This window comes from Enterobacter sp. 168J2, from assembly GCF_034107265.1.
Taxonomy (GTDB): Bacteria; Pseudomonadota; Gammaproteobacteria; order Enterobacterales; family Enterobacteriaceae; genus Enterobacter; species Enterobacter nematophilus.
The window spans coordinates 517124-571786 of sequence record NZ_JAWNEB010000001.1 but is presented as its reverse complement, the minus strand read 5'-3'; the positions used below and the strand labels follow the sequence as shown (position 1 = coordinate 571786).

At 57.9% G+C, this 54663-nt stretch carries 61 protein-coding genes, 2 tRNA genes and 1 riboswitch (2 of these 64 only partly in view); of the genes, 29 read left to right on the top strand and 34 right to left on the bottom strand.

Annotated elements, in window-relative coordinates; all coding sequences use genetic code 11:
* Positions 1-674: the start of a glucans biosynthesis protein MdoG gene (gene mdoG, locus USG84_RS02795; RefSeq protein ID WP_151413170.1), read on the bottom strand. The gene continues 880 nt to the left of window position 1, outside the view; the window shows 674 of its 1554 coding nt (coding positions 1-674); the start codon lies at positions 672-674; the stop codon falls past the left edge of the window.
* Positions 675-928: 254 nt separating this feature from the next.
* Here mdoG and mdoC point away from each other — a divergent pair, with 254 nt between their 5' ends.
* Positions 929-2068 carry a glucans biosynthesis protein MdoC gene (mdoC, locus tag USG84_RS02790; RefSeq protein WP_151413169.1) on the top strand — a complete coding sequence of 380 codons (1140 nt, stop codon included), beginning with the start codon at positions 929-931 and terminating at the stop codon, positions 2066-2068.
* A 33-nt stretch (positions 2069-2101) separates the two neighbouring features.
* Here the strand turns inward: mdoC and ymdB are convergent, their stop codons facing one another.
* The 5 genes from ymdB to csgB form a co-directional block, all read right to left on the bottom strand.
* Complete coding sequence (gene ymdB / locus USG84_RS02785) at positions 2102-2644, bottom strand: O-acetyl-ADP-ribose deacetylase (RefSeq protein WP_151413168.1); 543 nt, start codon at positions 2642-2644, stop codon at positions 2102-2104.
* Positions 2645-2746: 102 nt separating this feature from the next.
* Positions 2747-3067, bottom strand: a complete 321-nt coding sequence (locus USG84_RS02780) for a hypothetical protein (RefSeq protein WP_061098599.1) — start codon at positions 3065-3067, stop codon at positions 2747-2749.
* Positions 3068-3217: 150 nt separating this feature from the next.
* A complete protein-coding gene (gene csgC, locus USG84_RS02775) occupies positions 3218-3550 on the bottom strand; it encodes a curli assembly chaperone CsgC (protein WP_151413167.1) in 333 nt (110 codons plus the stop codon).
* Between the two features lie 61 nt (positions 3551-3611).
* Positions 3612-4070, bottom strand: a complete 459-nt coding sequence (gene csgA / locus USG84_RS02770) for a curli major subunit CsgA (protein WP_028012680.1) — start codon at positions 4068-4070, stop codon at positions 3612-3614.
* A gap of 41 nt (positions 4071-4111) precedes the next feature.
* Entirely contained in the window at positions 4112-4567 is a 456-nt protein-coding gene (gene csgB / locus USG84_RS02765; protein ID WP_061098601.1) for a curli minor subunit CsgB, read from the bottom strand.
* Between the two features lie 753 nt (positions 4568-5320).
* Here csgB and csgD point away from each other — a divergent pair.
* From csgD to csgG, 4 genes are read left to right on the top strand one after another with little or no spacing between them, the layout of a single operon-like run.
* Positions 5321-5971 (top strand): biofilm master transcriptional regulator CsgD, encoded by a 651-nt coding sequence (csgD, locus tag USG84_RS02760; protein ID WP_028012677.1) that lies wholly within the window; start codon positions 5321-5323, stop codon positions 5969-5971.
* Between the two features lie 4 nt (positions 5972-5975).
* A complete protein-coding gene (gene csgE, locus USG84_RS02755; protein ID WP_061098603.1) occupies positions 5976-6365 on the top strand; it encodes a curli production assembly/transport protein CsgE in 390 nt (129 codons plus the stop codon).
* Positions 6366-6388: 23 nt separating this feature from the next.
* On the top strand, positions 6389-6802 hold the full coding sequence (csgF, locus tag USG84_RS02750; protein WP_116340728.1) for a curli production assembly/transport protein CsgF: 414 nt from the start codon (positions 6389-6391) through the stop codon (positions 6800-6802).
* 26 nt (positions 6803-6828) lie between these two features.
* The gene (gene csgG, locus USG84_RS02745; protein ID WP_061098605.1) at positions 6829-7662 is read left to right on the top strand and encodes a curli production assembly/transport protein CsgG; all 834 of its coding nucleotides are present in this window, start codon (positions 6829-6831) and stop codon (positions 7660-7662) included.
* A 43-nt stretch (positions 7663-7705) separates the two neighbouring features.
* On the opposite strand, the gene USG84_RS02740 is transcribed toward csgG, so the two are convergent.
* The 4 genes from USG84_RS02740 to ghrA form a co-directional block, all read right to left on the bottom strand.
* Complete coding sequence (locus tag USG84_RS02740; RefSeq protein ID WP_072201771.1) at positions 7706-8188, bottom strand: DUF1097 domain-containing protein; 483 nt, start codon at positions 8186-8188, stop codon at positions 7706-7708.
* A gap of 96 nt (positions 8189-8284) precedes the next feature.
* Positions 8285-8839, bottom strand: coding sequence for a molecular chaperone (locus tag USG84_RS02735; protein WP_028012672.1), 555 nt, complete (start codon positions 8837-8839; stop codon positions 8285-8287).
* Between the two features lie 20 nt (positions 8840-8859).
* A complete protein-coding gene (locus tag USG84_RS02730; protein ID WP_028012671.1) occupies positions 8860-9597 on the bottom strand; it encodes a phosphatase in 738 nt (245 codons plus the stop codon).
* Between the two features lie 84 nt (positions 9598-9681).
* Complete coding sequence (gene ghrA / locus USG84_RS02725; RefSeq protein WP_151413166.1) at positions 9682-10620, bottom strand: glyoxylate/hydroxypyruvate reductase GhrA; 939 nt, start codon at positions 10618-10620, stop codon at positions 9682-9684.
* Positions 10621-10852: 232 nt separating this feature from the next.
* Between ghrA and USG84_RS02720 the strand changes: the two genes are divergently transcribed.
* Positions 10853-10940 (top strand) — tRNA-Ser (locus tag USG84_RS02720).
* Positions 10941-11098: 158 nt separating this feature from the next.
* Here USG84_RS02720 and USG84_RS02715 read toward each other — a convergent pair.
* Entirely contained in the window at positions 11099-12004 is a 906-nt protein-coding gene (locus USG84_RS02715; RefSeq protein ID WP_151413792.1) for a LysR family transcriptional regulator, read from the bottom strand.
* Between the two features lie 109 nt (positions 12005-12113).
* On the opposite strand from USG84_RS02715, the gene USG84_RS02710 reads away from it, so the two are divergent.
* From USG84_RS02710 to USG84_RS02700, 3 genes are all read left to right on the top strand, one after another.
* Positions 12114-12974 carry a pirin family protein gene (locus tag USG84_RS02710; protein WP_320738153.1) on the top strand — a complete coding sequence of 287 codons (861 nt, stop codon included), beginning with the start codon at positions 12114-12116 and terminating at the stop codon, positions 12972-12974.
* 20 nt (positions 12975-12994) lie between these two features.
* Positions 12995-13672 (top strand): isochorismatase family protein, encoded by a 678-nt coding sequence (locus USG84_RS02705; RefSeq protein WP_320738152.1) that lies wholly within the window; start codon positions 12995-12997, stop codon positions 13670-13672.
* Between the two features lie 137 nt (positions 13673-13809).
* Positions 13810-13897 (top strand) — tRNA-Ser (locus USG84_RS02700).
* Between the two features lie 241 nt (positions 13898-14138).
* Here the strand turns inward: USG84_RS02700 and USG84_RS02695 are convergent.
* From USG84_RS02695 to efeU, 5 genes are all read right to left on the bottom strand, one after another.
* Positions 14139-15644, bottom strand: coding sequence for an alanine/glycine:cation symporter family protein (locus USG84_RS02695; RefSeq protein ID WP_061098610.1), 1506 nt, complete (start codon positions 15642-15644; stop codon positions 14139-14141).
* 367 nt (positions 15645-16011) lie between these two features.
* Positions 16012-16803, bottom strand: a complete 792-nt coding sequence (gene phoH, locus USG84_RS02690; RefSeq protein ID WP_173647354.1) for a phosphate starvation-inducible protein PhoH — start codon at positions 16801-16803, stop codon at positions 16012-16014.
* Positions 16804-17302: 499 nt separating this feature from the next.
* Positions 17303-18586 carry an iron uptake transporter deferrochelatase/peroxidase subunit gene (gene efeB, locus USG84_RS02685; RefSeq protein WP_320738151.1) on the bottom strand — a complete coding sequence of 428 codons (1284 nt, stop codon included), beginning with the start codon at positions 18584-18586 and terminating at the stop codon, positions 17303-17305.
* A 5-nt stretch (positions 18587-18591) separates the two neighbouring features.
* Positions 18592-19719: an iron uptake system protein EfeO gene (gene efeO / locus USG84_RS02680; protein ID WP_151413165.1), complete on the bottom strand. Its 1128-nt coding sequence runs from the start codon at positions 19717-19719 to the stop codon at positions 18592-18594.
* Between the two features lie 40 nt (positions 19720-19759).
* Entirely contained in the window at positions 19760-20593 is an 834-nt protein-coding gene (gene efeU / locus USG84_RS02675) for an iron uptake transporter permease EfeU (protein ID WP_151413164.1), read from the bottom strand.
* 251 nt (positions 20594-20844) lie between these two features.
* Here efeU and USG84_RS02670 point away from each other — a divergent pair, with 251 nt between their 5' ends.
* Positions 20845-22029 (top strand): NupC/NupG family nucleoside CNT transporter, encoded by a 1185-nt coding sequence (locus USG84_RS02670; protein WP_045261666.1) that lies wholly within the window; start codon positions 20845-20847, stop codon positions 22027-22029.
* 43 nt (positions 22030-22072) lie between these two features.
* Here the strand turns inward: USG84_RS02670 and USG84_RS02665 are convergent, their stop codons facing one another.
* Together USG84_RS02665 and putP are read right to left on the bottom strand one after the other, a co-directional pair.
* Complete coding sequence (locus USG84_RS02665) at positions 22073-22492, bottom strand: DUF3574 domain-containing protein (RefSeq protein WP_151413163.1); 420 nt, start codon at positions 22490-22492, stop codon at positions 22073-22075.
* 78 nt (positions 22493-22570) lie between these two features.
* Positions 22571-24079, bottom strand: a complete 1509-nt coding sequence (putP, locus tag USG84_RS02660; protein WP_061098616.1) for a sodium/proline symporter PutP — start codon at positions 24077-24079, stop codon at positions 22571-22573.
* Positions 24080-24501: 422 nt separating this feature from the next.
* Between putP and putA the strand changes: the two genes are divergently transcribed.
* Together putA and USG84_RS02650 are read left to right on the top strand one after the other, a co-directional pair.
* Complete coding sequence (putA, locus tag USG84_RS02655) at positions 24502-28464, top strand: trifunctional transcriptional regulator/proline dehydrogenase/L-glutamate gamma-semialdehyde dehydrogenase (protein WP_320738150.1); 3963 nt, start codon at positions 24502-24504, stop codon at positions 28462-28464.
* 51 nt (positions 28465-28515) lie between these two features.
* Complete coding sequence (locus USG84_RS02650; RefSeq protein ID WP_253541501.1) at positions 28516-28905, top strand: lysozyme inhibitor LprI family protein; 390 nt, start codon at positions 28516-28518, stop codon at positions 28903-28905.
* A gap of 71 nt (positions 28906-28976) precedes the next feature.
* Here the strand turns inward: USG84_RS02650 and rutR are convergent, their stop codons facing one another.
* On the bottom strand, positions 28977-29615 hold the full coding sequence (rutR, locus tag USG84_RS02645) for an HTH-type transcriptional regulator RutR (RefSeq protein WP_151413161.1): 639 nt from the start codon (positions 29613-29615) through the stop codon (positions 28977-28979).
* A gap of 245 nt (positions 29616-29860) precedes the next feature.
* Here rutR and rutA point away from each other — a divergent pair, with 245 nt between their 5' ends.
* From rutA to rutG, 7 genes are read left to right on the top strand one after another with little or no spacing between them, the layout of a single operon-like run.
* Positions 29861-30952, top strand: a complete 1092-nt coding sequence (rutA, locus tag USG84_RS02640; RefSeq protein WP_253541497.1) for a pyrimidine utilization protein A — start codon at positions 29861-29863, stop codon at positions 30950-30952.
* Positions 30952-31641, top strand: coding sequence for a pyrimidine utilization protein B (rutB, locus tag USG84_RS02635; RefSeq protein ID WP_253541494.1), 690 nt, complete (start codon positions 30952-30954; stop codon positions 31639-31641). The genes rutA and rutB overlap by 1 nt, the downstream gene beginning before the upstream one ends.
* A gap of 11 nt (positions 31642-31652) precedes the next feature.
* Positions 31653-32039, top strand: a complete 387-nt coding sequence (rutC, locus tag USG84_RS02630) for a pyrimidine utilization protein C (RefSeq protein WP_061098621.1) — start codon at positions 31653-31655, stop codon at positions 32037-32039.
* A gap of 7 nt (positions 32040-32046) precedes the next feature.
* Entirely contained in the window at positions 32047-32847 is an 801-nt protein-coding gene (gene rutD / locus USG84_RS02625; protein WP_061098622.1) for a pyrimidine utilization protein D, read from the top strand.
* Between the two features lie 9 nt (positions 32848-32856).
* Positions 32857-33447, top strand: a complete 591-nt coding sequence (locus USG84_RS02620) for a malonic semialdehyde reductase (RefSeq protein ID WP_151412865.1) — start codon at positions 32857-32859, stop codon at positions 33445-33447.
* A gap of 9 nt (positions 33448-33456) precedes the next feature.
* Positions 33457-33951 (top strand): NADH-dependent FMN reductase RutF, encoded by a 495-nt coding sequence (gene rutF / locus USG84_RS02615; RefSeq protein ID WP_151412864.1) that lies wholly within the window; start codon positions 33457-33459, stop codon positions 33949-33951.
* A gap of 21 nt (positions 33952-33972) precedes the next feature.
* Entirely contained in the window at positions 33973-35295 is a 1323-nt protein-coding gene (gene rutG, locus USG84_RS02610; protein WP_266178329.1) for a pyrimidine utilization transport protein G, read from the top strand.
* A 58-nt stretch (positions 35296-35353) separates the two neighbouring features.
* Here the strand turns inward: rutG and USG84_RS02605 are convergent, their stop codons facing one another.
* The 4 genes from USG84_RS02605 to USG84_RS02590 form a co-directional block, all read right to left on the bottom strand.
* Entirely contained in the window at positions 35354-35854 is a 501-nt protein-coding gene (locus tag USG84_RS02605; RefSeq protein ID WP_316330839.1) for an N-acetyltransferase, read from the bottom strand.
* A 27-nt stretch (positions 35855-35881) separates the two neighbouring features.
* Positions 35882-36151: a DUF1778 domain-containing protein gene (locus USG84_RS02600; protein ID WP_008499829.1), complete on the bottom strand. Its 270-nt coding sequence runs from the start codon at positions 36149-36151 to the stop codon at positions 35882-35884.
* A 61-nt stretch (positions 36152-36212) separates the two neighbouring features.
* Positions 36213-37130 carry a DMT family transporter gene (locus USG84_RS02595; protein WP_151412862.1) on the bottom strand — a complete coding sequence of 306 codons (918 nt, stop codon included), beginning with the start codon at positions 37128-37130 and terminating at the stop codon, positions 36213-36215.
* 116 nt (positions 37131-37246) lie between these two features.
* Positions 37247-37417: a general stress protein gene (locus USG84_RS02590; RefSeq protein WP_001273664.1), complete on the bottom strand. Its 171-nt coding sequence runs from the start codon at positions 37415-37417 to the stop codon at positions 37247-37249.
* 392 nt (positions 37418-37809) lie between these two features.
* Here USG84_RS02590 and wrbA point away from each other — a divergent pair, with 392 nt between their 5' ends.
* Together wrbA and USG84_RS02580 are read left to right on the top strand one after the other, a co-directional pair.
* Complete coding sequence (wrbA, locus tag USG84_RS02585; RefSeq protein ID WP_041910554.1) at positions 37810-38406, top strand: NAD(P)H:quinone oxidoreductase; 597 nt, start codon at positions 37810-37812, stop codon at positions 38404-38406.
* A gap of 18 nt (positions 38407-38424) precedes the next feature.
* Positions 38425-38652: a YccJ family protein gene (locus tag USG84_RS02580; RefSeq protein ID WP_151412861.1), complete on the top strand. Its 228-nt coding sequence runs from the start codon at positions 38425-38427 to the stop codon at positions 38650-38652.
* A 33-nt stretch (positions 38653-38685) separates the two neighbouring features.
* On the opposite strand, the gene agp is transcribed toward USG84_RS02580, so the two are convergent.
* The gene (gene agp / locus USG84_RS02575) at positions 38686-39927 is read right to left on the bottom strand and encodes a bifunctional glucose-1-phosphatase/inositol phosphatase (protein ID WP_253541488.1); all 1242 of its coding nucleotides are present in this window, start codon (positions 39925-39927) and stop codon (positions 38686-38688) included.
* 152 nt (positions 39928-40079) lie between these two features.
* Here agp and USG84_RS02570 point away from each other — a divergent pair, with 152 nt between their 5' ends.
* Together USG84_RS02570 and USG84_RS02565 are read left to right on the top strand one after the other, a co-directional pair.
* Positions 40080-40523 carry a winged helix-turn-helix transcriptional regulator gene (locus USG84_RS02570; protein ID WP_028012647.1) on the top strand — a complete coding sequence of 148 codons (444 nt, stop codon included), beginning with the start codon at positions 40080-40082 and terminating at the stop codon, positions 40521-40523.
* A 125-nt stretch (positions 40524-40648) separates the two neighbouring features.
* A complete protein-coding gene (locus tag USG84_RS02565) occupies positions 40649-41443 on the top strand; it encodes an SDR family NAD(P)-dependent oxidoreductase (RefSeq protein WP_253541485.1) in 795 nt (264 codons plus the stop codon).
* A 1-nt stretch (position 41444) separates the two neighbouring features.
* Here USG84_RS02565 and USG84_RS02560 read toward each other — a convergent pair whose 3' ends face one another.
* The gene (locus USG84_RS02560) at positions 41445-41804 is read right to left on the bottom strand and encodes a winged helix-turn-helix transcriptional regulator (RefSeq protein ID WP_151412860.1); all 360 of its coding nucleotides are present in this window, start codon (positions 41802-41804) and stop codon (positions 41445-41447) included.
* Between the two features lie 100 nt (positions 41805-41904).
* Between USG84_RS02560 and USG84_RS02555 the strand changes: the two genes are divergently transcribed.
* Positions 41905-42654, top strand: coding sequence for an SDR family oxidoreductase (locus USG84_RS02555; RefSeq protein ID WP_151412859.1), 750 nt, complete (start codon positions 41905-41907; stop codon positions 42652-42654).
* A 1-nt stretch (position 42655) separates the two neighbouring features.
* Here USG84_RS02555 and USG84_RS02550 read toward each other — a convergent pair whose 3' ends face one another.
* A complete protein-coding gene (locus USG84_RS02550) occupies positions 42656-43159 on the bottom strand; it encodes a DedA family protein (RefSeq protein ID WP_253541481.1) in 504 nt (167 codons plus the stop codon).
* A gap of 155 nt (positions 43160-43314) precedes the next feature.
* Positions 43315-43484: riboswitch (M-box (ykoK) riboswitch) on the top strand.
* Between the two features lie 60 nt (positions 43485-43544).
* On the opposite strand from USG84_RS02550, the gene USG84_RS02545 reads away from it, so the two are divergent.
* Entirely contained in the window at positions 43545-44546 is a 1002-nt protein-coding gene (locus USG84_RS02545; protein ID WP_151412858.1) for a magnesium transporter, read from the top strand.
* On the opposite strand, the gene hpxK is transcribed toward USG84_RS02545, so the two are convergent.
* From hpxK to hpxU, 7 genes are all read right to left on the bottom strand, one after another.
* Positions 44512-45774: an allantoate amidohydrolase gene (hpxK, locus tag USG84_RS02540; protein ID WP_320738149.1), complete on the bottom strand. Its 1263-nt coding sequence runs from the start codon at positions 45772-45774 to the stop codon at positions 44512-44514. The two genes, USG84_RS02545 and hpxK, sit on opposite strands and share 35 nt — an antisense overlap.
* Entirely contained in the window at positions 45771-47012 is a 1242-nt protein-coding gene (locus tag USG84_RS02535; RefSeq protein WP_253541475.1) for a pyridoxal-phosphate-dependent aminotransferase family protein, read from the bottom strand. Before USG84_RS02535 ends, hpxK begins: the two co-directional genes overlap by 4 nt.
* 13 nt (positions 47013-47025) lie before the next feature.
* On the bottom strand, positions 47026-47763 hold the full coding sequence (locus USG84_RS02530) for an amino acid ABC transporter ATP-binding protein (RefSeq protein ID WP_008499843.1): 738 nt from the start codon (positions 47761-47763) through the stop codon (positions 47026-47028).
* Positions 47744-48400, bottom strand: coding sequence for an amino acid ABC transporter permease (locus USG84_RS02525; protein ID WP_080328162.1), 657 nt, complete (start codon positions 48398-48400; stop codon positions 47744-47746). The genes USG84_RS02530 and USG84_RS02525 overlap by 20 nt, the downstream gene beginning before the upstream one ends.
* Complete coding sequence (locus USG84_RS02520; RefSeq protein WP_061099687.1) at positions 48400-49065, bottom strand: amino acid ABC transporter permease; 666 nt, start codon at positions 49063-49065, stop codon at positions 48400-48402. The genes USG84_RS02525 and USG84_RS02520 overlap by 1 nt, the downstream gene beginning before the upstream one ends.
* 4 nt (positions 49066-49069) lie before the next feature.
* Positions 49070-49852, bottom strand: coding sequence for a transporter substrate-binding domain-containing protein (locus USG84_RS02515; RefSeq protein ID WP_041910577.1), 783 nt, complete (start codon positions 49850-49852; stop codon positions 49070-49072).
* Positions 49853-50043: 191 nt separating this feature from the next.
* Entirely contained in the window at positions 50044-50883 is an 840-nt protein-coding gene (hpxU, locus tag USG84_RS02510; protein WP_151412857.1) for a MurR/RpiR family transcriptional regulator HpxU, read from the bottom strand.
* A gap of 144 nt (positions 50884-51027) precedes the next feature.
* Here hpxU and hpxW point away from each other — a divergent pair, with 144 nt between their 5' ends.
* Genes hpxW through hpxZ form a run of 4 tightly spaced genes read left to right on the top strand, consistent with a single transcriptional unit; the run spans position 51028 to position 54587 of the window.
* Positions 51028-52611 carry an oxamate amidohydrolase gene (hpxW, locus tag USG84_RS02505; RefSeq protein ID WP_253541473.1) on the top strand — a complete coding sequence of 528 codons (1584 nt, stop codon included), beginning with the start codon at positions 51028-51030 and terminating at the stop codon, positions 52609-52611.
* A gap of 10 nt (positions 52612-52621) precedes the next feature.
* Positions 52622-52810: an oxalurate catabolism protein HpxX gene (gene hpxX, locus USG84_RS02500; protein ID WP_151412855.1), complete on the top strand. Its 189-nt coding sequence runs from the start codon at positions 52622-52624 to the stop codon at positions 52808-52810.
* A complete protein-coding gene (locus USG84_RS02495) occupies positions 52807-54204 on the top strand; it encodes an AtzE family amidohydrolase (RefSeq protein ID WP_253541471.1) in 1398 nt (465 codons plus the stop codon). The genes hpxX and USG84_RS02495 overlap by 4 nt, the downstream gene beginning before the upstream one ends.
* Positions 54201-54587: an oxalurate catabolism protein HpxZ gene (gene hpxZ, locus USG84_RS02490; protein ID WP_151412854.1), complete on the top strand. Its 387-nt coding sequence runs from the start codon at positions 54201-54203 to the stop codon at positions 54585-54587. The genes USG84_RS02495 and hpxZ overlap by 4 nt, the downstream gene beginning before the upstream one ends.
* A gap of 42 nt (positions 54588-54629) precedes the next feature.
* On the opposite strand, the gene puuE is transcribed toward hpxZ, so the two are convergent.
* On the bottom strand, positions 54630-54663 hold the end of the coding sequence (gene puuE / locus USG84_RS02485; protein WP_320738234.1) for an allantoinase PuuE. It continues 866 nt past the right edge of the window; the window shows 34 of its 900 coding nt (coding positions 867-900); its start codon lies beyond the right edge, outside the window — the gene reads right to left on this strand; it ends in the stop codon at positions 54630-54632.

The following is a 54663-nucleotide window of genomic DNA, read 5'->3' as shown; positions in this document are numbered from 1 at the left end:
CGATAGGCACCGGTTGCACGCGGAGAGTCGAGCAGCGCATAAATAGTCAGACGTTTGTCCGTTGGTTTTGGACGTTCAATCCAGAACTCGCGGAAACGCGGGAACTCTTCACCTGATGGCAGCGCGGTATCAATAGCCAGACCGCGCGCAGAAAGCCCGTACACCTGCCCCGCGCCAATTACGCGGAAGTAGCTGGCGCCAAGCATGCTGACGATTTCGTCGTTTTTATCTTTGCTGTTGATCGGATAAAGGACTTTGAAGCCTGCGAAGCCCAGGTCTTTCACCGTATCTTTGTCGTGTTGCACATTGCCAAAATTGAAGTAATCCGGGCTGTACTTGATCTTGCGTACCGCGGTTGCCGTCACTTCATTGATGGCAACAGGCGTGTCGAAGTACATACCCTGATGATAAAATTCAAGCTTGAACGGGGTTTTAATGTTGTTCCAGTACGCTTTATCGTGGTTGAACTGGATCTGCTGATAGTCCGCATACTTCATGTCGCGGAAAACGGAGGGCAAGTTACTTTTCGGCGCTTCGTAGCTCTTGCCTGCCATCGATTTTGCCTGTTTTGCGACATCGTCGATGTTAAAGGCCAGTGCCGATGAGGTATACAGTGATAACACCACTGCAGCACCCAACCAACGCATTTTCATCATCTGTGGTTTATGTTTCATAATAAGTAAGCACTTCCCCCTTTGTGTGCTTATATCGATCCGATCCATTTTAATGGAAACTCAGGCAATCCGACAACATAATCACTGCTTTGTTCAGCTGCTGGCTCATGGATTAAGCAAATGAAAGAACCCGCTATTCACTTTGCGTGCTTATCCTGGAGACAGTGTGTCGGTCTTGGTGTAGGGTTGGCTTCGAATGTAACCATTATGAGCCTTAGGGATAAGGCGAAAAGTCTGAGAATGCACAACGTTATATGAGCACAACACCGATACAACGGGAATATTTCCTCGACTCGATCCGGGCATGGCTGATGCTATTGGGGATCCCCTTTCATATTTCACTGATTTACTCCAGCCACACGTGGCATGTTAATAGCCAGATGCCCTCCTGGTGGCTGACGCTGTTTAATGACTTTATTCACGCCTTCCGCATGCAGGTGTTTTTTGTTATATCCGGCTATTTTTCGTACATGCTTTTTTTACGCTATCCGCTTAAGCGCTGGTGGAAAGTGCGCGTGGAGCGCGTAGGTATTCCCATGTTAACCGCCATCCCGCTGCTGACGCTGCCGCAGTTCATTATGCTGCAGTACGTTAAGGGCAAGGCGGAGAACTGGCCGAATCTCTCGCCGTATGAAAAGTACAACACGCTGGTCTGGGAGCTGGTGTCTCACCTCTGGTTCCTGCTGGTTCTGGTGGTGCTGACCACGGTCAGTCTGGTGATTTTCAGCCGCCTGCGCCGTCATCTCAGCACGACAGCAGACGCTTTCTTCGCCAACGTCACGCTGGGCAAACTGTCGGTGCTCTTCTTACTGCTGGGGATCGCCTATGCCGCGGTGAGACGCACGCTGTTTATCATCTATCCACCGATACTGAGCGACGGCCTGTTCAATTTTGTGGTGATGCAGTCGCTGTTCTACATTCCGTTCTTTTTAATTGGCGCGCTGGCCTTTATTTATCCGAAGCTTAAAGCGCTGTTTACCACCCCGTCACCGTGGTGCGCGGTGGGTGCGGCCATCGCCTTCGTGGCCTACCTGCTGAACCAGCGCTACGGGAGCGGCGACGCCTGGATGTATGAAACGGAAAGCGTGATTACCATGCTGCTGGGCCTGTGGATGGTGAACGTGGTGTTCGCGCTCGGCCACCGTTTGCTGAACTTTAAGTCCAGCCGCGTGACCTACTTCGTCAACGCCTCACTGTTTATCTATCTGGTGCACCACCCGCTGACGCTGTTCTTCGGGGCGTACATCACGCCGCATATTGCATCCAACACGCTGGGCTTCTTTACCGGGCTGGTGTTTGTGGTGGGGATTGCCGTCGTACTCTATGAGATCCATCTGCGGATCCCTCTCCTGCGTTTCCTGTTTTCAGGAAAACCACAGCCGAAAGCCGCCTGAGAAGCGCGGCGCACTGAGTGCGCCGCCTTTACTTCAGCTTTCCAGCTCCTGTCTGCGCTGGGTCAGAAGCCGCTGATAAAGATGCGTGGTGTCTTCATCAAAGCAGACAAAAATCACCTTCTCTGGCAGCGGTTTGAGTGACAGATAACGGTAGACGGTATCTACAGCGATGGCCGCCGCGGCTGCCTTTGGATAACCATACACGCCGGTGCTGATGGCCGGAAAGGCCATCGTTTTAAAGCCGTTGTCGGCGGCAAGCCGCAGACAGTTCCGGTATGCCTCTTCCAGAAGGCTCGCTTCATGCTGGTCGCCGCCATGCCACACGGGCCCGACAGCATGAATCACCGCTTTAGCAGGAAGGTTGCCCGCCAGCGTAATCACCGCATGGCCCGGAGGGCATTCACCCTGTTGCTGACGCACGATTTTACAGGCTTCCAGTAACTGCGGTCCGGCAGCCCGGTGAATAGCGCCGTCTACGCCTCCTCCCCCCATCAGGGAAGGATTGGCCGCATTGACGATGACATCGACATGAACTGTCGTAATATCGCCATGAATAACTTCAATTTGCGGTTTCATAAAGCCCCTCTGCTGTCCGCTTTTTTATAAGTGTATCGCAGAGGGGTTATTGAGAAAAATGACAGGCATAAAACCGCGCCCACCGACGGGCGCGCACGGGTATTAACGGTACTGGATCTGAACAACCGCGAGCGTTTTTTCAGGATTCAGGTACGTCATATTGACTGTCGCAAGGCTTGAAGCCGTCGACTTGCCGTTCAGCGCATCGTCAAAACTGATCGTACGCGTTTGCATACGGTTTTTTTCAGGGCACGACAGCGCAAGCTGCCGCTGTTGCGGTGTGACTTCACAAGGGTCAGCAACGATTGCACCGCGAAAGTGAATAACACCACCTTCTGCAATAGTGGCTGAATAAGCTGGAGCGATAAAAGCAGAAACGAGCAGGCCCAGACCTGAAATAAGATGAGCAAAATAGTGGGTCACGATATGTACTCCTCAATGAAAATCGTCCATGAGGGGCAAACGCGCTTCATTATGCAAACGAAGGCTGACGTTACGGAACCTAACAACACAGTTCCTGATAACAGCTTAGTTCAACGGCAAATATTCGCAATGTATTGATTTCATGAATATTTACAGCGCACCCCCGGCTGGCGACCACTGCTGTGATAAATGAAGCGCTTTTCCATCCGTGACGGTGACAACGATTTTTATCGTGTCTCCCGCAGAAATAGTTAAACTCAACCGCGTTAAATCAATCGGCTGATTAGCGGGAATAAAAAGGGTATTTTGCTGCCGCGAAGCACTTTGCCCGCTCTGCCCTTCCTTCAAGGTGTGGATCTGAACCTGACAATCACACGGTTCCGTCAAAATGACCTGCGGAATAATGGTCGTCATATTTCCCTGCTGTGACGTTTGAAAGGTTATCTGGCCGGAAAGCGCGGCGAGGAGAATGAAGGTATTCATGAGGAACTCCCGAAAAAAAACAGGGCATCGGCCCTGTTTTTTTGTAGTACAGATTTAAGTATCAGTACTGATGCGCTGTCGCGTGGTTACCAAAGCCGATCTGGGTAACGTTGACAGTGGAGTTAGACGCCGTCTGGTCTACAAGCGCACCGTTAAGGCCGCCGTACTGGCTAACATTCATAACGGATTTTTTGCTGTTCCACTGATCGAGTGTCGCACTGTTGCCGAAACCGTTCTGGGTCAGGTTGATTTTGCTGTCGTCAGAACCCTGACCAACATCAGCCCCGTTACCGCCACCGGTCTGGCTAATATTCAGAACGGAATTTCTGGCATCGGTCTGCAACGCCAGCGCGGAGTTACCGCCACCGTTCTGGTAAATATTCAGGGTTGAATTTGGACCACTGTTTCCGCCCTGACCATGACCGTGTCCATGACCCCATCCGCCCTGATTAATCATACCAGCCATAGCACTACCAGAAACTACGATTGCTGCAAGTGCTGCCACTTTGATAAATTTCATGGTAAACCCCCATCGGATTGATTAACGTCGTCGCGAAATAGCTAGCGCTGAATAACGCGAATTGCCATCTGCGACTGTTTCTGCACTACAACTGCGGTTTTCTGCGTACCGTACTGCGTAATATTTGCTCTATTACCCGACCCTTTTTGGATAATTTTCGCACTATTACCATATCCATCCTGCGTAATACCTGCATCGTTTCCGTTACCACTCTGATCGATCCAGGCAATATTGTAAGTCCCTGATTGATCAACTCTCGCTCTGTTGCCTGCCCCATCCTGGGAAATGACGGACAAGAGTTTCGATCCTTCCTGGCGAAGCTGAGCGTCATTAAATACGCCCTGTTGACCAATAATGGCTGCCTGATTTAATGATGAATGACTTAATTCATTAACCGCAAAGTTATATTCAGCGTTTGCCAAATCTGAATTCGCTGCGGTTACAAATCCAGGCGCACCCAGTAATGTAAACATCAAAAATAACGATGTGTTTTTCATGTTGTCACCCTGGACCCGGCTACCTGAAAACACCCTGATCGTATTTCGTATTAAACGACTTGTTTTGTTAACGCGTCGTTACGGTGAAGAGTATGTCCGCTGAAACATTTTAAATATCTCACCCGCGCGGCTTATTTTTATTTTTCAGCTCACCACAAAGTTGTAATTTGCACCATAAAAGGCATTACACAGGCCGGTTTTATTTTTTATAAAATATCTATGCGTGACATGTTGTACAACGACGAGAAAGCCGTCCATGCCCCTCCCCGCGTTGTTTAAGCGTAACGACGGGATGACATTTTCTTCAGTGCGTGACACAAGGCGAGTTTTCTTAAGCCAGAAAAACCAGAACGGCATGGCTTAGAAAGTATCAGTCACTCATACCTAGATACAAGCTAAAGAAAATAATTAATACTGATAAATATCAACCAATTAATAATATTTGTATGATTTTTAAAATCTATGCACAACTATTTACATGTACAACTTCCATATCAAATAGCAACATTTAAAATTCGTAATTTTCACAAATTAATATTGATTTTTACATATTGTTACATGATTAACACTTGCTTTAAAATTCGTAAAAGCTAGATTGAAATTAGATGTACGAAATTGGTTTTATATTTACCTCCCTGCGGAGGTTATGTTCTGATTCTACACACAGCAGTGCAACATCTGTCAGTACTTCTGGTGCCCTCTTCTTTACAAAGAGGGCTGCTGTCAGGTGCCAAAAATAAGTGGGGTTTCATCATGTATAATGAAGTCCATAGTTTACATGGTCATACATTACTGTTGATCACAAAACCTTCTCTGCAAGCGACAGCTTTATTACAACATTTAAAGCAATCTTTATCACTGAACGGGAAATTGCATAATATTCAACGTTCTTTTGATGATATTGCGCCCGGCAGCATCATTCTGTTTGATATGATGGAAGCCGATAAAAAGCTTATCCATTACTGGCAAGATAACTTAAGCAGGAAAAACAATAATATCCGCGTGTTATTATTGAATACGCCTGATGAATATCCTTTCAGAGATATTGAGAGCTGGCCGCATATCAATGGCGTGTTCTACGTCACTGAAGAAGAAGTTCGGGTGGTAGATGGTCTGCAAGGCATATTGCGCGGCGAATGCTATTTCTCGCAAAAGCTTGCCAGCTACCTCATCACGCACTCCGGAAATTACCGCTATAACAGTTCGGAATCAGCGCTGCTCACCCACCGTGAGAAAGAGATCCTGAACAAATTACGCATTGGTGCTTCAAATATTGAAATCGCCCGTTCGTTATTTATCAGCGAAAATACGGTAAAGACGCACCTTTATAATCTTTTCAAGAAGATAGCTGTTAAAAACCGAACTCAGGCGGTTTCATGGGCAAACGATAACCTCAGGCGTTAATCACATGAAGCGCACGTTGAGTTGGATCGCCGCAGCGAGTTTTCTGCTCGCTGCAGGGAACCTGCAGGCCGTTGAGGTCGAAGTTCCCGGATTGTTAACTGACCACACTGTCTCATCGATCGGGCACAGTTTTTACCGGGCCTTCAGCGATAAATGGGACAGTCCCTACACGGGTAATTTAACAATCAACGAGCGGCCCAGTGCACGTTGGGGAAGCTGGATAACCATAACGGCCAATCAGGACGTTATTTATCAAACGTTTTTATTCCCCTCGAAAACAGACTTCGATAAAAACGTAGCCTTAGCACTGGCTCAAACTGAAGACGCTATTAATCGCCTGCAAATAGATAAAGCCCTATTAAGCACCAGCGATTTAGCAAAAGATGAGTTCTAGCGAACCGATATGCGGAGGCTGTCATGCGTATTGCATATGCAGTTGTTTCGATCATGCTTATTGCTCCCCTAAGCTGGGCCGGAAATATGACCTTCCAGTTCCGTAACCCTAACTTTGGCGGTAATCCCAACAACGGTGCCTTTCTGCTGAATCAAGCCCAGGCACAAAACTCCTATAAAGATCCGAGCTATCAGGATTTTACCGTTGATACCCCTTCCGCACTGGATAACTTCACCCAGGCTATCCAGTCGCAAATTTTAGGGGGATTGCTGACCAACATTAATACCGGCAAGCCCGGCCGAATGATGACCAACGACTTTATTGTCGACATCGCCAACAGGGACGGACAGCTTCAGTTGAATGTGACCGATCGTAAAACCGGAAAAACGTCCACCATAGAAGTTTCCGGCCTGCAAAATAATTCAACTGACTTTTAAACAACAGCTAAATAAGGACAACGACCATGCAGCGCTTCCTGATATTTGTTGCAGTGTGCTTATTGAGCGGTTGTTTAACTGCTCCGCCTAAAGAAGCTGCAAAACCTACATTAATGCCTCGGGCCCAGAGTTATCGTGATTTAACCCATTTGCCTTCGCCTACGGGCAAGATATTTGTCTCGGTATACAACATTCAGGATGAAACCGGGCAATTTAAGCCTTACCCGGCAAGTAACTTCTCCACCGCGGTGCCGCAAAGCGCCACCGCCATGCTGGTGACCGCTCTGAAGGATTCGCGCTGGTTTATACCGCTGGAACGCCAGGGGCTTCAGAACCTGTTAAACGAACGAAAAATCATTCGTGCCGCGCAGGAGAATGGCACCGTCGCGGACAATAACCGGATGCCTCTGCAGTCTCTGGCCGCCGCAAACGTGATGATTGAAGGGTCGATTATCGGTTACGAGAGCAACGTGAAATCGGGCGGCGTGGGCGCGCGCTACTTCGGTATCGGCGCAGATACCCAGTACCAGCTCGACCAAATTGCGGTTAACCTGCGCGTCGTGAACGTCAGTACCGGTGAAGTGCTCTCTTCGGTCAACACCAGCAAAACGATATTGTCTTATGAAGTTCAGGCTGGGGTATTCCGCTTCATCGACTACCAGCGCCTGCTGGAGGGAGAAATTGGCTACACCTCGAACGAACCGGTCATGATGTGTCTGATGTCAGCCATTGAAACCGGCGTGATCTTCTTAATCAACGATGGTATCGATCGCGGGCTGTGGGATCTGCAAAACAGAGCGGACGTGCAGAACCCGATCCTGGTGAAATACCGTGATATGTCGGTGCCTCCGGAATCCTGACGGGCAGCGCATAAAAAAGGCGAGATGATTATCTCGCCTTTTTCTATTCACTCACCGCAGTGATGTTTTGCGTTTTTTCCCGTCGCGCCGCTAGCCAAAGACCGCTGTTCTTCATGGCGTAGCCAAACAGCAGTCCCAGCGCCAGGGAAGGAACCACCAGCTTCCAGTCCCCCTGACCGGCAAAGGTCGCACAGGCCCCCATAAAGGTGCCCGGCACAAACGACAGCAGCAGATGCTTCGCCTGGATGCACATCAGGAAGGCGACGACACCCGTCATGACGTACCCCAGCATCTCCAGATGCGGCGCCAGCGCGCTGCCTTTCATGATGACCAGCGCCCAGATAACGCCGCTCATCAGCGTGCAGCCTGAGATAAACAGCCCCTTAAGCCCGCCCTGAGGACAGGCGAAATAGGCCGTGCAGCCCAGAAAGCCAGCCCAGCTTAACAGACCGAGAGACACCGCTACCCATCCCCAAATACCGGAGAGGATGCCCGTCGTGATCGCAATACAAAGTAATATGTTCATGGCGCGCATCTTAGCAGAAGCGCGCCACAGAAATGAGATCAGAAGCACATTACGTGCAAGTTGAAATGTATCGTTGCAGGATTTTTGTGATTTAAATCACTCTTCACTCTCTTCTTCCAGCTCGTCCCACATTGCTGCGATGGCGTCACGCGTCAGCGGGGCCAGCGTTCGCCAGAAGGGAGAGGTGGCATGGGCTTCCACTTTACCCAGGAAGGTCCCCACCCACGGCAGCAAATACGTTTCGAAGAGGATCCCGATGGCTTCATTTTCGTCGTCACCAGCGTTATCTTCGATCCAGGAGGCGGCCAGCAGCAGCGTACCGATATGATCGGCTGGCGTATCGCTCAGCGGCATCCCGCGTTCGGAGAGAAATGCCCGCACTTCCGCTTCGGTCGCTCCTTCCTGCCAGGCGGAACGATACGGCGACACGCGGCACTCTTCGCCCACGAACAGAGCATTATAGTCCGTAGAGATCTGCTGCATGTCGCAGCTTTTCTGCAGGCGTTCCAGTAACTCATCCTGTTCCAGCGGCCAGTTCTGCGCCAGCTTACCTTCGCGAATCAGCGTAAACAGCGGAACCAGCAGCGGATCCTGCGGCTGGCGGTAATACAGGGAGCCAAGCACGCGGCAAAGGATGGAAAATTCATTCATTGTTTTATTCCGTTATTCAATTAAAGATCGGCAAATTCATCAATCGGCGCCATGCCGCGCGACTCGAGGAAATCGAGCATACGACGCGGCGTGACGTTCAGGATGCGTTCTTCCGGGAAATCCACATCCTGCAATATTTTCAGGCACTCGCTAAAATCCCCCAGCGTGAAGGCCGTGTGCGAATCAGAGCCCAGCGCCACCATGCCACCTGCATCACGCACGGCGGCAGCCACTTCGCGACAGTTGGCTTCACTGCCCTTACGCGAGTGCACGAACGAGGAGTTATTAATTTCCAGCGCCACGCGGTGTTTCGCCGCGGCCTGCGCCACGGCCTGAATATCAATCGGGTACTTCGGATTGCCCGGGTGGCTGATGATGTGCACGTTGCCGCTGGCAATAGTGGCAATCATCGCCGCGGTATTGGTCTCTTTATCCTGCGGCGGGAATACCGGCTCATGGAAACCGGCAAGGATCAGATCTAACGAGGTCAGCATCGGGCCGGTACAGTCAATTTCACCGTCGGTGTTTTTGATGTTCGCCTCAATGCCGCGCAGTATCCCAATGCCGTCCACCAGACGTGGCCAGATACGCATATTCACAAAATGCCAGTAGTGCGGCGCATCCGCCATATCCGGGCCGTGATCGGTTATCGCGAACAGCTTGATGCCCTTAAGCTTCGCCTGGGCGATATAATCATGGAGGTTGCTATACGCGTGGGTGCTGGCGACGGTGTGCATATGCAGGTCAACGGGATACATCTTTCTCTCCTCTGCGTTTTTTCCAAAGGATAGCAGTTATCAGCGGCGAATATTAGCAAAAACCCGGCGAACGCCGGGTTTCTCTCAGTAGCCGCGCTGTCGGTCGACCTGTCCGGTGACCGGGTTACCCTTCTCTATTTCACCGATCGTGTGCGAGATATAGGCCACCGCCTCGGCAGGTCGCGTCACGGCGGCAACGTGCGGCGTCATGGCCACGCGCGGGTGTCGCCACAGCGGGCTTTCCTCCGGCAGCGGCTCACGGCTGTAGACATCCAGCATGGCGCCTTTAAGCTTCCCGCTGTCCAGGGCCTTCAGCAGATCCGGCTCGACCAGATGCACGCCGCGCGCCAGGTTCATCAGGTAGCTCCGATCGTCCAACTGGTTAAGCAGGCCTTCATTGATGATCCCCACCGTTTCCGCCGTATTGGGCAGCAGGTTAATCAGCACGCGCGTGCCGTTCAGAAAGGCCGGAAGCTCATCCGTTCCGGCAAAGCTCTCAACGCCCGGATAGTTTTTACGGCTGCGGCTCCAGCAGCGCAGCGGGAAGCCCCACGGGGCAAGGGCTTCAGCCACTTTTGAGCCCAGCACGCCGGCGCCCAGGATTCCAACGGTAAACGCTTCGCGCGGATATTCCGGCAGCGGCTCCCAGCGGGATTGCTGCTTAAGCGCCTGATAATCATCAAAGCGGCGGAACCAGTGCAGCACCTGGCTCACGGCATATTCCTGCATTTGCTGGCCCATACCGGTATCTTCGAGGCGGAACAGAGGGATATCTTCCGGCAGCATTTCAGGGTGTGCTTTCAGCTTGCTCAGAATGGAATCCACGCCGGCCCCGAGCGCGAACACGGCCTTCAGCTTACGGCCCTGAAGCATTTCTACCGGCGGATGCCAGACCAGCGCGTAGTCGGCATGTTCGTTATCGCCCCGCTTCCACTCACGAACGCGAGCGCCCGGCAGAGCCGCAGAAAGTGCTTTAATCCAGTAAGCCGTATCAAAAGTGGGGTGATAGAAGAGTATATCCATAGTCAATCCTGCCTTTTATTGCGCTGATTTATTTTGCTTTTTAACTGGACGGTCAGCATAGCAAATTTCTTGCGCGACTGTGTTGTTGATAAAAAAGACGCTTTCAGCACATTTAAGAATCATGTTGCCTGAAGTTTGTCTAAACGCGCTAAATTACTGAAAAAGTGGGTTGACGGCAGTTCGGCTTTTCCTTACATTAGCGCCCGTCCCGGCAACAACGGGATGACAATATGGTGAGGTGTCCGAGTGGCTGAAGGAGCACGCCTGGAAAGTGTGTATACGGCAACGTATCGGGGGTTCGAATCCCCCCCTCACCGCCATATTTAAAGAAGAGCTCGCATGGAAATGCGGGCTTTTTTTTCGCATGTTGCACGCCTGCGGGGGGATGAGAAGCCCCGACCGGGGTTCGACAACTGGCGCAGCCAGTTGGACAGACTGAGAGCGAAGCGAACAGGCTGCCCGCAGGGCGAAGGGATCGTTACTCCTCTACCATCCGCGCATACTCTTCAGTAAGAAAATCAACCAGCGTTCTGACGGACGGCAGCAGACCGCGCCGCGAAGGATAAACAGCGTGAATCACTTCCCGTCTTGGCTCCCACGCGTCCAGCACCCGTACCAGTTCCCCTGATGCCAGCTGATCCTTGACCATCAAAATCGGCAGCTGCACTACCCCTACCCCCGCCATTGCCGCTTCACGCAGCGCCAGCATATCGGTGGTAATCAAGCGCGGCGTAAAGTGAATCTCCGCTTTCGCCCCTTCCGGCCCGCTCAATTCCCATTTATGCAGCTGCTTTCCCGCCCCCATGCTCAAACCCGGCCACTCGCTCAGCTCAGAGGGCACGGCAGGGTTGCCCATCCGCTCAATCAGCGCAGGGCTCGCCACCAGGCAGTGTCCCCTGTCTGCCAGCACTCTTAACACCACGTCGCTGTCGTCAAACGGACGTGGACGAACGCGGATCGCCACGTCAATGCCCTCGCCCACCAGATCGACCCGCCGGTTGGTAGCCTCAAGCTGAAGATTGATCCCCGGATAGCGCGCCATAAACCGCGCCAGCATGGGCCCCACGTGAACGTGCAGCAAGGTGACCGGACAGGTGATCCTGACCACGCCGCGTGGCTCGGCCTGCAACGCCGCCACCGCCTCTTGCGCAGCTTCGGCCTCTACCAGCATGGCTTTACAGTGCTGATAGAACGTCTGCCCCACTTCCGTCACCGTAAACTGCCGGGTGGTACGCTGGATCAGCCGCACGCCAAGGCGTTCTTCCAGCTGGGCAATCCGGCGGCTCAGTTTCGACTTGGGCTGATCGAGCGCCCGGCCTGCCGCCGCAAACCCACCATGGTCCACCACCTTCACAAACCACGCGAAATCATTGAGATCCTGCATACGCCCTCATCGTTCTATTTTCAGAACAGTGAATGTCATTTTCACTATCTACCGGGATATTAACCTTGAATATAAGCTAATTGCATCAACAGAACATCAGGAGTTCATCATGAAAAACGTAACAGGCGTTTATACCGCACCTCGTCCGCACTGGGTCGGTGACGGTTTCCCGGTTCGTTCAATGTTTTCTTACCAGACGCACGGCGAGCCGCTGAGCCCGTTCCTGCTGCTGGACTACGCAGGACCGTACACCTTCCCGGCGGACGGCGCGAAACGCGGCGTGGGCGAGCATCCTCATCGGGGGTTTGAAACGGTGACCATCGTTTACTCCGGCGAAGTGGAGCACCGCGACTCCACGGGCAAAGGCGGCGTCATCGGCCCCGGCGACGTGCAGTGGATGACGGCGGGTGCAGGCATCCTGCACGAGGAGTTCCACTCCAGCACCTTCGCGCAGAAAGGCGGCGAACTGAAAATGATGCAGCTGTGGGTCAACCTGCCTACCAAAGACAAAATGGCGACGCCCGGCTACCAGAGCATCATCAAAGCGGATATCCCGGTGGTCGCGCTGCCGGATAACAGCGGCACGCTGCGGGTCATCGCCGGTCGCTTTGAGGACGTGACGGGCCCGGCCCATACCTTCTCACCGCTGAACGTCTGGGATCTGGCGCTGCACCAGGGCAACCATCTGACGCTCGACCAGCCCGAAGGCTGGAGCACGGCGCTGGTGGTACTGGAGGGCAGCGTAACGGTGAACGGCACCACCCCAGCGGGTGAAGCGCAGCTGGTCGTGCTGAGTCAGAGCGGCGACAGGCTGCATCTGGAAGCGAACAGCGACGCGAAAGTGCTGCTGATGGCCGGCGAGCCGCTGAATGAACCGATTGTGGGCTACGGCCCGTTTGTGATGAACAGTAAAACCGAGATCGCGGAAGCCATTCGTGATTTCAACTCCGGCCGCTTCGGCCAGATCTGAACGTAATTAAGGAGCGCAATATGTCTACCCCTGCAAACTTCAACGGTGCACGTCCCGTCATTGACGTAAATGATGCCATCATGCTGCTTATCGACCACCAGAGCGGGCTGTTCCAGACCGTCGGCGACATGCCCATGCCGGAGCTGCGCGCCCGCGCGGCGGCGCTGGCAAAGATCGCCACGCTGGCGAAGATCCCGGTGATCACCACGGCCTCCGTTCCGCAGGGACCGAACGGCCCGCTTATCCCGGAGATCCACGCCAACGCGCCGCACGCGCAGTATGTGGCCCGCAAAGGTGAGATCAACGCCTGGGATAACCCGGAATTCGTGGCGGCGGTAAAAGCCACCGGTCGCAGGACGTTAATTATTGCCGGCACAATCACCAGCGTCTGCATGGCCTTCCCGTCCATCAGCGCGGTGGCGGACGGGTATAAAGTGTTTGCGGTAATTGATGCCTCCGGCACCTACAGCAAAATGGCGCAGGAGATCACCCTGGCACGCGTGGTTCAGGCAGGCGTGGTGCCGATGGATACCGCCGCTGTGGCCTCTGAGATCCAGCGAACCTGGAACCGTGAAGACGCGGCTGAATGGGCTGAGGTCTACACCCACATCTTCCCGGCCTACCAGCTGCTGATCGAAAGCTACGGCAAAGCGCAGGAGGTGGTGAAAAATAGCGAAGTGCTCGATTCACAGCGTTAATCCTGCGCCGTGCGGCATAAGCTGATTAAGGCTTAACCGAACAAGCAGGAATGCAGAAAATCTGCTTGACCGCTTTCGCGCAACTCCCTATAGTAGCGCCCCGTTGCCCCCCAAGCGGTCAGGCAGCAAAACAATATGGTGAGGTGTCCGAGTGGCTGAAGGAGCACGCCTGGAAAGTGTGTATACGGCAACGTATCGGGGGTTCGAATCCCCCCCTCACCGCCATATTTAAAGAAGAGCTCGCATGAAAATGCGGGCTTTTTTTTCGCATGTTGCACGCCTGAGGGGGGATGAGAACCCCCGACCGGGGTTCGACAACTGGCGCAGCCAGTTGGACAGACTGAGAGCGAAGCGAACAGGCTGCCCGTAGGGCGAGCGAAGCGAGTCAATCCCCCCCGGTGCAGACTCAGCACCTCACTTATAAAAAAAAGCCCGTGTCAAAGCACGGGCCTTCTTATTCTATTCCTCAGCTATTCAACTTCCCTGCCGGCTGCTTTCCTTCAGGAGATGAAACCTGCCCAGGATTAGCAACATTTTCGTCCTTACGCTCCTCCAGCCAGTAGTCCGCATTTTTAATCCCCAGTCGAACCGGGTCAAACTGCGGATCCAGCCCCTGAGCATTCTGAGTTTCATAATCCTTCAGGCTGGCAAACGCTTTTTTATGCAGCAGAACAATGGCAATAATGTTGAGCCATGCCATCAGCCCTACCCCAATATCCCCCAGCCCCCAGGCCAGATCCGCGGTACGAACCGTGCCATATACCGTCGAAGCCATCAGACATAATTTGAGCAGGAACGTCAGCCACGGGCGGTGAATTTTACGGTTAATAAAGGCGATATTGGTTTCGGCTATATAGTAGTAGGCAATAATCGTGGTGAAGGCAAAGAAGAACAGCGCAATGGCAACAAAGTAATTACCAAAGCCCGGCATCATACTTTCCATCGCCGTCTGCACGTAGCCAGGACCTGCGGCCACGCCTGCAATCCCGGTATACAGCGCCGCGCCGTCGACGCCCTGCACGTTATACAGCCCGGTGATCAGCAGCATAAACCCGGTCGCGGAGCAGACAAACAGCGTGTCGATATAGACCGAGAATGCCTGCACCAGCCCCTGCTTCACCGGATGGCTTACCGCCGCCGCGGATGACGCATGCGGCCCGGTCCCCTGCGCCGCTTCGTTAGAATAGACGCCGCGCTTAACGCCCCACATAATCGCCTGGCCGAGGATGGCGCCAAAGCCCGCTTCCAGGCCGAACGCGCTTTTCCAGATCAGCAGAATAACCGAAGGGAGCTGGTTAATATTAATGGCGATAATCACGCAGGCGACAATAATATAGCCCAGCGCCATAAATGGAACCACCATACTGCTAAAGCTGGCGATCCTTTTCACGCCGCCGAAAATAATAAAACTTAACAGCACGGCAAGTAATGCCGCCGTGACGTTCGGGCTCAGACCAAAGGCAATATCCAGGCTCGCACCAATCGAGTTTGCCTGTACGCCCGGAAGTAATAACCCGCAGGAGAAAATAGTCACAATGGCAAATAACCAGGCATACCACTTCACGCCTAAACCTTTTTCAATATAAAAGGCAGGGCCACCGCGATATTCACCGTTTATTTTTTCTTTATAAACCTGACCGAGAGTGGATTCAACAAACGCTGAGCTGGCACCCAAAAACGCCACTATCCACATCCAGAAAAGCGCCCCCGGCCCGCCAAAGGTAATTGCCGTGGCCACACCGGCGATATTCCCTGTCCCCACGCGGCCTGCCAGCGTCATCGTCAGCGCCTGAAACGACGATACGCCTGCATCGGTAGGACGCCCCTGGAACATCAGGGTAATCATATGTTTGATATGACGTAATTGCAGAAAGCGACTACGCAGTGAGAAATAGAGGCCAACACCCAGACATAAAAATATTAACGCAGGGCTCCAGATTACACCATTAATAGCACCAACCAGTTCGTTCATGTATGACCCTCAGCGTGATGTTTCGGGGGAACGGATCCCCTGTTGTGTTTCTTCTTAGAATTTTGTTCGAACAAGTACGAAACATAGATAACTCCCCTGCAGACACCAACTTAATTTTTACTTCGTAGTAATGATCTGTGACAACATTCACGTTTAATTTTTAACTAACAATTAGCGCGATCATTATATTCATAGATATTTTGTGGGTATTATAAACACATGTCACACTTCTACCGCTCAAATAAAAACCAGCCGAATATAAATAAATAATCGAAATGATTAATTATGAATAACAGGTGAGGTATGCAAATAATAAATGATGCTTCCCGGCATGACGCCGGGAAGAAATGGCTTAAAAAGAATGATCTTAATCGGAATACACTTCCAGCGTCCGTTGACACAGCGCTGAACGCACGCAGTCCTCTTTGGTGAAACGTACCACCCCAATCATCTCATCTTCCTCAAAACGTGACATGGCATCGCTGAGGCCGGACTTCACGCCCGACGGCAGGTCACACTGGGTAATATCGCCGTTAACGATAACCGTCACGTTCTCCCCGAGGCGCGTTAAAAACATCTTCATTTGCGCAGCGGTCACGTTCTGAGCCTCGTCAAGAATGACGACCGCATTTTCAAATGTACGTCCGCGCATATAGGCGAACGGCGCGATTTCCACCTTGCCAATCTCTGGTCGCAGGCAGTACTGCATAAAGGATGCACCCAGTCGCTTCACCAGCACGTCATAGACGGGCCTGAAGTACGGAGCAAACTTCTCCGAAATATCCCCGGGCAGGAAGCCGAGATCTTCATCCGCCTGCAGTACCGGACGAGTAACAATAATGCGCTCCACGTCCTTATGGATCAGCGCTTCCGCCGCTTTGGCCGCACTGATCCAGGTTTTCCCGCATCCGGCTTCACCGGTTGCAAAGATGAGCTGTTTACTCTCGATAGCATTCAGGTAGTGCGCCTGAGCCTCATTGCGCGCCACAATTGGAGAATTATCACGGCTGTCTCTGGCCATGCCAATTGCTTCTACGCCACTCATCTGCACAAGCGAGGTGACCGATTCTTCTTCACGCTGTTTATGGCTACGTGAGTCCCGTCTCAGCACACGTTTTGCTTCGCGACGAGCTTTGATCACTGCTTTTTGTCTTCCCATGGATAGCACCTTGAGTTGTTGGTATTCATCACACGCGCCAGCTTTGGCACGATTATGCGCACGAACATCAGAGGGTTGGCTTCCTTGTAAGCCATTGCTTGCTTTATCAGATGACGATACGGAACGGCTACGCGCACCGGTCTGCACGTCGGTCGAATCAGATTCTTGAGGTGTGGGGGAGAATTTAGTGGTGAGGAAATCGCTGCCGGAGTCTGAGCCTCCGCGCCGGGTGCTGCGGTTGTTATGTTTACCTTGTCCAGTACAGGACGCAACCATTCGCGATCTCCATAGTGATTCAGCATCACTGCCGGGAACTACCGCTGTCTTATCTTAAGTACATCAGGAGTTATCATAAATGCAACATTTATTTTACCTGAATGCAACTTTTAAGACTGTTCCTGCAGCGGAATCAGTCTTATATATGAATATTACAGAAATATAACAATAAGATAGTCATATGAAAAAATAATGTCCCCGCGAACTATCGCAGGGACGATTATCAGGCTTCAATCAGACCCTGTGCGAGATACGCGCCAGCATCGCGCGCGCCGGGCAGAGCAAAGAAATAGCCGCCGCCGATGGGCTTAATGTACTCTTCCAGCGCTTCGCCGTTTAACCGCTTCTGCACGGTCAGGAAGCCTTTCTCCAGATCGTGCTGATAGCAGACGAACAGCAGCCCCATATCAAGCTGCCCGGAGTTGGTCACGCCCAGCGAATAGCTGTAGCCACGGCGCATCATCAGGCTGGACTGCGTCTCTTTGGTGCGCGGGTTGGCAAGGCGAATATGGCTGTCGAGCGCGATGACGTCGCCATCCGGATCGCTCGCGTAGTCCGGCACATCATGCTCGTGCTTCATGCCCAGCGGCGCCCCGCTCTGCTTGTCGCGGCCAAAAATCGTCTGCTGCTCTTTCAGCGGCGTGCGGTCCCAGAACTCCACGTGGAACTGGATAATGCGCACCGCCTGGTAGCTGCCGCCCACCGCCCACGCCGGTTCGCCCTGATCTGCCGTCACCCACACCACGTCTTTCATCAGCGCCGCATCGCTGCTGTCCGGGTTGGCCGTACCGTCCTTAAAGCCCAGCAGGTTAACCGGCGTCTCTTTGCCTTTGCTGCGGGCGGCGTGGTCAGAGATAAACCCTTCCCGCTTCCAGCGCACGCTAAGCAGATCCGGCGTGTGCTTAATGATATCGCGCAGGGCGTGGATCACCGTGTCCTGAGTATTGGCACAAATCTGCAGGAGCAGATCGCCGTGGCACAGCGCCGCGTCGAGGGAGTCATTCGGGAAGCGCGTCATCTTCTGCAGCGCTTTCGGCTTCTGTTTTGCCAGGCCGTAGCGGTCATCGAACAGCGACTCCCCTACCGACACGGTAATAGTCAGGTTATCCGGCGCGATAAACGCCCCGAGGATACCGGAATCCATCGGCGGCAGGCGCGGGTTCGGCGTCTCCGGCGCCGGCCCGCCCGCGGTCAGAAACGCGATGCGCGCCGTCAGCAGGCGGAACAGACGCTCCAGATCCGCCTTATCGCTGGCCAGCGAATCAAAGGCCACCAGCATCATGGAAGCCTGCTGCGGCGTCAGAATACCCGCCTGGTGCGCGCCGTAAAACGGCTGGGTCTCCATGCGGGCATCCGGCGACAGCGTGCCGGGCGCGCTTTGCGGTTTTGCCGCGTGCGCCACCGGGCAGCCGCCCGCCAGGGCAAGCGCGCCGCCCAGCGCCCCTACCCCTTTCAACAAACGACGTCGGGAAGGTTCCGCCACGTCGAATTCGTCATGCTTGTTCATCGTGCTTAGTCCAGACCCAGTACGCCGCGCAGCAGGGAGAGATCTTCCGCCAGCGTCGTAATCGGGCCTTTCAGCGCGTTACGGTCAGCGTCGGTCAGCTTGTCGTAGGTTTCGAACCCGTCTTTGGTGCGGTACTTCGCCAGGATGGTGTCGACCTTTTTGAAGTTGGCATCCACTTTTGCCAGCAGTTCGCCGTTCTCTTTTTGCAGCTGAGGACGCAGCAGATCGACAATCTTCTGCGCGCCGTCGACGTTGGCCTGGAAGTCCCACAGGTCGGTATGGCTGTAGCGATCTTCTTCACCGCTGATTTTGCTCGCGGCCACTTCTTCAATCAGCCCCGCCGCGCCGCCCACCACTTTTGACGGCGGGAAGGCCAGCTCGCTGATGCGCTTTTGCAGCTCCAGCACGTCGGCGTTCAGCTGATCGGCGTATTTCTCCATTCCTTTGGTGGAGTTATCGCCAAACAGGGCTTTTTCCAGACGGTGGAAGCCGGTGAATTTCGGATCGGCGGCCTTCTGCTCGTAGTCGTCTTCGCGGGCATCAATGCTGCCGTCGAGGTCAGAGAACAGCTCGGCAATCGGCTCGATGCGCTCGTAGTGCTGACGGGTTGGCGCGTACAGGGATTTCGCTTTTTCGATATCGCCCGCTTTCACCGCGTCGGTGAAGGCTTTGGTGCCCGTGACCAGGTCCGCCGTCTCTTTGGTGACGTAGGCTTTATAGGCGGTAATGGCGTCGCCCAGGCTCAGCAGGGACTCGCCTTTGGCCGCGTCCGCCGTCGCTGCACCTTTGACGATCAGCTTGCCTTTAGGGTTGGTCAGCAGGCCGCAGGTCATGTCGTATTCACCCGGCTGCAGGTTGGCGGTCATCTTCTGGCTGAAGCCCGGGGCGATGTTCTCGCGCTCTTCCACCACCATCACGCCTTTGAGGATCTCCCACTCCAGCGCCTTCTGGCTGTGGTTCTGGATGATAAACTGGGTTTTACCGCTGTTAACCGTGATGGTCATCGGCTCGCACTGCTTATCGTTAACGGTGACTTTCACCTGCGGAATATCCGCAGCCTGCGCGGCGAATGCAGAAGCGAACAGCGCGGCAATGCCTGCGCACAATGCACTACGACGAAACTGAATTGCCATGACTCTTCCCTTAAAAAGTATGTTGTAACTAAAACAATAATTACGGCGCAACGCGCGACGCCTGCGAACCGGTACGCGGCGGCATTGCGAACAGCACCAGCGCCGGAACCAGATAGATAAAGTACATCGCCACTTCGCTGACGCTCGGCGTTTCCTGGTAGCCGAAGATGCCTTCGAGCAGGGTGCCGGTCAGTGAATGGGTGGAGAGAACGTTGCTGAGATCGAACGCCACGTCCTGAAAGTGGTTCCACAGGCCCGCCTCGTGGAAGGCGCGGATCGCTCCTGCCGCCAGCCCCGCGGCCACCAGCAGAATGAACAGGCTGGTCCACTTAAAGAAGGCGCCCAGGTTGAGGCGAATGCCGCCCCAGTAGAGCAGAAAGCCCAGCATCACCGCCGTTGCCAGACCGAGCATAGCGCCCAGCGGCGGCCAGATGCCCACGTCCTGCTGGAATGCCGCCAGCAGGAAGAAGACCGATTCCAGCCCCTCGCGCGCCACGGCGAAAAAGACCATCATAATCAGCGCCCAGCCGTGGTTATTCCCCTTCTGCAGGGCGTTATCCACCGCCTGCTCCAGCTGCACCTTCACGTTGCGGGAAACTTTGCGCATCCAGAAGACCATCCACGTCAGGATGAACACCGCAATCACGGCGACGATACCCTCAAACAGCTCTTGTTCTTTCTGCGGGAATTCGCCGGTGGTTTCATTGATGAGGATACCTAAGCCCAGGCAAAGCGCCGCGGCAAGGATGACGCCAACCCACATTACGCCAATCCAGCGCCCGCGCTGGGTGCGCTTCAGATAGCTGGCGATAAGGCTGACAATCAGGGCCGCTTCAAGGCCTTCACGTAACATAATGAGAAATGGAACAAACATGCCGACACCTTAAATGTTTATCGCGGTCAACTGATGCAAAGAAAGGTAAATTCTTGTGATAGTGATTATCATTACGGCGAAGGGAAACACAAGCGAAATGTGTGGTGATTTGATGACGAGTTGTAAACGCAAAGCCTGTTAATAGTTGCTGGCGTTACCGTTAAGTTTATAAGTTATAATAAAAATGCCCATTTACGGTTAACCAGCGCTGTGGCTAAATATCCGCCTCAAAAACCAACCGAAAATAACCCATGTTTAAGATTGTCCATTTCCTGCTGGCGCTGGTGATTATTCTTGCGCTTGCCTGGCTGGTGAGTTTCGACCGCCGAAAAATTCGCATTCGTTATGTTTTCCAGCTGATTGTTATTGAAATTGCTCTGGCGTTCTTTTTCCTGCACGCCGAAAGCGGGCTATTCCTGATTAAATACGTTTCCGGCTTCTTTGAGTCACTGCTGAAATTTGCCTCGGAAGGAACGAATTTCGTCTTTGGCGGAATGGGTGAAAAAGGGCTGGCGTTTATTTTCCTCGGCGTACTGTGTCCGATTATTTTTATTTCCGCATTGATTGGTATTCTCCAGCACTGGCGTATCCTGCCGATTTTTATTCGGATTATTGGAACGCTGCTGTCAAAGCTGAACGGCATGGGCAAGCTGGAATCGTTCAACGCGGTGAGCTCGCTGATCCTCGGCCAGTCGGAAAACTTCATTGCCTATAAAGGCGTGCTGGGAGATCTCTCCTCGCGTCGTCTGTTCACCATGGCCGCAACCGCGATGTCGACGGTATCCCTGTCGATTGTCGGCGCCTATATGACCATGCTCGACGCCAAATTTGTCGTTGCCGCGCTAATCCTGAACATGTTCAGCACCTTTATTATTCTCTCGGTCATTAACCCGGTGCGTCCGGAAGCCGAGCCGGATATCAAGCTGGAAAAGCTGCACGAATCCCAGAGCTTCTTTGAAATGCTGGGCGAGTATATTCTGGCCGGTTTTAAGGTGGCGATGATTATTCTGGCGATGCTGATTGGCTTTATCGCCCTCATCAGCGCCGTTAACGCCCTCTTCTCCAGCGTATTCGGCATGAGCTTCCAGCAGATCCTGGGCTACGTGTTTTATCCGCTGGCGTGGCTTATCGGGATTCCGCTGAGCGATGCGCTAAACGCGGGCAGCATTATGGCAACCAAGCTGGTGGCAAATGAATTTGTAGCGATGATTGAGCTGCAAAAAATTGCCCATGAAATGTCACCGCGCGGGCTGGGTATTTTGTCCGTCTTCCTGGTATCGTTCGCCAACTTCGCCTCCATCGGCATCGTCGCCGGGGCGATTAAGGGGCTGAACGAGCAGCAGGGCAACGTGGTATCGCGGTTTGGTCTGCGCCTGGTGTACGGTGCGACGCTGGTGAGCCTGCTGTCGGCGAGCTTTGCGGGATTAGTGTTGTAAATTGCTTTGTTACAAATAACGGCGGGATTTCCCGCCGTTTTTATTAAAACTGCACGCACACCGGCTGGTCGACGCGCATCACCGACTCCTGCGCGAAGCGTGATTTATAAATCCCGCGCAACGCTTCGATATTTGTTTCACTCTGCGCGTCTTTCCCGTGGATCAGCATCAGCGCCTTGCTGGGCTCACGCGCCACTTTTCCATCGTTACCCAGCCACTGCCCGCGCGCATCAAATACCGTTAAGCCATCGCGAAAGCGCGGCGTCACGTCCTGGTCAACAAACTGCTGCCACTCGCTACCGGTAATCTGCGCCCCTGCCGGGCGATTTAAGCCGAAATAGAGCGTGGTTTGCTGCATCTGGTTATCCGCTTTGCAGGTCTCCACCGCCGCGCGCTGCGTGGGAGCAGCGCAGCCTGCCAGCATCACTAATGCTGCCACCATTAACCCTGTTTTAATCATCATTTTTCATCTCGAACTGGTGAACGGTCTATCCCCTCTCCCCTATGGGGAGAGGGTTAGGGTGAGGGGGTGGGTATATTTTTATTCTGCCTGAAGCTTAGTCGGCGGCGCAGTGTGGTAATGCGCGTCCGCTTCCGCAAAGCGCTTCTGCATAGAGGCAGACGGGGCTTTACCCAGCAGGCTGAACACCACAATACCGATGCTGCCGAAGATGAAGCCCGGAATGATCTCGTACAGGCCCAGCCACGCGAACTGCTTCCAGACGATGACGGTCACCGCACCGATGATCATCCCCGCCAGCGCGCCGTTGCGGGTCATGCGTGACCACAGCACGGAGAACAGCACCACCGGACCAAACGCCGCACCAAAGCCCGCCCACGCGTAGCTCACGAGACCCAGCACGCGGTTTTCCGGGTTGGCCGCCAGCGCAATCGCCACCAGCGCCACCACCAGCACCATAAAGCGCCCTACCCATACCAGCTCTTTCTGGCTCGCGTCTTTACGCAGGAAGGCCTTGTAGAGGTCTTCGGTGATCGCGCTGGAGCAAACCAGCAGCTGGCAGCTCAGGGTAGACATCACCGCCGCCAGGATCGCAGAGAGCAGGATACCGGCAATCCACGGGTTAAACAGCACCTGCGCCAGCTCGATGAACACGCGCTCGGCGTTCTGGTTCACCGCGCCCGCCTGCGCTGGGTTGTTGTTGAAGTAGGCGATACCGAAGAAGCCGACCGCGCACGCGCCCGCCAGACACAGGATCATCCACGTCATGCTGATGCGACGCGCGTGAACGATGGTGTGGTGAGAATCCGCCGCCATAAAGCGCGCCAGGATATGTGGCTGACCAAAGTAGCCCAGGCCCCAGCCCATCAGGGAGACGATGGCCACGAAGTTCAGCCCCTTCAGCATGTCGACGTTTTCAATGCTCTTCTGCTTGATCACTTCCAGCGATTCGCCAAAGCCGCCGACGGTGAAAATCACAATCACCGGGGTCAGGATCAGGGCGAAGATCATCAGGCTCGCCTGCACGGTGTCGGTCCAGCTTACCGCCAGGAACCCGCCCACGAAGGTATAGAGGATGGTTGCCGCGGCACCGGCCCACAGGGCGGTTTCATAGCTCATGCCGAAGGTGCTTTCGAACAGGCGCGCACCCGCCACGATGCCGGAGGCGCAGTAGATGGTGAAGAACAGCAGGATCACCACCGCGGAGATAATGCGCAAAATACGGCTGTTATCCTCAAAGCGTCCGGTGAAGTAGTCCGGGAGCGTCAGGGCGTTGTTGTTGGCTTCGGTGTGCACGCGCAGACGGCCTGCCACCAGCTTCCAGTTGATCCACGCGCCGACGGTCAGGCCGATGGCGATCCAGCTTTCGGAAATACCAGAGATGAAAATCGCGCCCGGCAGCCCCATCAGCAGCCAGCCGCTCATGTCGGATGCGCCCGCAGAGAGCGCGGTAACCATCGGGCCTAAGCTGCGGCCGCCCAGAATGTAGTCGTCAAAGTTCTTTGTCGAACGCCATGCCAAAAACCCTATCAGGATCATGCCAAAAATATAAACGAGAAATGTCACCAGCATCGGTGTGCTAATTGCCATTCAAATTCTCCAAAATGTCGAGCGACAGCCGTCCGGGCTGCCTTGTTATGTCATCACCGGAACGTAGTGATGTGTGTATGTGTTTCCGTTGGGCGCGCTATCCTGCCGTATGCGCATCCCGCTGACAAACGATTTAACACTGCATTTACATCAAATTCATCCCCGGTTTGATACGAGTTTCCTATAGGTTGCACTCGCTCACGCTTTTGCGGGTTGCACCTTTAAAAAGTGTTAAGCACCGCATAAAAACTGGGTTCAGAAACAGCAGGCAGTTCTTTTTCCCAGCTAACTAATCGTTAACAATCCATTCATTTTCCAGCTTGCAAACCAGGTCACATTTAACACGGTTGCACAAAGTTGCAACATGGTGGATATTTCACGCTATCAACAGAACGCTATTACAGAACAACAGGAGTTTTGGCATGGGGATGACCACCATGGGGGTTAAGCTGGATGACGCGACCCGCGAACGGATTAAAACCGCAGCAACCCGCATTGACCGCACACCGCACTGGTTAATCAAGCAGGCGATTTTTAACTATCTGGAAAGGCTGGAGAGCGAAGAAGGCCTGCCGGAACTGCCTGCCCTGCTGGCGGGCGCAGCAAACGAAAGCGACGACGCCGCGACGGCGGTGGAAGAGAACCACCAGCCGTTCCTCGAATTTGCCGAGCAGATCCTGCCGCAGTCCGTCAGCCGCGCCGCCATTACCGGGGCGTACCGCCGCGCCGAAACCGACGCCGTGCCGATGCTGCTGGAGCAGGCCCGCCTGCCGGAAGCCATTGCCGCCCAGGCGCACAGCCTGGCGTATCAGTTAGCCGACAAGCTGCGCAACCAGAAAACCGCTACCGGCCGCGCCGGGATGGTTCAGGGCCTGCTGCAGGAGTTCTCCCTCTCCTCACAGGAGGGCGTGGCGCTGATGTGCCTGGCGGAAGCGCTGCTGCGTATTCCGGATAAAGCCACCCGCGACGCGCTGATCCGCGACAAGATCAGCAACGGCAACTGGCACTCCCACATTGGCCGCAGCCCGTCACTGTTCGTCAACGCCGCCACCTGGGGCCTGCTGTTTACCGGCAAGCTGGTCTCCACCCATAACGAAGCCAACCTGTCACGCTCTCTGAACCGCATCATCGGCAAGAGCGGTGAGCCGCTGATCCGTAAGGGCGTGGACATGGCGATGCGCCTGATGGGCGAGCAGTTCGTCACCGGGGAAACCATTGCCGAAGCGCTGGCGAACGCCCGCAAGCTGGAAGATAAAGGTTTCCGCTACTCGTACGACATGCTGGGCGAAGCGGCGCTCACCGCCGCCGACGCGCAGGCCTACATGGTCTCTTACCAGCAGGCGATCCACGCCATCGGTAAAGCGTCCAACGGTCGCGGTATTTATGAAGGCCCTGGCATCTCTATTAAGCTCTCCGCCCTGCACCCGCGCTACAGCCGCGCGCAGTACGACCGGGTGATGGAAGAGCTCTATCCGCGCCTGAAGTCCCTGACCCTGCTGGCGCGCCAGTATGACATCGGCATCAACATCGACGCCGAAGAGGCCGACCGTCTGGAGATCTCCCTCGATCTGCTGGAAAAACTGTGCTTCGAGCCGGAGCTGGCGGGCTGGAACGGGATTGGATTCGTCATCCAGGCCTACCAGAAGCGCTGCCCGTTCGTCATTGACTACCTGATTGACCTGGCCAGCCGCAGCCGCCGTCGCCTGATGATCCGCCTGGTGAAGGGCGCCTACTGGGACAGCGAAATCAAACGCGCCCAGATGGAAGGCCTGGAAGGCTATCCGGTCTATACCCGCAAGGTTTACACCGACGTCTCTTACCTCGCCTGCGCGAAAAAGCTGCTCGGCGTGCCGAACCTGATTTATCCGCAGTTCGCGACCCACAACGCCCATACCCTGGCGGCGATCTACAGCCTGGCCGGGCAGAACTACTATCCGGGCCAGTACGAGTTCCAGTGCCTGCACGGCATGGGCGAACCGCTGTACGAACAGGTAACCGGTAAAGTAGCCGACGGCAAGCTGAACCGTCCGTGCCGCATCTATGCCCCGGTGGGCACCCACGAAACCCTGCTGGCGTACCTGGTGCGTCGCCTGCTGGAAAACGGTGCGAACACCTCCTTCGTTAACCGCATCGCCGACACCACCCTGCCGCTGGACGAGCTGGTGGCCGATCCGGTTCAGGCCGTAGAGAAGATGGCCGCGCAGGAAGGCCAGATTGGCCTGCCGCATCCGAAGATTGCCCTGCCGCGCGAGCTGTACGGCGAGGGCCGCGTCAACTCGGCGGGTCTGGATCTCGCCAACGAACACCGTCTGGCCTCCCTCTCCTCTGCCCTGCTCAACAGCGCGTTGCAGAAGTGGCAGGCCAAACCGATCCTTGAGCAGGCCGTCGAGGATGGCGACATGCAGCCGGTGATCAACCCGGCAGAGCCGAAGGACATCGTCGGCTACGCGCGTGAAGCAACCGAAGCGGAAGTGGACCAGGCGCTGGAGAGCGCGGTGAACAACGCGCCAATCTGGTTCGCCACGCCGCCGCAGGAGCGCGCCGCGATTCTGGAACGCGCCGCGGTGCTGATGGAAGATCAGATGCAGTCGCTCATCGGCATTCTGGTGCGCGAAGCGGGTAAAACCTTCAGCAACGCCATCGCCGAAGTGCGCGAGGCCGTCGACTTCCTGCACTACTACGCCGGTCAGGTGCGCGATGATTTCGACAACGAAACGCACCGTCCGCTCGGTCCGGTGGTCTGTATCAGCCCGTGGAACTTCCCGCTGGCGATCTTCACCGGCCAGATTGCCGCCGCCCTTGCCGCAGGCAACAGCGTGCTGGCCAAGCCGGCAGAGCAGACCCCGCTGATTGCCGCCCAGGGCATCAACATTCTTCTGGAAGCAGGCGTACCTGCGGGCGTGGTCCAGCTGCTGCCGGGCCGCGGTGAAACCGTCGGCGCGAAGCTGACCTCCGATAACCGCGTGCGCGGCGTGATGTTTACCGGCTCCACCGAAGTGGCCTCTCTGCTGCAGCGTAACATTGCCACCCGTCTGGATGCGCAGGGCCGCCCTACGCCGCTCATCGCCGAAACCGGCGGGATGAACGCCATGATCGTTGACTCCTCCGCGCTCACCGAGCAGGTGGTGGTCGACGTGCTGGCCTCCGCCTTCGACAGCGCCGGTCAGCGCTGCTCCGCTCTGCGCGTGCTGTGCCTGCAGGACGACGTGGCGGACCACACGCTGAAGATGCTGCGCGGCGCGATGGCGGAATGCCGCATGGGCAACCCGGGCCGTCTCACCACCGACATCGGGCCGGTGATCGACGCGGAGGCCAAAGCCAACATTGAAAACCACATTCAGGCCATGCGCGCCAAAGGCCGTCCGGTGTTCCAGGCGGTGCGCGAGAACAGCGAAGATGCCCGCGAGTGGCAGTCCGGTACCTTCGTGCCGCCGACGCTTATCGAGCTGGCAAGCTTCGACGAGCTGAAAAAAGAGGTCTTCGGCCCGGTGCTGCACGTGGTGCGCTACAGCCGTAACAACCTCAACGAGCTTATCGACCAGATCAACGCCTCCGGCTACGGCCTGACGCTCGGCGTGCATACCCGTATCGACGAAACCATTGCGCAGGTCACCGGCACGGCCAAAGTTGGCAACCTGTACGTCAACCGCAACATGGTTGGCGCGGTCGTGGGCGTGCAGCCGTTCGGCGGCGAAGGCCTCTCCGGCACCGGCCCGAAAGCGGGCGGCCCGCTCTACCTGTACCGCCTGCTGGCGAACCGTCCGGAAAACGCGCTGGGCGTGACGCTGGCGCGCCAGGACGCAAGTTATCCGGTAGATACCCAGGTGAAAACCGTGCTGACGCAGCCGCTGGAGGCGCTCGTTAAGTGGGCTGAAAATCGCCCGGAACTGCGTGCGGTTGCCCGGCAGTACGGCGAGCTGGCTCAGGCGGGCACGCAGCGCCTGCTGCCGGGGCCAACCGGCGAGCGCAACACCTGGACGCTGATGCCGCGCGAGCGCGTGCTGTGCGTGGCGGATAACGAGCAGGACGCGCTGGTGCAGCTGGCCGCGGCGATGGCTACCGGCTGCGAAGTGCTGTGGCCGGAAGATGCGCTGCATCGCGATCTCGCCAAGCAGCTGCCGAAAGCGGTCTCGGCCCGCATTCGCTTTGCGAAGGCCGATGCCCTGCTGACCCAGCCGTTTGATGCGGTGATTTACCACGGTGATTCCGACCAGCTGCGCGAGCTCTGCGAGCAGGTGGCGGCCCGCAGCGGGGCGATTGTTTCGGTGCAGGGCTTCGCGCGCGGGGAAACCAACCTGCTGCTGGAGCGCCTGTACGTGGAGCGCTCGCTCAGCGTCAACACCGCGGCGGCGGGCGGTAACGCCAGCCTGATGACAATCGGCTAACGCTGTGCTAATAAGGCTCCGGAGACGGAGCCTTATTTTATTGGGGAGTATATGAAACGATATCTTATCGCCGGTGCGGCACTGCTGTTCAGCGCCAGCGCGCTGGCCAACGAGTGCGACAAAGCGACCACCCAGCTTGAAATGAACACCTGTAGCGCGCAGCAGTACCAGGCTGCCGATAAAAAGCTCAACCAGACCTATCAGGCCGCCATTAAGCGTTCCGCGGCTCCCCAGCGCGACCTGCTGAAAAAGGCGCAGCAGGCGTGGATTGCCCTGCGCGACGCGGACTGCGCGTTTATCGGTTCGGGTACGGAGGGCGGCAGCGTTCAGCCCATGATTGTGAATCAGTGCCTGGCGGAGAAAACCGTGGAGCGCGAAGCGTTTCTGTCCTCGCTGATGCAGTGTGAAGAGGGCGACCTAAGCTGTCCCCTCTCCCCATAGGGACGAGGGCGAAAAGTCCGCACAGAACAGTCCCCTCGCCCCTCCGGGGAGAGGGTTAGGGTGAGGGGGAACTAGCGCACGCGGATCCCTTCAATAATCATCCGCTGCACGTTTTGCAGGGTACTGTGGAAAAACGCCTCGTCCTGGAGCGTTTTTCCGGTCACCGCCTCGACCTGGGCCGCAAAGTCAGCGTAATGCTGGGTAGCGGCCCAGATCATAAATATCAGGTGCTGCGGGTCGACCGGGGCCAGCTTTCCGCTGGCAACCCATCCGGCGATAATCGCCGACTTATCGTCAACCAGCTGCTTTAAATCTCCGGTTAATTCTGCCTGCAGCAGCGGCGCGCCCTGCAGCATCTCAAGACAAAACAGCCTTGATGCCTGCGGGTAATCGCGTGACACCTCCAGCTTCAGGCGAATGTACTCCTCTATAGCCACCAGCGGGGCCAGCTCTTCGCGGAACGCCTTAAGCGGCGCCAGCCAGATATCGAGGATCTGCTGCATCACCGCCACATAGAGCGCCTCTTTCGACGGGTAATAGTAGAGCAGATTAGTTTTGGATACCCCGGACTGCTCCGCCACCTGTTCCAGGCGCGTGCCGTGAATGCCAAACTGTGAAAAGGTCTCCAGCGCGGCGCTGAGGATCGCCTGCTTCTTGGCGCTCACCGCCTGCGAACGTTTACCTGGTGTTTTCACTGCGCCTTGTGTCATTCCCGCTCTCCTTATTCTGCGTTGCCCTCAGCATAGCAAAACCCCCGTCTCGCCACGACATTCTGCACTCCCATCGCGCATGAGTGCCTGTTTTCTGTGCAATGTTTTTGACCATTTAGTCCACATTTAGTGGAATCAATTCCCCAACCTCTGATTAACACATTAATAACACAGCCATTTTCAAAACTGGCATTGCCTTTGCACAACCACCGTTACACCTGCTACGTAATGAAGAGAGGTTCGTGATGAAAATTGGCGTATTTGTACCCATCGGCAACAACGGCTGGCTTATCTCGACCACTGCACCGCAATACATGCCGACCTTTGAGCTGAATAAAGCCATCGTGCAAAAAGCGGAGCAATACCATTTCGACTTTGCGCTTTCGATGATCAAGCTGCGCGGCTTTGGCGGCAAAACTGAATTCTGGGATCACAACCTGGAGTCCTTCACCCTGATGGCCGGGCTGGCGGCGGTCACCTCGCGGATCCAGATCTACGCCACCGCGGCCACCCTTACCCTGCCGCCCGCGATCGTGGCGCGCATGGCCTCCACTATCGACTCCATCTCCGGCGGGCGCTTCGGCGTTAACCTGGTCACCGGCTGGCAAAAACCGGAGTACGAGCAGATGGGGCTCTGGCCGGGCGACGATTATTTCTCCCGCCGCTACGACTACCTGACCGAATACGTGCAGGTGCTGCGCGACCTGTGGGGCACCGGCAAAAGCGACTTCAAAGGCGACTTCTTCACCATGAACGACTGCCGCGTCAGCCCGCAGCCGTCTGTGCCGATGAAGGTGATTTGCGCCGGGCAGAGCGACGCGGGGATGGAATTCTCCGCCAAATACGCCGACTTCAACTTCTGCTTCGGCAAAGGCGTTAATACCCCTGCCGCCTTCGCCCCAACCGCCGCGCGGATGAAAGAGGCCGCCGACAAGACCGGGCGCGACGTGGGCTCCTACGTGCTGTTTATGGTGATTGCCGACGAAACCGACGACGCCGCACGCGCTAAATGGGAGCGATATAAGGACGGCGCTGACGACGAAGCCCTGAGCTGGCTTACCGAGCAGAGCCAGAAAGACACCCGTTCCGGCGCAGACACCAACGTGCGCCAGATGGCCGACCCGACCTCCGCCGTCAATATCAATATGGGCACGCTGGTTGGCTCGTACGCCAGCGTCGCCAGAATGCTCGACGAAGTGGCGGCCGTACCCGGCGCGGAGGGCGTCCTGCTGACCTTCGATGATTTCCTCACCGGCGTGGAAACCTTCGGCGAGCGCATCCAGCCTCTGATGCAGTGCCGCGCCCATATTCCTGCCGTCACGAAGGAGGTGGCGTAATGACGACCTTAAACGCTCGCCCGGAAGCCATCACCTTTGCGCCGCAGCAGAGCGCGCTGATCGTGGTGGACATGCAAAACGCCTACGCCAGCAAGGGCGGCTATCTGGATCTGGCGGGGTTCGACGTCTCCGCCACAAGGCCTGTGATCGAGAACATCAAAACCGCCGTCGCCGCCGCGCGCGCCGCCGGGATGCTCATCATCTGGTTCCAGAACGGCTGGGACGACCAGTACGTTGAGGCAGGCGGCCCCGGCTCGCCCAACTTCCACAAGTCCAACGCCCTGAAAACCATGCGTAAGAACCCAGACCTGCAGGGCAAGCTGCTGGCCAAAGGCGGCTGGGACTATCAGCTGGTGGACGAGCTGGTGCCGCAGGCGGGCGATATCGTCCTGCCGAAACCGCGCTACAGCGGCTTTTTCAATACCCCGCTCGACAGCCTGCTGCGCAGCCGGGGCATTCGACATCTGGTCTTCACCGGCATTGCCACCAACGTCTGCGTGGAGTCGACCCTGCGCGACGGCTTTTTCCTTGAGTATTTCGGCGTGGTGCTGGAGGACGCGACCCATCAGGCCGGGCCGGAGTTCGCCCAGAAAGCCGCCCTGTTCAATATCGAAACCTTTTTTGGCTGGGTCAGTAACGTTGCCGATTTCTGCGACGCCCTGACCCCGCCGCTCGCCCGTATCGCCTGAGGAGACGCCTGATGCCGAAATCCGTGATTATTCCGCCGGGTACCAGCACGCCCATTGCCCCGTTTGTTCCCGGCACCCTCGCCGACGGCGTGGTGTATGTCTCCGGCACGCTGCCGTTTGATAAAGACAACAACGTGGTGTTTATCAACGACCCAAAGGCGCAAACCCGCCACGTGCTGGAGACGATCAAAACCGTCATCGAAACGGCAGGTGGCACCATGGAGGACGTGACCTTCAACAGCATCTTTATCACCGACTGGAAAAACTACGCCGCGATTAACGAAATCTACGCCGAGTTCTTCCCCGGCGATAAACCGGCGCGGTTCTGCATTCAGTGCGGGCTGGTAAAACCGGACGCGCTGGTTGAGATCGCCACCGTTGCGCACGTTGCGAAGTGAGGCAGGCATGAAACTTTCCGTCTCGCCGCCGCCGTACGAGGGTGCGCCCGTGGTGGTCTTTATTTCCGGTCTCGGCGGCAGCGGCAGCTACTGGCTGCCCCAGCAGGCCGCGCTGGAGCCGGAGTATCAGGTGGTGTGCTATGACCAGCGGGGAACGGGCAATAACCCCGACACCCTACCGGAGGGTTACAGCCTTGCGCAGATGGCAGACGAGCTCGCCCAGGCGCTGGCTGACGCAGGCATTGCGCGCTACAGCGTCGTCGGGCACGCGCTCGGCGCGCTGGTCGGCCTGCAGCTGGCTCTCGACAGGCCCGACGCCCTCACCGCGCTGGTGTGCGTCAACGGCTGGCTGACCCTCAATGCCCACACCCGGCGCTGTTTTGACGTTCGCGAGCGGCTGCTCCATTCCGGCGGCGCGCAGGCGTGGGTCGAGGCGCAGCCGCTGTTTCTCTACCCGGCAGACTGGATGGCCGCCCGCGCGCCGCGTCTGGAGGCCGAAGAAGCGCTGGCGCTGGCCCATTTCCAGGGCAAAACCAACCTGCTGCGCAGGCTCTGCGCCCTGAAAAAAGCCGACTTCCGCCGCCAGGCCGCACGCATTCGCTGCCCGGTTCAGATTATCTGTTCCGCCGACGACGTGCTGGTGCCGTCCGTCTGTTCCGCTGAACTGCACGCCGCCCTCCCGCACGCCCACAAAACGGTCATGCGCCAGGGCGGGCATGCCTGCAACGTCACCGAGCCGGACACCTTTAACACCCTGCTGCTGAACGGGCTCGCCAGCCTGCTGCACAGCCCTGAACCCGCTTTATAAGGAGCTTTAATGAGCGAAGCCATTACGCCCGCCGCGCTGGAAACGCTGTTCACCGGCGCCCGCACCCACAACGGCTGGCTGGATATGCCGGTCAGCGACGAGACGCTGCGCGAGATCTACAACCTGATGAAATGGGGGCCGACCTCCGCCAACTGCTCCCCGGCGCGGATTGTGTTTGTGCGAAGCGCAGAGGGAAAAGAGAAGCTGCGCCCGGCGCTCTCCAGCGGCAACCTCGAGAAAACGCTTACCGCCCCGGTCACGGCGATTGTCGCCTGGGACGGGGAATTCTTCGAGCGCCTGCCCGAGCTGTTCCCGCACGGCGATGCAAAGAGCTGGTTTACCGCAAGCCCCGCGCTGGCGGAAGAGACGGCCTTTCGCAACAGCTCAATGCAGGCCGCCTACCTGATTTTCGCCTGTCGCGCGCTCGGGCTGGATACCGGGCCGATGTCGGGCTTTGACCGACAAAAGGTCGACGAGGCCTTTTTCACCGGCACAACGCTTAAAAGCAACCTGCTGATCAACATTGGCTATGGCGATACGCGCAAACTTTACGGGCGCCTGCCGCGCCTGACCTTCGACGATGCCTGCGGGCTGGCGTAAGGAGCGATTATGACGACACCGGATAAACAAACCTTTCGCGACGCCATGGCCTGCGTTGGCGCGGCGGTCAACATCATCACCACCGACGGCCCGGCGGGGATGGCGGGCTTTACCGCCAGCGCGGTATGCAGCGTCACGGATTCCCCTCCCACACTGCTGGTGTGCCTGAACCGCGGTGCGTCCGTCTGGCCCACGTTCAGCGAGAACCGCACCCTGTGCGTGAATACCCTGAGCGCCGGACAGGAGTTTTTATCCAATCTGTTTGGCGGCAAAACGCCGATGGAAGAACGCTTTGCCGCCGCCCGCTGGCAGACGGGCGATACGGGCTGCCCGCGTCTGGAGGATGCGCTGGCCTCGTTTGACTGCCGCATCAGCCAGGTGGTGAGCGTCGGTACTCACGACATTCTGTTTTGCGACATCGTTTCCATTATTCGCCACCCCGCGCCGCAAGGTCTGGTGTGGTTTGACCGCGGCTACCACGCGCTTATGCGACCCGCCTGCTAAGGCGCTTTAAGGAGACAGACCATGTTCGGATTTCCCCACTGGCAGTTGAAATCGACCTCCACAGAAGCAGGCGTGGTCGCGCCGGATGAACGCCTCCCGCTCGGGCAGACGATGGTGATGGGCGTCCAGCATGCGGTCGCCATGTTCGGCGCGACGGTGCTGATGCCGATGCTGATGGGGCTCGATCCCAACCTGTCTATTCTGATGTCGGGTATCGGCACCCTGCTGTTCTTTTTTGTGACCGGCGGGCGCGTGCCCAGCTATCTCGGCTCCAGCGCCGCCTTTGTCGGGGTGGTCATCGCCACCACCGGGTTTAACGGTCAGGGGATCAACCCCAACCTGAGCGTGGCCCTCGGGGGCATCATCGCCTGCGGGCTGGTGTATACCCTGATTGGCCTGGTGGTGATGAAGATCGGCACGCGCTGGATCGAGCGAATGATGCCCCCGGTCGTGACGGGCGCCGTGGTGATGGCGATAGGCCTGAACCTCGCGCCGATTGCAGTAAAAAGCGTCTCCGCTTCGCCGTTTGAAAGCTGGATGGCGGTGATCACGGTGCTGTGCATCGGCCTGGTGGCGGTGTTCACGCGGGGGATGATCCAGCGGCTGCTGATCCTGGTCGGGCTGATTGTCGCCTGTCTGATCTACGCCCTGCTGGCGAACGTGTTTGGCATGGGCAAGCCGGTGGATTTTACCCTGCTTCACCAGGCCGCCTGGTTTGGTCTGCCGCAGGTGACCTCGCCCACCTTTAACACGCAGGCGATGATGCTTATCGCCCCGGTGGCGGTGATCCTGGTGGCAGAGAACTTAGGTCACCTGAAGGCGGTCGCGGGGATGACCGGGCGCAGCATGGATCCGTACATGGGCCGCGCGTTCGTCGGCGACGGGCTGGCAACCATGCTCTCAGGCTCCGTGGGCGGCAGCGGCGTGACCACCTATGCGGAAAACATCGGCGTGATGGCGGTGACCAAAGTCTACTCGACGCTGGTCTTCGTTGCGGCGGCGGTCATGGCGATCCTTCTTGGTTTCTCACCGAAGTTCGGCGCGCTGATCCACACCATTCCGTCGCCGGTCATCGGCGGCGCGTCGATTGTGGTGTTCGGGCTGATCGCCGTGGCCGGAGCGCGCATCTGGGTGCAGCATCGGGTCGACCTCAGCCAGAACAGCAACCTGATCATGGTGGCCGTCACGCTGGTGCTGGGCGCGGGCGATTTTGCCCTGACGCTGGGCGGGTTTACGATTGGCGGAATTGGGACGGCGACCTTCGGCGCGATCCTGCTTAACGCCCTGCTGAGCCGCCGGATGGCCGCCGCGCCGCAGGGCGCCGTGGTGCATCAGGATTCGTGAAATCGATATGTCGGGTGACGGCTACGCCTTACCCGACCTGCATGCTCCTTAAGAGCGATCACGCCTGCTCAAACAGCCGTTCGATAGCTTTTGTCGGGAAGAACAAAGAATGGCTGTTTTCTCCTGCCAGCGGGATAAAACCCAGCTTCAGATAAAATCTTTTAGCCTGCTCGCTAAGGGCATCAACAAATATTCCGTGTACGCCCACAGCCTGCGACGCCAGGTAAACCACGCGCATAGCGTGTGCAACAAGCGTTATTCCCCACTCGTCTCCCTGTAGTTCTTTATGAATAGCCAGACGTCCCAGCGTCACGCTGGGTACGTTGCTATAAGGGATCCGTCGCTGCTGAGTCTTAGAAGGAAGCATCGCTCTCTCAAAGCAACTTCCCGATAGCGTGTAATAGCCCAGCACGCGCGGATGGTCGCGCTCTTTAAGCAGGTAGGCTCGTAGAATACGCCCATTGTGCTGGCGCACCAGGTGTTCTCTCAGAAAGGCATTTAGCGAGGGTTCACCACAATCAAAATCCCCGAAATCGTAATCGGTTCCCTCTGAAAACATTTCAATCGTGAGATTTGCCAAGACGCTTCACTCCATGTTTCGAAGACGTTTTGCCGCTCGCTTGAGGCGTTCATTTGGCTCTGGTGGATTGTCGATGGCATCCATCACCGCATTCCATGAGGCTTCGTTCAACACGAGACGACGGTGCTGCTCGATGACCTCTGCAGCACGCTCTGACGCACTGTTCACCATAAACTGGGTGATCGTTTGATTCGTCATCGCCGCCGCTTCTTCAATCATTGTTTTGTCTTCGTCCGTTAAGCGAAGATCGATACGCTGTTTTTTAAGTGCTGGCATGGTTTACATCACCGTGTACGGTTTTAATCCGTACACATCCTAAGTAACGTTGCGCTTTTTTTCAATCTAAACCTTTCTCAGCAGTCAAATGACTCGCTTCACGCCGCCGCTTTCTGAGCTTTAGCTCGCTCACCAGCACCCCGGCGACAATAAACGCCGCGCCCACCAGCGCCAGCAGCGGCAAACGCTCGCCAGCGAGTCGTCCGAAAATACCCGCCCACACCGGTTCACCGGTATAAATCACCGTCGCGCGGGTTGGCGATACGCTGCGCTGCGCCCAGTTCATGGTCACCTGGATAATGGCGCTGAAGATGCCGAGCCCCAGCGCGACCACCACCAGCCCGGTGGACATCGGCGGCACGGATTCCCCGGCGGGCACCATCGTCGCGAACGCCACCAGCGACGCCGTCGCGAGCTGCACTACCGTCACGCGTTTGACGTCCACTATCCCAGCCCAGGCGCTGATCAAAATAATTTCCGCCGCGATGGCAATGGCACCTACGAGGGTAATGATCTCGCCCGGCCCCAGCGCCAGCAGGTTATTTTCCGGCCCGGCTAATAAAATCAGGCCGATAAACGCCAGCACGATGCCAATGCAGGACATCAGGCCCGGAATTCTGCCGAGACAGAGCCACTGCAATAGCGGAACCAGCGGTACGTACATGGCGGTAATAAATGCAGATTTGCTGCTGGAGATGGTCTGCAAACCCCACGTCTGCAGGCTGTACCCCATCGCTATCGCAATCCCAATCGCCACGCCGGCCTTGAGCTCCTTCAGCGTCAGACCCCGCAGCGTTTTAAGGGAGATCAGCCCCACGGCTATCGCCGCCGTCGCAAAGCGCAGGCCGACAAAAAAGAACGGATCGCTGAGGGTTACCGCGTACTGGACGGCAAGAAAGGTCCCGCCCCAGAACATGGTGATGAGAATCAGGATGGCTTCCTGCGGTTTTATGGAGAATTTAAAGCGTGAGACGGACATGCGACACCAGCAAGTGAGATCAATTCTGTAGTGTGCGTTGCCTTTGGTTACAGTTCAATGTTGCAGAAATAAAAAAACCGCCGGGAAACCCGGCGGCAGGGAGTCAACCCGGCGTACTACTTGTTGCTGCCGTGGCTATTTTTACCCCCTTTTTTACCAGCCTCTGATGCGCGCTGAGGGTCATTCTTGAAGTTACCCCCGCTAGACTGGCCACCTTTACGACCTGCTTCTGATGCTCTTTCACGGTCTTCAGCGAAATTACCTGAACCACCACGATGGTTTGCCATCTCTAACCTCCAGAGTGTGAAACATTAGACATCATATTGCATTCAGTAAAAGAGGATTCTTTCACCTCGCGGCTAAAGGACAGGGCCTTTATCTATGCCGCGTGAAACTAAGCTTAGTGGACTGAGGCTATCCGGCAAGCTACGGGTAATATTCTGCAACATGATATCCGCCTTTCGGGTCAGATAACGCGACGGAAATCTATAAACCTTTCTTATCATTTTAAAATTTGGCGACCAGAAAGTTGTTTCATTTTGCTACAGTAGTCTTATTGTAACCATATTGTTATAAATCAAAGAAATGCCGTTCATTTTTGCAGTCTGGCCGTGATGTCATATCTTTAAATGAACGCAGCGATCCGCTGTCAGAAAAAACCAACGAGGAGTGATGCAAAATGGCAAAAGTTCTGGTGCTCTATTATTCCATGTATGGACACATTGAAACCATGGCTCACGCGGTAGCAGAAGGCGCAAACAGAGTGGACGGCGTTGAGGTTGTGGTAAAACGCGTACCGGAAACCATGCAGGCGGAAGCGTTCGCCAAAGCCGGGGGAAAAACCCAAAATGCCCCGGTCGCCACCCCGCAGGAGCTGGCGGAGTATGATGCCATTATCTTCGGCACCCCGACCCGCTTCGGCAATATGTCAGGCCAGATGCGTACCTTCCTCGATCAAACCGGCGGGCTCTGGGCATCCGGGGCGCTGTACGGCAAGCTCGCCAGCGTATTCAGCTCTACCGGCACCGGCGGCGGGCAGGAGCAGACGATTACCTCAACCTGGACTACCCTTGCTCATCATGGGATGGTGATTGTGCCAATTGGCTACGGCGCGCAGGAGCTGTTTGACGTTTCTCAGGTGCGCGGCGGCACGCCGTACGGCGCAACCACCATTGCCGGTGGAGATGGCTCACGTCAGCCAAGCAATGAAGAACTCTCTATCGCCCGCTATCAGGGTGAATACGTTGCGGGTCTCGCTAAAAAACTGAACGGCTAACCCAACAGGAGGAAAAGTATGCCAACACAGGAATCCAAAGCTCACCACGTGGGCGAATGGGCAAGTTTACGCAACACCTCTCCGGAGATTGCCGAAGCCATCTTTGAAGTCGCGAAGTACGATGAAAAGCTGGCCGAGCAGATTTGGGAAGAAGGCAACGATGAAGTTCTGATTCGCGCCTTCGAAAAAACGGACAAAGACTCGCTCTTCTGGGGCGAGCAAACCATCGAACGTAAAAACGTCTAAGCGTTTCCCCCCGCCGCAGCGGGGGGTTCTCTTTTACTTCGCCGCGTTATTCATCACCGCATTGAATTTTTCAACCGGACAGAAGCCGTTCGCGTCCGCCGGACAGCCCTTCAGCTCCAGCGTCACGCGCTGCGCGGGCGACTGCAATGACAGCACGCTGGCGTTGCGCAGCTGCTCCGCGCTCTGGTAGACATACTCAATTTTCATCAGCTCCTGATTGCCGTTTTTGTCGTGCCAGCGCTGGAAGACAATTTTGCCGCCAATCGGGGTTCGTTCCTGCTGGTCGTGCAGCTGATACGGCTTAAAGTCCAGCGCGGTGAGCAGTGAAGCGATGTTCGAATCGTGCCCTACCAGCAGGGTGATCTTCGGCGCTTTCGCCTGTTCGGTGACCAGGGTTTTATCGATATATTTGACCAGCGGCTTCGCCACGTTCTGCGCCACCTCGGTGGAGGTAAACAGCGAGTCCTGATAGCCGTTCTTCAGCTTCGACAGCACGCGCCACTGCTGATCGGTCTTGATTTCACCCCAGGCCACCTGGTCGGCCGGGAAGCCTTCGTAATACTGCAGCGTAAACGCGTCCACCAGCGAGTTACCCACCTTCAGCGGGCCGGATACGCCAGGCTCTTTTTCATAGTCGGCGCTGAAGGTATCTTTCACGTCCGCCAGGGAGCAGACTTTTTTCTCTTTGCAGGACGGGGAATCGGCGTAATTCGTCATCTGCTCCAGCAGCTTATAGCTTTCGCCAAGCTGCATTTTCTGCCGCTCGGTCTCCATTGCCTTCAGCGCTTTTTCGCGGAATTCCGGCGAGTTATCGGTAATCACCGGATTAAAGGTCGGATCCATGGTGCCCATTTTTTCCTGATGGTGCACGGGAACGTCGCACCCCGGGAACGCGCCGGTAATGAAGAACTGCGCGGTGGCGACGGTACGCTGCAGGCTGTTGGCGTAAGCATAAACGCTATCCGCCGCTGGACACTCTCCCGTCTTCACCATCCCCTGCTCTGCCAGCCACTCGCGCATGTAATGGCCCATATAGACTTCCAGCACGCCGCCCTTGGTGGTGAGCTGACCGCCCGGCACGTCCCACTCCGGCCACTGCTTCGGCGTGGACTGCTCCAGCACGCTGCCGTTGTTGGCGAGCGGCGCGCGCAGGTTGTGACGGCTCATGATTAACACCTGCTGCAGCTGATAGCCTTCCGGCGTCTCCTGCGCCTGTGCGCCAAAGGTCATTGAAAGGGTACCTGCCACGGCCACTGCGAGTAGTGCTTTTCTCATCCCTCGTTCCTCACGCTTTTTTAATGTTCCGCTGAGTGTGACAGATTCGTGACAGTTTTTTCGGGAAGCATTTCTCAAACTGATGATTAACGTGCTTACGGTGGGCGCTAATTAGTTTTATAATAAAACCACACCCCACCGGAGACCTTACCGTGAAACGTACCCGCCTTGAAGAGAGCACCTGCCCCGTCGCCCGTTCGCTGGATATCATCGGCGACTGGTGGTCGCTGCTGATCGTTCGCGACGCGCTGCGCGGGATTAAACGCTTCGGCGAGTTTCAGAAAAGCCTCGGTATCGCGAAAAACATGCTCACCTCGCGGCTGAAGCTGCTGGTCGACGAAGGCATCCTCCGGCTTCAGCCCGCCTCCGACGGCAGCGCCTGGCAGGAATACGTTCTGACCGACAAGGGACGCGCGCTCCAGACGGTGCTGGTCGCCCTCTCCCAGTGGGGCAATGAATTTTTGTTTGCGGAAAACGAATGCGGCACCGTTCTCGTCGATAGCGAACAGCGCAAGCCGCTGCGTAAATTGGCCCTTATCGCCGACGATGGGCGCGAGCTGACGCCTGAAGAGATCGTGGCTAAACTCCCCTCCTGATCGTTCCCAACGGCAAAAGCACAAAATGCTCAGTAAAATGGTTGCATTATAAAACCAAATAGCAGAGAGTTAATTCAGTTTCATATTGAAACCAAATAACCCACTTTGCCTTGAGGTAACACACGATGACTAAGCAAATCACCACCGCCCTGATCACGGGCGCCTCTTCCGGGATCGGTGCCGTCTATGCCGATCGCCTGGCCGCGCGCGGCGCTAGCCTGGTCCTGGTCGCCCGCCGCGAGGATCGCCTGAAAGCCCTCGCCGCCGACCTGCGCGCGCGCTATGGCGTGGCCGTCGATATTCTGGTGGCCGATCTCAGCGATGAAGCCGGGATCCGCGCCGTGGAAGAGGAACTGCGCCGCAATACCGCCATCGATACGCTGGTAAACAACGCGGGCACCGCGCAGATGGCCCCGTTCCTCGCGGGCGACGTGGCGCAGCATCAGGTTATCAACACCCTCAACACCACGGCGCTGATGCGGCTGACCTACGCCATCCTGCCCCGCCTGGCGAAGAACAATCGCGGGACGCTGATCAATATCGCCTCGGTGCTATCGCTCCATGTCCGTGCGGGCAGCGCGTTGTACAGCGCCACCAAAGCCTGGGTGCTGAGCTTTACCCGCGGGCTGCAGGAAGAATTTGCCGACAGCAGCGTGCGCATTCAGGTGGTGCTGCCCGCCGCCACCGCGACGGAGATCTGGAGCCATTCAGGGGTTACGGTGAACGATTTGCCGGAAGGGTCGGTGATGACCACCGACGATATGGTCGATGCGTCACTGGCGGGTCTGGATCAAGGCGAACAGATCACTATTCCGCCGATGCATGACGCCACCTTGTGGACTCGCTACGAAGCGGCGCGCCTTGAGCTGTTTAACAGCGCGCGCACCGGTATTCCGGCACCGCGCTACGTGAAGCAATAGCTTAACGCTCGAGCTGGTCGCCGTACTGGCTCATCCAGGCGGCCAGCGGCGAGAGTGCGTCCTGCAGGGTTAACCCCAGCCCGGTTATCTGATACTCCACGCGCGGCGGGATCTCCGGGTAGACCGTCCGCGTCACCAGCCCGCGCTGCTCAAACAGGCGCAGCTGCTTCGTCAGCTCTTTCTGGGTGATGGGGGCAGCCGCCCGCAGCAGATCGCCGAAGCGGACGGGGGTGTTGATCACAATCAGACGATAGAGGATCGGGATTGCCCATTTGCCGGAAATCAGGTTCACAAACTGCGTCATCGGGCAGGTATAGACCTCAGATTTTTTTTCACAGCACTCAGTCAGCATTTCCGCCATAGCACACCTCTTGCCTCTTTAGTATCCATTTGGTACCTGGTTTCCTTTCGATACTAACGTTTCTATAGTGCTTTCTCCAGTGACTTTTCAGGAGAAGAACATGGGTCGTTTAACAGATAAATACACGCTGATTACCGGCGGCACCAGCGGCATTGGTCTTGCCACCGCACAGGCGTTTATCGCCGAAGGCGCGCGCGTCGCCGTGACCGGACGCAACCCGGACACCCTCGCCGAAGCAGAGCGCATTCTGGGCGATAAGGCCTGGGTGATCCCAACCGATGCGGGAGATATCACAGCGCAACGCGCGCTGGCGGAAACCCTCGCCGCCCGATGGCCACGCCTGGACGCGGTGTTTCTCAACGCAGGCGACGTGACGCACGCGCCGCTGGAAGCGTGGCAGGAAGAGGCCTGGGATCGTCTGATGGGGATCAACCTGAAGGGACCGTTCTTTTTAATTCAGGCGCTGCTGCCGCTGCTGAATAACCCGTCGTCGGTGATCCTCTGCGGCTCCGTGAGCGCCCGCATCGGCCTGCCCACCAGCAGCGTCTATGCCGCGAGCAAGGCCGCCCTGCTGTCGCTGGCGCGCACGCTGTCGGCGGAGCTGCTGCCGCGCGGGATCCGCGTCAACGGCCTGAGCCCCGGCCCGGTGGAAACCCCGGCGTTTACGAAAACAGGCTTAAGCGAAGAGACGCTTAACGCGATGATGGCGGACATCATCAAGCTGGTGCCGCTCGGCAGGATGGGCTCGACAACGGAGCTGGCGAAAGCGGCGCTCTATCTGGCGTCAGACGAGTCGAGCTACACGGTAGGAACAGAGCTGCTGGTGGACGGCGGAATGGGGAGTCTGTAACTCAAAAGGCGCTGATGCCGGTGACCGCGCCGACATACAGCGCCGCCCACGCGCAGGCGGAAAGCAGGCTGACGGCGTAAACTTTGACGGCGTTCAGCCTGAGCATCCCCGCTGCCAGCGGCACGACATAGCGCAACACCGCCAGAAAGCGCGACGTAAACAGTACGAAGACGCCGTTCTTTTGCAGCTGATGCTGAACCCGTAAAAACGTAGCGGCATGCTTCGACGTAAAGCGCGCGACCAGCCGGGTGTGCCCCATCAGCTGGCCGATATGGTAATTCAACGCCGAACCGGTCGTTGCCCCCAGCACCACGGCGAGCCACGCCAGCGCGGGATGCATGCTCCCCTGGCTGACGCCGATGCCCGCCAGCAGCATCACCGAGGCGGGCGGCAGCACGGAGGAGATCAGCACCGTGGACTTGCTCAGCGCCATCACGAATAACAGCGCGAACAGATGTGCGGGATAATGCGCAAAATGATTCAGCAGATTATCAAACCACGCCATTTTCCTTCCCCCCGTTAATTAATCCTCCATTTAAAAGGAATAACCTTAAATAAACCCTCAACATTTTATTATTAAGATTTACCTAAACCTTTCTTAAACATTATTTAATTTCCTGAGCGATAAATTTAAACAGGCGTATTATTCCTCACGTTTTACAACGATCTCGTTATGGCGAGGCTCCTGTACAAATACACGTTATCGCTCTGGTGGGTTCGAGAGAACCGGCACAGGGTAAAACAGGCACTGTCGAATCAAGGCTTTGTCAGTATAACTTCCCTTGCGGGATACGGTGTACAGTGCTGAACCCAGGACGTGGGGATCTCCTCTTCGACATGCCCTGTCTTGCTCGCCCCTGAGAGATATTATTATTCAAAGGGAATTCACTATGTCTTACGCTATTCACAACCAGAACCTGGCATTCAACGACAGCGCGGTCGCGCAATATATGAATACCGATTTTATCGTCCTCGACGTTTCATTATGCGTGGCGCTGGCGCGCGAGCAATTCTTCGAAAAATTAAAAGACGATGATATTCCGTCGCATATTTTTATTGAAGACCATGGACGCCTGGCGGGCATGATTGCGGTGCGCAAATTATTGCAGGTCACGGATACCGTGCAGCCAATTAAAAGCCTGATGATTTCTCAGTTTTTGCAGGTCAAACCGGAAGATGAACGCGCTGATGTCGCCGGGCTTTTGGCCCACGGCGAGTCGGACGTCGTGCCGGTGGTGACCCACGGCAAGCTCGTCGGCTGCCTGACCGAGCGCGAAATTGCCCATCTGCTGGAAGATGACGTCACCGAAGACGCTCAGCTCCAGGGGGCGACGCTGCCGCTGGAGAAGCCCTATCTGGAAACCAGCGCCTTCAGCCTGTGGAAGAAACGCTCCGTCTGGCTGCTGCTGCTGTTTGTCGCGGAAGCCTACACCAGCTCGGTTATCCAGCACTTTGAAGAGGCGCTGGAGTCCGCCATCGCGCTGGCGTTCTTTATTCCGCTGCTGATCGGTACGGGCGGGAACAGCGGAACGCAGATCACCTCCACGCTGGTGCGCGCCATGGCGCTGGGTGAAGTGCATCTGCGCGACGTGGGCCGCGTGCTGCGCAAAGAGATGACCACCTCGCTGATGATTGCCGTCACGCTCGGTATTGCCGGGTGCATCCGCGCCTGGATGATGGGTATCGGGCTGGAAATCACGCTTATCGTCAGCCTGACGCTGGTGTGCATTACGCTCTGGAGCGCGATTGTGTCGTCAGTGATCCCGATGGTGCTCAAGCGCTGCGGCATCGACCCGGCGGTCGTCTCCGCGCCGTTTATCGCGACGCTTATCGACGGTACCGGGCTGATTATCTACTTCAAGATCGCGCAGTATACGCTGGGGCTGGATTAGCGCGTTCCGCCAGCTGAATCACCGCACGCGAAAACGCCTCAATCGCCAGCGCGACATCCTCAGCCATCACCGATTCCGCCGGGTGGTGGCTGACACCGCCCCTGCAGCGCACGAACAGCATGCCCACCGGCCAGCGTTCCGCGATGGCAATCGCATCGTGGCCCGCGCCGCTGGGCAGCGACAGCGAGCGCCCCTGTACCGATTTGACGGCCTCCCCCAGCACGTTCTGCAGGTGGAGATCGCACGGCGTGGCGGCAATGCGGTAAAACTCCTCGGCGCTAAACGCCAGCCCGCGGCGCGATGCGATCGCCCGGGCATGTTCCAGCAGATCGTTGAGCAACCTGTCCAGCGGTGCATCCTGCGGGCCGCGAATATCGAGCGAGAGCTGAACCTCGCCGGGGATCACGTTCACCGCCCCCGGCAGGCAGCGCAGCTCACCAACCGTCGCCACCAGGTTGCCGCCCTGCTGTCGGGTCGCGTTTTCAATGATAACCATCCACTCGGCGGCGGCGGCCAGCGCGTCCCTGCGGTGATGCATCGGCACGGTTCCCGCGTGCCCGGCCTCGCCGGTGAAGCGGCAGTTCAGGCGACGGGCGCCGTTGATGGCCTCCACCACGCCAAGCGCGAGCGCCTCCTGCTCAAGGCACGGCCCCTGCTCAATATGCAGCTCCAGATAGGCGCTGAAATCTTCCTGACGGCGCGCGGCATGCGACACGCGGGCGGGATCGAGCCCCGCCTGAGTCATCGCCTGCGCCACGCTGATGCCGCTGGCGTCGGCTTTTTCCAGCCAGCCCTGCGGCCAGGTGCCCGTCAGCCCCCGGCTGCCCAACAGCGTAATGCCGAAGCGGGTGCCCTCTTCATCGCAAAAGCCGACAATCTCGATGGCCTGTGCCAGATGCACGCCCTGCTGGTGCAGGCTGTCCACCACTTCAATGGCCGCGAGCACCCCGAGCATGCCGTCGTAGCGTCCCGCGTTGCGCACGGTATCCAGATGTGATCCGAGCAGTATCGCCTGCGCCCCTTCCTGCGCCCCCTCATAGCGGCCGCAGATATTGCCCACGCTGTCCTGCCAGACGGTCATTCCCGCCTGGCTCATCCACTGCCCCACCAGCTGGTTGGCCTGCAGATGCTGCGTGGAGAGGTAGACCCGGGTCAGCGCATCCGGGGTTTCGCTGATGGCGGCCAGCGCGTCGGCGCGGGCCATCACCCGTTCTGCCGCCGGGCTCATTGCGGCGTCTCGCGGCGATAGTGGTCCCACGCGGCCTGCATCGCCGCACCCTGCGTGGTGGTGAATTTCAGGTAGTTCAGCACCGACTCCAGCGCGCTCAGGGTGGTCATCACGCAGTCCTTACGCGCGTTATAGCCCATGGTGCCGATGCGCCACACCTTGCCGTGCAGCGGGCCAAACGAGGTGCCAATTTCAATCCCGAAATCCTCCAGCATCAGCTTACGCACCTGGTCGCCGTTGATGCCCTGCGGAATAACCACGCCCAGCACGTTGTTCATCTTGTGCTTCAGGTCGCCGAAGGTCTCCAGCCCCATCGCCTGAATGCCCTTCAGCAGCGCATCGCCGTGCAGCTTATGACGCGCGATGCCGTTATCCAGCCCTTCCTGCAGGATCAGCCGCGCGCACTCGCGGGCGCCAAACAGCGCGGTGGTGGCTTCGGTATGGTGGTTGAGGCGCTCCGGCCCCCAGTAGTCCATCACCATGCCGAGATCGAAATAGTTGGAGTAGATCATCTCCTCGTCGCCGTCGCGGTGGGCGTCGGTGCGTATGCCCTCCTCAACGCATTTACGGCGGCGGATCGCCTCCTCCATGCGCGCGCTGAGTGTGATCGGCGAGGTGCCCGACGGGCCGCCGAGGCACTTCTGCATTCCGGCCGAGACGGCATCCAGCCCCCAGGCGTCGGTCTCCAGCGCGTTACCCCCGAGCGACGCGGTGGCGTCGGTGTAGAACAGCACGTCGTAGCGGCGGCAGATGGCCCCGAGCTCGGCGAGCGGCTGCAGCATGGTAGTGGAGGTGTCGCCCTGCACGGTCAGCAGCAGGCGCGGACGAATACGCTTAATCGCGTCCTCGACCTGGTCCGGGGTGAACACCTCGCCCCACGGCACCTCGATGGTATGCACCTCCGCACGGCAGCGACGGGCAATTTCGCACAGCAGGTGTCCAAAGCGGCCAAAGACCGGCACCAGCACTTTGTCTCCGGGGCGGATGGCGGAGACCAGAATGGCTTCAATCCCCGCGCGGGAGGTGCCGTCCACCAGCATCGTCCAGCGGTTCTCGGTGCGGAACACCCCGCGGTAGAGCGCCATCACCTCGTTCATGTAGTGGGTCATGGCCGGATCGTACTGGCCGATCAGCTGGCTCGACATGGCGCGCAGCACGCGCGGGTCGGCGTTGATCGGCCCCGGCCCCATCAGCAGGCGCTGGGGCGGGTTAATTTGCGGAAAGCGTGCGATATCCATTTGTCAGTCCTTATCAGTTGAGGCCGCGCACGGAGGAGATGAACTGCTTCAGTTCCGTGGTCTGCGGGTTGGCGAACAGCGTTTTGCTGTCGCCCTGCTCCCAGACTTTCCCCTGGTGCATAAACACCACGCGGTCGCCCACTTCGCGGGCAAAATTCATTTCATGGGTCACGAGGATCAGGGTCATCCCCTCCGCCGCCAGCTGCTCCAGCACCTTGAGCACTTCGCCCACCAGCTCCGGGTCGAGCGCGGAGGTGATCTCGTCGCAAAGTAAAACCTTAGGCGACATCGCCAGCGCGCGGGCAATCGCCACGCGCTGCTGCTGGCCGCCGGAGAGGCTCGACGGGTAGTAATCCAGACGATCGCCAAGCCCCACTTTCTCCAGCATGCGCTGCGCCAGCTCTCGGCATTCGGCGGCGCTTTTCTTCAGCACCCGACGCGGGGCGAGCATCACGTTCTCCAGCGCCGTCATGTGCGGGAACAGGTTGAAGCTCTGGAACACCATCCCGACCGAGCGGCTGATTTCGCGCGCCTGAGAGTCCCGGTCGGTAATGGTCATGCCGCCCAGCTTGATGCTGCCGTCCTGGTACCCTTCCAGCCCGTTGATGCAGCGCAGCAGCGTGCTTTTGCCCGAACCGCTGCGCCCGATAATGGAGATCACCTGGCCCATGTCGATATCCAGATCGACGCCCTTGAGCACGTGGTTATCGCCGTAGTACTTCTGCACCTGATTAATGGTGATGAGAGGCATTGAATTTGGTCTCCAGATAGCGGCTGTAGCGCGACAGCGGATAACACAGAATAAAGTAGCCGAGCGCCACCAGCGCAAAGACCTTAAACGGCTGATAGGTCACGTTGGTCAGCATGGTCCCGGCCTTGGTCAGCTCGATGAAGCCGATAATCGACGCCAGCGCGGTGCCCTTGATCACCTGCACGGCAAAGCCGACCGTCGGGGCGATGCCGATGCGCAGCGCCTGCGGGGCGACGACGCGAAACAGGGTCTGGCCGAAGGTCAGCCCCAGGCAGCGCGAGGCTTCCCACTGCCCTTTTGGCAGGGCGCGAATGCTGCCGTACCAGATATCGAGCAGAAACGCGCTGGTGTAAAACGTCAGCGCCAGCGAGGCGGCGGTCCACGGCGAGACGTCGATGCCGAACAGCGCCACGCCGAAGAAGGCCAGGAACAGCTGCATCAGCAGCGGGGTGCCCTGAAACAGCTCAATATAGCCGCGGATGATGCGCTTCACCGTGCGCCCGCCCGTCAGGCGCAGCAGCAGGAGCGGCAGCGTTACCGCCGCCCCGCCGACAAACGCCACCAGCGACAGCAGCACCGTCCAGCGCCCGGCCAGCAGCAGGTTGCGAATAATGTCCCAGTCGGTAAAGGTGGTCATCATGCCTGCACCCCCAGCCATTTGCGTCCTGCCGCCATCATCAGCTGGCGCAGGGTAATCGACAGCGCTAAGTAAATCCCGGTTGTCACCAGATAGACCTCAAAGCTCAAAAACGTTCTGGACTGGATCAGGTTGGCGGCGAAGGTCAGCTCTTCATACGAGACCTGCGACACCACCGACGAGCCGAGCATCACGATGATGCACTGGCTCACCAGCGCCGGATAAATGCGCTGCAGCGCGGGCGGCAGCACCACGCGAATAAACGTCTGCAAACGAGTCAGCCCTAATACGCGCCCGGCCTCCCACTGCCCTTTCGGCGTGACCTGAATGCCCGCGCGGATTATCTCGGTGCTGTACGCGCCCAGGTTCACCACCATTGCCAGCAGCGCCGCTTCCCCCGCCGTCATCTTCAATCCCAGATTCGGCAGGCCGAAGACGATGAAAAACAGCTGCACCACAAACGGCGTGTTGCGGATGATTTCCACGTACGCGCCCCAGATCCGGCTGAACCAGGTGGCGCGTCCGCTGCGGATCGCCGCGCCGAAAATCCCGATTGCCAGCCCGCCAACGGTCGCCATCACCGTCAGCTGAATGGTGACCCACAGCCCCGCCAGCAGCTCCGGCCAGTGCGGCCAGAGGGCTGAAAAATCAAGTTGCTCCGTCATCGGCTCAGGCGCCAAGGTTTGCCGGCAGCGGGGCCTTCAGCCATTGCTCGGACAGGCCGTTCAGCGTGCCGTCCTTGATGCCCTGCTCAATCAGCGCATCCACTTTTGCCTTCAGGGCCGGTTCGTTTTTCTTCAGCCCAATGAAGCACGGCGAATCTTTCAGCATAAAGCTCGGCACGGGAGCTTTGTCCGCGTTCTGGCGCGAAATGGCCGCCACCACGAGGTTGCCGGTCGCCACGTACTGCACCTGGCCGGAGAGGTAGGCGGAGAGCGTGGTGTTGTTGTCTTCGTAACGTTTCACGTTGGCGTCTTTTGGCGCCAGGCCGGTCAGCACCATGTCCTCCACCGCCCCGCGCGTCACGCCGATGGTTTTCCCGCTCAGCGCGGCGGCGTCCTTCAGCTCGGCCCCTTTCGGGCCAAACACGCCGAGGAAGAACGGCGCGTAGGCGCGGCTGAAGTCGATTACCTTCTCGCGCTCCGGGTTTTTACCGAGGCTGGAAATGACCAGATCCACCTTATCGGTTTGCAGGTACGGTACGCGGTTGGCGCTGGTCACCGGCACCAGCTGCAGCTTGAGCTTCATCTGTTTCGCCAGATAGCGCGCCATATCGATGTCGTAGCCCTGCGGCTGCAGATCGGTCCCCACCGAGCCAAACGGCGGAAAGTCCTGCGGTACGGCAATGCGGATGGTGCCACGCTTCTCGATATCCTGAAGCTGGTCAGCCTTTGCCGGCAGCTGAGTGAAGAGACAGGCGGCCCCGGCCAGTGCAATTAACAGTTTTTTCATGGTGCTTCCCCGTAACGTTAACATGAAACAAAAGATTCTTTGAATGTGATTTTGCAACTAATGTGCCAGGTAAGGCGAAGCGGGGAATATTCTTGTAAAGCCTGATAAAACGAGGACGTGTCGAAAAAACCTGCGTTTTCCCGACCCGTCTACTGCACCATTTTAATGCAAAGCACCAGCCTGATGCCCCATTATCGTTGTTCCAGCTCGTCCAACTGCTGGTAAAGGGAGGCAATCTCGTGAATGCGCGGACGGCCTTTATCGAGAATTTCATGCAGAAAGGCGTTTGCCAGAAGGTTAATCAGGCTGTTGACCGAGGAGTAGCTGTCGTAGGCGGAGACGCTGTCCAGCGGGGCGCAAAGCTGCCAGCTCGCCAGCGGAAACAGGCTGTGGGCCTGCGGCTCGCACATCAGCAGCACCGGAACACCGCTACTCTGAAGCTGCTGCATCAGCGGGCGGATGATGCGCGGGCGGCGGCGAAAGGCCATCATCACCACCAGATCGTCCGGCGTTAAGTCCACCAGCTCCTCGCTCAGGCTCTGCCCCGGCTGCGGCAGGACCAGCACCTGACCGCGCGCCTGCAGCAGCTGCTGGCGCAGGTGCAGCGCCGCCGGATAGGCGTTACGCATGCCGATAATAACGATGCGCCGCGCCTTCACCATGCAGGCCATGGCGTCGGCAAACTGCTGCGCGTCGAGGGCATTGACCCACTGGGTCAGGTTCGCCATCTCCTGCTTGTAGTGGCGCGCCAGCAGCGTATTGCCCTGCACCGCATCGCGGTTATCGGTGAGCGGCATCCCGCTCTGGCGCAGGGTGCGCAGCTCGTCGCGCATATCTTTATATTTCTCATAGCCCAGACGCTTAAACAGGCGGCTCACCGTGGCTTTCGACACCCCGCTCAGCTGCGCCAGCTCGGCGCTGTTGTAGCCGATCAGGTCGTCAAAATGGTCGAATATAAAGTCCGCCACCCGCTGCTCCTGCGGCGACAGCGACGGGTACTGTGCTTTCAGACGTTCATCCAGTTGTTCCATAGCGCCTCTGTAACTTTTGTTTCATCACATTATGCCATTCTTTAATACGTATTCATTATACGTGCCAGTTTACTGAAACTTTTCTCTCAGAACTGGAACAGCTTTTGCAGCGCCTTGTAACTTTCAGGGTTACGAGGACTTCTCATGCAAAGCAATGTCTCCACGCACGGCATGGCCGTTGCGCCCCACCACCTTGCCAGCCAGAGCGCGCTGGCGGTGCTGCGCGAAGGCGGCAGCGCGATTGAAGCAATGGTCGCGGCGGCGGCCACCATCGCGGTGGTTTACCCGCACATGAACGGGCTGGGCGGCGATGGCTTCTGGCTTATCGTGCCGCCGGAAGGCGACCCCATCGCCATTGACGCCAGCGGCGCGGCGGGTTCGCGGGCAACGCTTGCCGCCTACGACGGGCTCACGCACATTCCCCACCGCGGACCGCAGGCGGCGCTGACCGTTGCCGGCACGGTGAGCGGCTGGGACGAGGCGCTGAAGGTCTCGCGCGAGATGACCGGCAAGTCGCTGCCGCTGGCCCGCCTGCTGGGCGACGCCATCGACTATGCGCAGAACGGCACGCCGGTCACGGCCTCACAGGCCCATGCCACGGCCAGTAAATTCGACGAACTAAAGGCCATCCCCGGCTTCGCGGAAACCTGGCTGGTGGACGGCAGGCCGCCGCAGGTCGGGAGCCGCTTTTATCAGCCCGCCATGGCCACAACCCTGACGCGCCTGGTAGAGGACGGTCTGGACAGCTTTTATCGCGGCCCGCTGGCGGACGTGCTGGCGCACGGCATGGAGACGCTGGGCCTGCCCGTGACGCTGGCCGATCTTAACGCGCACGTTGCCCGGCGCACCGCGCCGCTGAAGCTGCAGCATCAGCAGGGTGAGATCTTTAACCACGCCCCGCCGACGCAGGGGCTGGTCTCGCTGGCGATACTCGGCATCACCGACCGCCTGAATATGGCGGAGGCCAACGACGCGGACACCATTCACCGCATCGTTGAAGCCACCAAGCTGGCCTTTGGCCTGCGCGATGCCCACATCACCGACCCGCGCGAGCTGAAAACCGATATTCAGGGTCTGCTGGATCCCGCCGCCCTGCAGGCGCTTGCCGACAGGGTTGACGACGGCCGCGCCGCGCCGTGGGGCACCGGAAAAGGGCCCGGCGATACGGTGTGGATGGGGGTGATGGATAACAGCGGGCTTGCCGTGTCGTTTATCCAGAGCATTTATCACGAGTTCGGCAGCGGCGTGGTGCTGCCCGATACCGGCATCGTCTGGCAGAACCGGGGGGCGTCGTTCAGCCTCGACCCCGCTCATCTGCTGGCCCTCGCGCCGGGCAAACAGCCTTTCCATACTCTGAACCCGGCGGCGGCGCGTCTTAAGGACGGGCGCGTGATGGTCTACGGATCGATGGGCGGCGACGGACAGCCGCAAACCCAGGCCACGCTCTTTACCCGCTACGTGGTTCAGGGCGTGCCGTTGCAGGAAAGCATTTCCCGCCCGCGCTGGCTGCTGGGGCGCACCTGGGGACAAACCTCGGACACCTTAAAACTGGAAGGACGCTTTAGCGCTGAGACGGTCGCTCAGCTTCGCGGGCGGGGGCACGAGGTGGAAATGTTCCCTAACTTTAGCGAAGCGATGGGCCACGCGGGCGCGATTGTCCGCCACCCCAACGGGCTGTTTGAAGGGGCGTTTGACCCGCGCAGCAACGGCGCGGCCGCCGGATTCTGAGGAGAAAATAATGACGACACAACACCCCGACTGGCCAGCGTACCTGGCGCAAATGGAGTCCGTGCTCGGCGTGACGCTGGACGATGCCCGCCGCGCCGAGCTGCAATTACAATTCAGCCGCATTGCCGGCATGGCCGCCCCGCTGATGGCGCTGCCGCTCGACGACCGTCTGGAGATCGCAGGAGTGTATAAAGCATGACGCTACACGAGATGAGTATCAGCGACATTCAACAGGCGCTGAGCGCGGGCGAGCTGAGCGCCCATGAGATTGCCCGCCAGACGCTGGAGGCGATCGGGCGCGTTAATCCGCAGATCAACGCCTGGACCACCGTGACGGAAGCACGCATGCTCGCCGAGGCCGAGAACATCGACACCCTGCGCCGCGAAAAGCGCCCCCTGCCGCCGCTGGCGGGCGTGCCCTACGCGGTGAAAAACCTGTTCGACGTTGCCGGACATACCACCCTCGCGGGCGCAGAGCTGTTCAGCCAGCGCCCCGCCGCGGCTGCTGACAGCTTCGCGGTGCGCCAGCTGCGCAGCGCGGGCGGGCTGCTGTCCGGGATGGTGAATATGGACGCCTACGCCTACGGCTTTACCACCGAGAACAGCCACTACGGCGCGACGCGTAACCCGCACGACCTGACGCGCATTGCGGGCGGCTCCTCCGGCGGTTCAGCCGCCGCCGTGGCCGCCGGGCTGGTGCACTTTTCGCTTGGCACCGACACCAACGGGTCGATTCGCGTTCCGTCCTCCCTGTGCGGCATCTATGGCCTGAAGCCCACCTTCGGCCGCCTGTCGCGATCCGGCAGCCATCCGTTTGTCGCGAGCCTGGATCATATCGGCCCCTTTGCCCGCAGGGTGTGCGACCTGGCGTCCGCGTACGACGCGCTGCAGGGCCGGGACGGCAGCGACGGTTTTCAGGCAGAGAGCTCGCGCGAGCAGACGCGCCCCCTGCTCGATCGCGGCCTTGACGGCCTGCGCTGCGCGGTGCTCGGCGGCTACTTCACCACCTGGTGCGATGCGGACGCCAGAGACGCCGTGGCGCGGGTGGCGAAGGTGCTCGACGTGCAGGATGAATTACAGTTCCCGGACGCCGAGCTGGCGCGCTCCGCGGCGTTTATCATCAGCGCCTCCGAAGGGGGAAATCAGTACCTGCCCGCGCTTCGCCGCGAGCCCGAGCGCTTTGAGCCGCACTCCCGTGAACGCCTGCTGGCAGGCGCGATGATCCCCTCCGCCTGGTATATTCAGGCCCAGCGGTTCCGCGCGCACGCCCGGCAGGCGTTTCACGCGCTGTTTGCCCAGGCCGACGTGCTGATCGCCCCCGCGACGCCGCGCAGCGCCACGCGGATCGGCGAACAAATCATGGAGATTAACGGTCAGCCGCTCCCCATCCGCGCCAGCATGGGGATGCTGACCCAGCCGATTTCATTTTTGGGCCTGCCCGTGACCACCGTCCCGCTGCGCACCGCTCATGGCGCGCCGATTGGCCTGCAGCTGATTGCCGCGCCGTTTAACGAGCAGGCCTGCCTGCGCGTCGCGCGCGTGCTGGAAGAGAGCGGCATCACCGATGCCCGTCCGGCGGAGGTTGCAGCATGATAAATCACGATGACATTAACCTGCCGTGGGTGGTTGCCGAGGTGACCACCGCGTTTTATCGCTACGAAGACGCGCTGGTGAGCAACAACATTGCCGTGCTGGACGAGCTGTTCTGGCACGACAAAAACACGGTGCGTCTGGGGGCGGGTGAAAACCTGTACGGGATCGATGAAATCCGCGCCTTTCGCGCGGCCCGCCCGTCTGCCGGATTGCAGCGGACGCTGCGCCACACCGTGATTACCACATTCGGGGAGGATTATGCCGTATGCAGCACCGAGTTTACCCGGGAGGGCACGGAACGCATTGGCCGCCAGCAGCAGACGTGGGTGCGGTTTGCGTTTGGGTGGCGGATCGTGGCGGCGCAGGTGAGTTTGATGGCGTAGGCCGGGTAAGGCGCAGCCGCCACCCGGCAAAACACCGCACACTTACTTCTGAAACGGATGCACCTCCCGCCAGTGG

Excerpts from the sequence above, each read along its gene's own strand:
- USG84_RS02735 (WP_028012672.1), bottom strand. The coding sequence starts at position 8,839 with ATGAATGAATTTTCCATCCTTTGCCGCGTGCTTGGCTCCCTGTATTAC.
- efeU (WP_151413164.1), bottom strand. The coding sequence starts at position 20,593 with ATGTTTGTTCCATTTCTCATTATGTTACGTGAAGGCCTTGAAGCGGCC.
- hpxW (WP_253541473.1), top strand. The coding sequence starts at position 51,028 with ATGCAAAGCAATGTCTCCACGCACGGCATGGCCGTTGCGCCCCACCAC.
- USG84_RS02650 (WP_253541501.1), top strand. The coding sequence starts at position 28,516 with ATGAAACGATATCTTATCGCCGGTGCGGCACTGCTGTTCAGCGCCAGC.
- putP (WP_061098616.1), bottom strand. The coding sequence starts at position 24,079 with ATGGCAATTAGCACACCGATGCTGGTGACATTTCTCGTTTATATTTTT.
- mdoC (WP_151413169.1), top strand. The coding sequence starts at position 929 with ATGAGCACAACACCGATACAACGGGAATATTTCCTCGACTCGATCCGG.
- rutB (WP_253541494.1), top strand. The coding sequence starts at position 30,952 with ATGACGACCTTAAACGCTCGCCCGGAAGCCATCACCTTTGCGCCGCAG.
- USG84_RS02730 (WP_028012671.1), bottom strand. The coding sequence starts at position 9,597 with ATGTATCCCGTTGACCTGCATATGCACACCGTCGCCAGCACCCACGCG.
- USG84_RS02715 (WP_151413792.1), bottom strand. The coding sequence starts at position 12,004 with ATGCAGGATCTCAATGATTTCGCGTGGTTTGTGAAGGTGGTGGACCAT.
- USG84_RS02600 (WP_008499829.1), bottom strand. The coding sequence starts at position 36,151 with ATGCCAGCACTTAAAAAACAGCGTATCGATCTTCGCTTAACGGACGAA.
- USG84_RS02525 (WP_080328162.1), bottom strand. The coding sequence starts at position 48,400 with ATGACCACCTTTACCGACTGGGACATTATTCGCAACCTGCTGCTGGCC.
- rutD (WP_061098622.1), top strand. The coding sequence starts at position 32,047 with ATGAAACTTTCCGTCTCGCCGCCGCCGTACGAGGGTGCGCCCGTGGTG.
- efeO (WP_151413165.1), bottom strand. The coding sequence starts at position 19,719 with ATGGCAATTCAGTTTCGTCGTAGTGCATTGTGCGCAGGCATTGCCGCG.
- USG84_RS02695 (WP_061098610.1), bottom strand. The coding sequence starts at position 15,644 with ATGAACGAACTGGTTGGTGCTATTAATGGTGTAATCTGGAGCCCTGCG.
- USG84_RS02545 (WP_151412858.1), top strand. The coding sequence starts at position 43,545 with ATGTCTTACGCTATTCACAACCAGAACCTGGCATTCAACGACAGCGCG.
- rutA (WP_253541497.1), top strand. The coding sequence starts at position 29,861 with ATGAAAATTGGCGTATTTGTACCCATCGGCAACAACGGCTGGCTTATC.
- USG84_RS02515 (WP_041910577.1), bottom strand. The coding sequence starts at position 49,852 with ATGAAAAAACTGTTAATTGCACTGGCCGGGGCCGCCTGTCTCTTCACT.
- agp (WP_253541488.1), bottom strand. The coding sequence starts at position 39,927 with ATGAGAAAAGCACTACTCGCAGTGGCCGTGGCAGGTACCCTTTCAATG.
- rutG (WP_266178329.1), top strand. The coding sequence starts at position 33,973 with ATGTTCGGATTTCCCCACTGGCAGTTGAAATCGACCTCCACAGAAGCA.
- hpxX (WP_151412855.1), top strand. The coding sequence starts at position 52,622 with ATGACGACACAACACCCCGACTGGCCAGCGTACCTGGCGCAAATGGAG.
- USG84_RS02595 (WP_151412862.1), bottom strand. The coding sequence starts at position 37,130 with ATGTCCGTCTCACGCTTTAAATTCTCCATAAAACCGCAGGAAGCCATC.
- ghrA (WP_151413166.1), bottom strand. The coding sequence starts at position 10,620 with ATGGATATACTCTTCTATCACCCCACTTTTGATACGGCTTACTGGATT.
- USG84_RS02495 (WP_253541471.1), top strand. The coding sequence starts at position 52,807 with ATGACGCTACACGAGATGAGTATCAGCGACATTCAACAGGCGCTGAGC.
- USG84_RS02565 (WP_253541485.1), top strand. The coding sequence starts at position 40,649 with ATGACTAAGCAAATCACCACCGCCCTGATCACGGGCGCCTCTTCCGGG.
- USG84_RS02710 (WP_320738153.1), top strand. The coding sequence starts at position 12,114 with ATGAAAAACGTAACAGGCGTTTATACCGCACCTCGTCCGCACTGGGTC.
- csgE (WP_061098603.1), top strand. The coding sequence starts at position 5,976 with ATGAAGCGCACGTTGAGTTGGATCGCCGCAGCGAGTTTTCTGCTCGCT.
- rutF (WP_151412864.1), top strand. The coding sequence starts at position 33,457 with ATGACGACACCGGATAAACAAACCTTTCGCGACGCCATGGCCTGCGTT.
- csgG (WP_061098605.1), top strand. The coding sequence starts at position 6,829 with ATGCAGCGCTTCCTGATATTTGTTGCAGTGTGCTTATTGAGCGGTTGT.
- USG84_RS02555 (WP_151412859.1), top strand. The coding sequence starts at position 41,905 with ATGGGTCGTTTAACAGATAAATACACGCTGATTACCGGCGGCACCAGC.
- ymdB (WP_151413168.1), bottom strand. The coding sequence starts at position 2,644 with ATGAAACCGCAAATTGAAGTTATTCATGGCGATATTACGACAGTTCAT.
- USG84_RS02560 (WP_151412860.1), bottom strand. The coding sequence starts at position 41,804 with ATGGCGGAAATGCTGACTGAGTGCTGTGAAAAAAAATCTGAGGTCTAT.
- csgF (WP_116340728.1), top strand. The coding sequence starts at position 6,389 with ATGCGTATTGCATATGCAGTTGTTTCGATCATGCTTATTGCTCCCCTA.
- hpxZ (WP_151412854.1), top strand. The coding sequence starts at position 54,201 with ATGATAAATCACGATGACATTAACCTGCCGTGGGTGGTTGCCGAGGTG.
- hpxU (WP_151412857.1), bottom strand. The coding sequence starts at position 50,883 with ATGGAACAACTGGATGAACGTCTGAAAGCACAGTACCCGTCGCTGTCG.
- USG84_RS02620 (WP_151412865.1), top strand. The coding sequence starts at position 32,857 with ATGAGCGAAGCCATTACGCCCGCCGCGCTGGAAACGCTGTTCACCGGC.
- putA (WP_320738150.1), top strand. The coding sequence starts at position 24,502 with ATGGGGATGACCACCATGGGGGTTAAGCTGGATGACGCGACCCGCGAA.
- USG84_RS02740 (WP_072201771.1), bottom strand. The coding sequence starts at position 8,188 with ATGAACATATTACTTTGTATTGCGATCACGACGGGCATCCTCTCCGGT.
- USG84_RS02580 (WP_151412861.1), top strand. The coding sequence starts at position 38,425 with ATGCCAACACAGGAATCCAAAGCTCACCACGTGGGCGAATGGGCAAGT.
- csgD (WP_028012677.1), top strand. The coding sequence starts at position 5,321 with ATGTATAATGAAGTCCATAGTTTACATGGTCATACATTACTGTTGATC.
- hpxK (WP_320738149.1), bottom strand. The coding sequence starts at position 45,774 with ATGAGCCCGGCGGCAGAACGGGTGATGGCCCGCGCCGACGCGCTGGCC.
- USG84_RS02530 (WP_008499843.1), bottom strand. The coding sequence starts at position 47,763 with ATGCCTCTCATCACCATTAATCAGGTGCAGAAGTACTACGGCGATAAC.
- wrbA (WP_041910554.1), top strand. The coding sequence starts at position 37,810 with ATGGCAAAAGTTCTGGTGCTCTATTATTCCATGTATGGACACATTGAA.
- USG84_RS02705 (WP_320738152.1), top strand. The coding sequence starts at position 12,995 with ATGTCTACCCCTGCAAACTTCAACGGTGCACGTCCCGTCATTGACGTA.
- USG84_RS02605 (WP_316330839.1), bottom strand. The coding sequence starts at position 35,854 with ATGTTTTCAGAGGGAACCGATTACGATTTCGGGGATTTTGATTGTGGT.
- USG84_RS02665 (WP_151413163.1), bottom strand. The coding sequence starts at position 22,492 with ATGATGATTAAAACAGGGTTAATGGTGGCAGCATTAGTGATGCTGGCA.
- USG84_RS02550 (WP_253541481.1), bottom strand. The coding sequence starts at position 43,159 with ATGGCGTGGTTTGATAATCTGCTGAATCATTTTGCGCATTATCCCGCA.
- efeB (WP_320738151.1), bottom strand. The coding sequence starts at position 18,586 with ATGAACAAGCATGACGAATTCGACGTGGCGGAACCTTCCCGACGTCGT.
- USG84_RS02590 (WP_001273664.1), bottom strand. The coding sequence starts at position 37,417 with ATGGCAAACCATCGTGGTGGTTCAGGTAATTTCGCTGAAGACCGTGAA.
- USG84_RS02535 (WP_253541475.1), bottom strand. The coding sequence starts at position 47,012 with ATGGATATCGCACGCTTTCCGCAAATTAACCCGCCCCAGCGCCTGCTG.
- rutC (WP_061098621.1), top strand. The coding sequence starts at position 31,653 with ATGCCGAAATCCGTGATTATTCCGCCGGGTACCAGCACGCCCATTGCC.
- rutR (WP_151413161.1), bottom strand. The coding sequence starts at position 29,615 with ATGACACAAGGCGCAGTGAAAACACCAGGTAAACGTTCGCAGGCGGTG.
- USG84_RS02520 (WP_061099687.1), bottom strand. The coding sequence starts at position 49,065 with ATGACGGAGCAACTTGATTTTTCAGCCCTCTGGCCGCACTGGCCGGAG.
- phoH (WP_173647354.1), bottom strand. The coding sequence starts at position 16,803 with ATGGGAAGACAAAAAGCAGTGATCAAAGCTCGTCGCGAAGCAAAACGT.
- csgA (WP_028012680.1), bottom strand. The coding sequence starts at position 4,070 with ATGAAATTTATCAAAGTGGCAGCACTTGCAGCAATCGTAGTTTCTGGT.
- csgC (WP_151413167.1), bottom strand. The coding sequence starts at position 3,550 with ATGAATACCTTCATTCTCCTCGCCGCGCTTTCCGGCCAGATAACCTTT.
- csgB (WP_061098601.1), bottom strand. The coding sequence starts at position 4,567 with ATGAAAAACACATCGTTATTTTTGATGTTTACATTACTGGGTGCGCCT.
- USG84_RS02670 (WP_045261666.1), top strand. The coding sequence starts at position 20,845 with ATGTTTAAGATTGTCCATTTCCTGCTGGCGCTGGTGATTATTCTTGCG.